Here is a 55,573-nt window from a genome sequence, read left to right as displayed (position 1 = left end):
GGCACTGGCCGGGATGTCGAAACCCCAGTCGCCATGCAGGTACCAGTCTTCACCGAGCGTTTCGCTAGGATGCATGGTGCGATCCGAGCCGTTGCCACAAGACAGGGCATTGGCGGCGCAGTAACGGTCGCAGCCCCAGCAGATGCGCTCGGGATGCTTGGGGGAAAGGGGAAAGGGCTTGGCCATGGGAACTCCCGGTGCCGGGGAAAGGAGCTTCACGTTAGAACGTGCCATGCGCCGCGACCTTGATCCCGATCAAGCCCGGCCCGCCAGCGTGGCAAGGCCGGCGGGGTTGTCGGGGTTTCCCGGGGCACAGCGGCCCTGGCACTGGGCCCATTGGCAGAACCGGGCCTCTAACTAGTCCATCTGTACTAATGACGGGCCGTTTTCGGCGTCGCTATAGTCCTGCCCACACCCCTTCCTTGTGTTCCACCTCCCTCTCACCGCAGCCCTGCGGTGCGAGGGTTCCCTCCCCCCTTTCCAAGACTGCCGGGCCGTTGCCGGCCCGGTGCAGATTTAGCTGCGAAAGCCCGCGCGCCGCCGCTATGATGGATCCCCATGAATCCAAGCCCTGCGATCCGCCAACCCTGCCCGCCCGGTGCCTGCGTCTGCCAGCGCGAGCAGTTGCTGGACACTCCCGGAGCCGACCTGCGCATCCTCAATCTCACGCGCCAGGAAGAAAAGCGCCTGGTGCAGCGCCTGGAGAACCTCAAGGACCTGGCCGACCTGGAGCACATGCAGCGCCGGATGTACCAGCAACTGGGAATCCGCCTGGAAATCACCCCCAGCGACAATGAAGTGCGCAGCATGCGCGGCATCACCATCGTCCTGGCCGAGCATCCCGGGCTGTGCCGCAAGACCCGGCAGAACATACCCGCCGCGATCCGCCGGGCCATGGAGAACCGTCCGGAAATCGCCTACCGCCTGCTCGACTCCCAGGACTTGCTGCGCGACGCCTGAAACGCCCCGGTGCTTGCAGCCACAACGCCAAGGCTCGAGAATCGCCGCTGTTTTTCCCTGGAATGCCCATCATGCAGAACACGCCCCTGAACGCCGCCGACTTCGAGACGCTCGAAGACACCCTGCTCAAGTACGGCGACGACCACTCGGTACTCAACCCCTGTGAGCTGGACGGCTACTTCACCGCCCTGGTGTCGGGCCCGGCCCAGGTCGATATCGCCCAATGGTTCCCGGCGATCTGGGGCGGCGAGAACCCGGCCTGGGAAACCCCGCAGGAGTGCCGGCAGTTCATCGACCTGTGCGTACGCCACATCAACAGCCTGGCGGTGCAACTGGACAGCGACGCCGCAGGCTTCAAGGCGCGCCTGGAAGCCACCGAGCACCAGGGCCAATCGTTGATGCTGGCCGAGGAATGGTGCTTCGGCTACCTGCGCGGGGTCGCGGTGGGCAACTGGCCGCAGATGCCGGCGCCGCAGACCGCCTTGCTGCAGACCATCATCGACTGCGCCGAGCAGGACCACTTCGAGCTGCCGGCGGACTTGGATATCGCCCGGCACCAGCAGCAGGTGGCGAGCATCGAACCCGCCGCCCGCCAGTTGCACCAGTACTGGTCGAGCCAGCGCTAACCAGGCTTGCAGCCCTCATGCTTGCGGGGGCATGCCTGGGCAGCATCACTGGAAACAGCCCTCGCTGGCCTCCAGCAAGTTGAGTAGCAGTTGCTCGTCGATCTGCTCGTCGTCCAGGCCGATGGGGCCGGCCTGGTCCGGGTCCGAGCTGCACTCCAGCACCCGCAAGGGCACCTGGGCGGCGCCGAAGAACGCCAGGATGTCGCGCAGCTCCTGTTCCCGCTGTACATGGTCGTTGTGGAACAGCCAGGCGCTGTAGAACAGGCCCTGGGGCCCCTGCCCCAAGTGCTCGCGGGCGATGCGCAGCGACAGGCCCAGGCGCTGGTGGAGGAATTTCACCAGCGCCAGGTCGGTGCTGGGCGCCATCAAGGCGATGCTGATCCTGGACATGTCCTGATCCTGAGAAAAAGTCGGTGGGGCTCGGCCCTAGTCCGGGCGCCAGGGCTGCACGCCCTGCAGATACCGTTCGATGTCGTCCATGTCATCCTCGCCCAGGGTCAGGTCGAAGGGCTCGGTGAGGATCCTGCGCACCTGCGCCAAACGCCCGGTGACACGCTCGTTATCGATGAAGTCGGTGGTCGCGCGCTGGTAGTCCGCCACGGGCTTGTCCGCGTAGTGGCTGCCCATGCGGTGCAGCGACAGCACGATGAACTCCAGCTGCGCCAGGGCTTGCAGCGCCTGGTCTGCGCTGAGCGTGATCTTGCGGTTGTTCTCGCGTATCGGTCCTGCTGCCATCGGCCTGCCCTCAATCGCCCTGCGGGCCCTTGAACGGCGGCGCACCCAAGCGTGCCGCATCGATGCCACAGGCCATGTTGCGCAGCTCGCCGATCACCGACTGCCGGGGAAACGCCGCCCATTGCGCGTGGGCCTCCTTGCGCATGACCTCCACGCCCTGAGCGAAGGGTTCGGAGAAATACACCCGGCCCAGTTGCGCCGACTCATCGCGCTCGCAGTTGATGATCCGCACCACCCGCGAGCTATGGATCAGGGGTTTGGAATCGCCCGGATCGGTGGGCTTGCTGTAGTTGTTGATCAGGTAGAACTGCCGCAGATGCGGGTTGTTCTGGTACAGGGCCAGGGAGTTGGCCGCGAAGTAAGTCGCCGACTCCGGAGTGTCCAGCACTTTGAACATGGCCTCGGGACGTGCCCCGCCAACATCGCGGGCCTGGTCATGGGCGCACCCCGCCAGCAGGAACAGGCCACCCAGCCACCACAGGCGCTTCATCGGGCTGCTCCCTGGGTCATGTCTGGCCGCTCCTGGCGCAACAACGTGGCATCGACGCTGCCTTGCAACGAACAGAGCATGCGGGTCTTGCCGCCCTCCACGCTGAGCATGAGGATCTTCTCCGCGGAACCCGGGGCCGGGGCGATCTCGGAAACCGCCGCCGGGTTGTCCTGCCAGGGCGCCTGGGCGCTGGGCTTGATCTGCGGCCGGGAGATGAAGTACTCGCCCGCCTCCTGCCAGCCGGCCTGGGGCATGGCGGCCATCACCGCTTCCCGGCTGGCATCGATCTCCAGGCCCCAGAAGTAGTAGATGCCCTCGCTGCCCAGGTCAAACACGCTGTCGTAGTAGCCGGTCAGCTTCAGGCCCTTGTCTTGCAGCGGGCGGGAGAAGGTGGCGGTGGAGGTCGCATTGTCGTGCCGGTCGGGCACCGGAATCCAGGCGATGCCTTGCTGGTCGTCGTGCTTGAGGGCCACGACCCGGCCGAGTTCGGCGCGCTGCTGGTACAGGTCCTTGAAGAACGCCGACTGGCATTGCATCAGGCTGTCGCTCAGGCTGGCCGCCAGCGAACTACCGGCCCACAGGCTCAACACGAGTGCCAGGGGCTTGGGTGAATGGCGGGAGAAGGCGCGGATCAAATCCATTGTCAGAAGCTTCCGGGTCAGGCGAAAAAATCGCGACTCTAAACCTCGCCAGCTGCCGACACAAATAATCCCGGGAGCCCAGGCTCCCGGAAACCGCCTCAGAGGAAAATGCTGCCACGCAGGTACAGGGCGCCATGGCCGCTGATGATCACCCGCCCGTTGTCCAGCACCTGGCAGTGCAATTGGCCCTTGCGTGCCCCACCCTGCTGCGCCCGCAGCTGGCTCTTGCCCAGGCGCGCGGCCCAATAAGGGGCCAGCGAGGTGTGGGCGGAACCGGTGACCGGGTCTTCGTTGACCCCGACGCTGGGACCGAACCAGCGGGAAACGAAATCGAACTCCCGGGACGGCGCGGTCACCGCGATGCCCCGCACGCCGAACTGGGCCAGGGCCACGAAGTCCGGCTTGAGCTCATCCAGCAGGCGCTCGTCGTCCACCACCAGCAGGTAGTCGTCGGTGCGATACAGCGCCTCGGCCCGGTTCAAGCCCAGGGCTTGCAGCAGGGCCGCAGGGATCGCCACCGCTTCGGGCTGCTTGGCCGGGAAGTCCATGGACAGCAAGCCACCCTCGCGGCTGACCCGCAACTCGCCACTGCGGGTGAAAAAGCGCAGCACGTCGCGCTGCTCGCCCAATTGCTCGAACAGTACCCAGGCCGCGGCCAGGGTGGCATGGCCGCACAGGTCGACCTCTACCGTGGGGGTGAACCAGCGCAGCTCGAATCCCTCGTCCTTGGGCACGAAGTAGGCGGTTTCGGACAGGTTGTTCTCCTCGGCGATGCGTTGCAGCACCGCGTCCGGCAGCCAGGCCTGCAGCGGGCAGACCGCCGCCGGGTTGCCGCCGAAGACACTGGAGGTAAAGGCATCCACTTGAAAGATATCGATCTGCATCGCGGTCATTCCTCAGCGCCTTGGGCGCGGATCTGGTCCAGGTAGTTGTAGATGGTGTAGCGAGTCACGCCGAGGGCCGCGGCGGCCTTCTCGATCCCGCCCTTGACGATGAACAGGCCGCGCTCCTGCATCTGGCGCACGGCTTCGAGCTTGTGCTGCTTGGTCAACCGCGCCCCGGGTTCCGGGCAAGCCGCCTGGATGATCTGGGCCAGCAGTTGTTCCATGTCCTGGGGCTCATCGCCCCGTGGCTCGGGCGCGCCGCCCAGGCCCAGCATCCGGCCCAGGCAGGCATGGGCCGCGGCGATCCCGCTCAGGTCGCTGTTGCTGCACAGGCTGGCGAACGGCTGCCCGCCGCTGTCGCGAAAGACCACGGTAGAGCTGCGCAGCTCACGGCCATCGGGCGCCAGGGTCGGGTAGTTCTCCAGCACCAGCGGGGTACTGCCGGAGCGGTCGTGCAAGGCCCGCAACACCGCGGCGAAGCCCAGGTCCTGGCGCGGTCCGCCCAGCACCGGGCCACCGACCCGGCGCCCGGTGACATGGCCGTTGGCGATGGCGATGATCGAGCGCTCGGGCTGGTCAAGATCGTGCAGGACGATCTCCACATGGGGCCCTACCACACCGGCCAGCATCTGCAAGGTACTGCGCAGCACCTGCAGGACCAACTGGCGCTCGGCCAGGACGGCGGAAGAAGGCTGGCTCATGGACACTCCGGGAAAAATCTTCGGCGAAAATATCAACGCAGTGTTGAATTTTCAACTTTTTGTTTACCTGACCTCGATCAACCCTGGCCACCATGGCAATTGCATCGCCAGGGGCATTGCTGCACTATTCGCGGATGTTAAACATTCTCATTTAAACCCTCTCCCCCAGCCGCTTGTGCAAAGTACCCCACCCATGACCCCCAATCTGCTTCTCGTGGAAGACGACGCCCGGCTGCGCCAGGACCTGGACCGACATTTCCGCCAGCGCGGCTTCGCCGTCAGCGCCTGCATCGATGGCCGCGAAGGACTGGCGACACTGCGCGCCGGACGCTTCGACCTGGTGCTGCTGGACATCATGCTGCCCGGCCTCGATGGCCTGGCCCTGCTCGATACCCTGCGCCACGAACAAGACGTCCCGGTGATGCTGATGTCGGCCCTGGGCGCCGAGCAGGACCGCATCACCGGGTTCACCCGGGGCGCCGACGACTACCTGCCCAAGCCCTTCAGCCTGGCCGAGCTGGATGCCCGGGTCGATGCGCTGCTGCGGCGCATGGCCCGGGTCCAGCCGCCCCCCAGCCAACGCCAGGACCCTTTGCTCGCCTTCGACGACCAGGCCCAGGACGTGCTCAGCCAAGGCCGCGCCGCCGGCCTCACCGGCTCCGAATACCGCCTGCTGGTGACCCTGCGCGAGCATCCCGGGCAGACCCTGAGCAAACCCTTCCTCTACCAGCAGGTGCTGCACCGCATCTACACCCGCCTGGATCGCGGCCTGGACGTGCACGTCTGCAACCTGCGGCGCAAGCTGGCCGAAATTGGCGTACAGCACTTGCAGATCCAGGCCGTGCGCGGTGCCGGCTACATCCTGGTACAAGCGGACCGCTGCTGATGCGCCGCCACCCACTGTTGTGGAAGCTGGCGCTGTTGCAGATCGGCTTCTGCCTGCTGCTGACCTGGATCATCTGGACCTGGGGCCTGTCGGCCGAACGCAGCACTTACTTTCTTGACCCGGCCGACCGCCAGTACCTGGCCGGCTACGCTCAGCAGGCCGAACGCGCCTGGCGCCAGGACGGCGCGGCCGGGGTCGACACCTTCCAGCGCCAGCTGGCCGCCCGGGAACACACCTGGGTCGCGGTGATCGGCGAGCGCCTGCAAAGCCTCGGCAGTACGCCTTTGAGCGCCGAGGAGGCCAGCCACCTGACCTTCATGCGCAAGCTGGACTGGCCCATGAGCCGGCGCCTGCAGGATGAACTGCCCTACGTCAGCATCCAGTTCCCGGAACATCCCGAACAGGGCCGGCTGGTGCTGCAGCTGCCCGAACGCCTGCTGCCCAGCGGCCTCACGCCCTGGACCCACGTGCTCAGCCACGGGGTGGTGCCGACCTTGCTGGCCGCCCTGCTCGGCTTGTTGCTCTACCGTCATCTGGTGCTGCCGTTGAACCGCCTGCGCGACCGCGCCGATGCCCTGCGCGCCGACGACCTGGAGAGCACGGGGCTGGGTACGCCCCTGGCCCGGCGCAGCGACGAACTCGGCGAGCTGGCCCTGGCCTTCGAGCACATGGCCGAGCGCCTGCGCCAGAGCCTGGCCCAGCAACGCCTGCTGCTGCGGACCTTGTCCCATGAGCTGCGCACGCCCCTGGCCCGCCTGCGCATCGCCCATGACAGCCGGCTACCGCCGGAGCAACTGCGCCAGCGCCTGGACCGCGAGATCCTCGACATGCAGCGCCTGCTGGAAGACACCCTGGACCTGGCCTGGCTCGACACCGAACGCCCGCAACTGTCCACCGAGCCGGTGCAGGTGCTGTCGATCTGGGAGGCCCTGCGCGAAGACGCCTGCTTCGAGAGCGGCTGGAACCTCGAGCGCCTGCCCTGCCTGCTGGACGCCGATTGCCGGGTCCAGGTGCACCTGGACAGCATTGCCCAGGCCCTGGAGAACCTGTTGCGCAACGCCATCCGTCATTCCCCCGCGGGCGGCCGGGTCAGCCTGCGCGGCTGGCGCGAGGGCAGCCACTGGCACCTGTGCCTGGAGGATCAGGGCCCGGGGGTCGCCGAACAGGACCTGCAGCGGATCTTCCAGCCCTACCAGCGCCTGGGCTCGGCCCAGGGCCAGGGTTTCGGCCTGGGCCTGGCTATCGCCCAGCGCGCCGTGGAGCTGCACCAGGGGCGAATCTGGGCCAGCAACGGCCACCCGGGATTGTGCATGCACTTGCTGTTGCCGGCGGCCTGAAGGCAAGCGCTGCCGGCCCGTGGACCGCCCCGTCGCCGCCGAAGTGTTTAGAAAGTTAATGCGCTTTACTCGCAAATAGCAGTCATTATCATTCGTGATCTTCCTGTTCCAGCTTCCGTCCCGGAGATCACCGATGTCCATGCGTTCGATGCGTCCTTTCGCGCCCTTCCTGCTGTCCAGCTGCTGCCTGCTCAGCCATGCCGTCCAGGCGGCCAATGCCGAGGCGCCGCAGCCGGTCCTGGAACTCCAGCCCCAGAGCATCGTCGCCACCGCCAAGGAAGAAACCAAGCAAGCCCCGGGGGCGTCGGCGATCACCGCCGAGGACATCCAGAAGCGCCCGCCGGCCAACGACCTGTCGCAGATCATCCGCACCATGCCCGGGGTCAACCTCACCGGTAACTCCACCAGCGGCCAGCGCGGCAACAACCGGCAGATCGACATCCGTGGCATGGGCCCGGAGAACACCCTGATCCTGGTGGACGGCAAGCCGGTGGGCAGCCGCAACTCGGTGCGCTATGGCTGGCGCGGCGAGCGCGATACCCGGGGCGACACTAACTGGGTACCGGCCGACCAGGTGGAGCGCATCGAGGTGATCCGTGGCCCGGCCGCCGCCCGCTACGGCAACGGCGCTGCCGGCGGGGTGATCAACATCATCACCAAGCAGGCCGGCAGCCAGACCCACGGCAATGCCACGCTCTACAGCTCGTTCCCCGCCCACAAGGACGAAGGCGCGACCCAGCGCATGAGCTTCGGCCTCAACGGCCCCCTGACCGACACACTCAGCTACCGGGTCTACGGCAACGTCGCCCGCACCGACTCCGACGACGCCGACATCAACGCCGGCCATGAGTCGCTGCGCACCGGCAAGCAGGCCGGCACCCTGCCCGCCGGCCGCGAAGGCGTGCGCAATAAGGACCTCAACGGCCTCTTGAGCTGGCAGCTGACCCCGGACCAGAGCCTGGACTTCGAAGCGGGCTTCAGCCGCCAGGGCAACATCTATACCGGCGACACCCAGAACACCAACAGCAACAAGAACGTGAAGAGCCTCCTGGGCCACGAGACCAACCGCACCTACCGCGAGACGTACTCGCTGACCCACCGCGGCGAGTGGGACTTCGGCAGTTCCATGGCCTACCTGCAATACGAGAAGACCCGCAATACACGGATCAACGAAGGCCTGGCCGGCGGTACCGAAGGCATCTTCAGCGACGCCAACTTCTACACCTCGGTGCTGCGCGACCTGACCGCCCATGGCGAGCTCAACCTGCCACTGCACGCAGGCTTCGAGCAGACCCTGACCCTGGGCAGCGAGTGGTCGCAGCAAAAGCTCGACGACCCCAGCTCCAACACCCAGGACACCAAGGAGGCCGGCGCCATCGCCGGCCTGGCCTCGAACAACCGCAGCAGCCAGATCGGCGCGCAGATCTTCTCGCTGTTCGCCGAGGACAACATCGAGCTGGCGCCCGGCACCATGCTCACCCCCGGCTTGCGCTTCGATCACCACAGCATCGTCGGCGACAACTGGAGCCCGTCGCTGAACCTGTCCCATGCCCTGAGCGACAGCCTGACCCTCAAGGCCGGGATCGCCCGGGCCTACAAGGCGCCGAACCTGTACCAGCTCAACCCCGACTACCTGCTCTACAGCCGTGGCCAGGGCTGCTATGGCCAGACCACCAGCTGCTACCTGCGGGGCAACGACAAGCTGGAGGCAGAAACCAGCGTTAACAAGGAACTGGGCCTGGAGTACAAGGCCGACGGCTGGGTGGCCGGCCTGACCTACTTCCGCAACGACTACAAGAACAAGGTCGAGTCGGGCCTGGCGCCCACCGGCCGGGCCAGCGGTGGCAGTTCGGCGCAATACAAGAACGCCGCGGTGTATGAGTGGGAAAACGTGCCCAAGGCCGTGGTCGAAGGCCTGGAAGGCACCCTGACCGTGCCCCTGGCCAGCCAGCTGACCTGGAACAACAACTTCACCTACATGCTGCAATCGAAGAACAAGGAAACCGGCGACTACCTCTCGGTGACCCCGCGCTTCACCCTCAACTCGATGCTCGACTGGCAAGCCACCCAGGACCTGTCGCTGCAGATGAACGTGGCCTGGTACGGCAAGCAGACGCCGAAGAAATTCGACTACCACGGCGACCGGGTCACCGGCAGCGCCACCCAGCAACTGGCCCCCTACGCCATCGCCGGCATCAGCGGCACCTACGCCCTGACTCGCCACCTGAGCCTGACCGCCGGGGTCGACAACCTGTTCGACAAGCGCCTGTACCGCGAAGGCAATGCCCAGGGCGTGGTGGATATCGCCGGGGCCGGCGCCGCCACCTACAACGAACCGGGGCGCACCCTGTACACCAGCCTGAGCGCTTCGTTCTAAGCCCATAACGAGAAAGCCTGATGAGAACCACGACCTTGCGCCTGGCCCTGGGCTGGGCGCTGGCCGCCGCCAGTGGCCTGGCGACGGCCCAACCGGCTCCCGAGCAGCGGATGGACAGCAGCTTGCTGCAACGCCAGGACCTGCCCTATCGCTTCAGCAGCCTGCAACTGGATTCCACCGACGGCCAGCGCCACTACCAGGTATGGATCGGCCAGCCGCTCAAGGCCGCCCCCGAGCACGGCTATCCGGTGCTGTGGATGCTCGATGGCAACGCCGCCATCGGCGCCCTCGACCCGCAACAGCTCAAGCAGCTGGACCAGGGCCAGGCGCCGTTGCTGGTGGCGGTGGGCTACCAGACCCCGCTACGCATCGAGCGCACCGCCAGGACCTACGACTACACCCCGCGCCAGCCTGGCCGCGAAGTACAGCAAGACCCCTTGACCGGCCAACCCAGCGGTGGCGGCGAAGCGTTCCTCGAACTGTTGCGCGAGCGCCTGCGCCCAGCGGTGGCCGCCCGGGTAGCGATCGACCCGCAGCAGCAGACCTTGTGGGGGCACTCCTATGGTGGCCTGCTGGTGCTGCAGGCATTGTTCCAGCGTCCCGGGGAGTTTCGTCACTACGCCGCCGCCAGCCCCTCATTGTGGTGGGGCGACGGGCTGATCCTCGACCAGGCCCGGGGCCTGGCTGAGCGCATGCAGGGGCATCGGGCACAGCTGCTGCTGATGCGCGGTGATGCCGAGCCGGGGGACCCACGCCAGGCTCCGGCTTCGTACCCAGCCCCGGGGGCCGACCTGCGGGCCCGGCAGTTACGCGAGCAACTGGCGCCGGTTCCCGGCCTGGCCCTGGACGTCCACACCTTCGAGACGCTCGGCCATGGCCAGACCCTGGCGGCGTCCCTGCACTATGTGCTGGAGCGCCTGTACCTGCCCCCGGACCCGCCTTGAGCCACGAATTCCAGCGCAAGGGACCGGGTGCCAGGACCGCCGCCAGCGGCTAACCTGCCAGGCGTCCCGCCCCTTGCCCCGGATTACCGATGCCCGCCAGTCCCGATTTCGCCAGCACCTTCCTCGCCGCCCTGGATGCCGATTGGGCCCGGCATATCGCCGCCATCGGCCCCTGCCTGCACCAGCCCCGGCCGGAGCGCGAACCCTACCAGGCGCTGGTGCGCGCGGTGGCCTACCAGCAATTGCATGCCAAGGCCGGCGACGCGATCCTCGCCCGGCTGCGGGCGCTGTTTCCCGGCCAGGACTTTCCCAGCCCCGGGCAGCTCTGCGCCAGCAGCGTCGAACAGCTGCGCGGCTGCGGTTTTTCCGCGCGCAAGGCGGCCGCCCTGCAGGGTATCGCCCAGGCCACCCTGGACGGCCTGGTGCCGTCGGCGGACGCCGCACGGGAGCTGGACGACCAACAGCTGGTCGAACGGCTGACGCCACTGCCCGGGATCGGTCGCTGGACCGTGGAGATGCTGTTGATCTACAGCCTGGAGCGCCAGGACGTACTGCCGGTGGACGACTTCGGCGTACGCGAGGGCTACCGGCGCCTCAAGGGCCTGGAGCGCCAGCCCAGCCCGCGCCAGATGCGTGAGCTGGGCCAGGCCTGGAGCCCCTGGCGCACCACCGCCGCCTGGTACTTGTGGCGAGTACCGGCGACCTGACCGGCCCATGGGCATGGGTCGTTGCACCGAACCCGGCAGGCCACTGCGCTATCCATCTACAGGAGCTGGCTTGCCAGCGATGGGAGCGCTACATGCCCAACCCGTTGGGCAAGGCCAGGGAGATCAGCGGGACGTAGGTCACCAGGATCAGGAACAGCAGCAGGATCATCAGCCACGGCAGGGCCGCGCGGATGGTCTGGCCCAGGGTCAGGCCAGTCACCGCCGAGGTCACGAACAGGTTCAGGCCCACCGGCGGGTGCACCAGACCGATCTCCATGTTGACCACCATGACGATGCCCAGGTGAATCGGGTCGATTCCCAGCTTCATGGCAATCGGGAAGAAGATCGGCGCCAGGATCAGCACGATCGCCGAGGGCTCCATGAAGCTGCCCGCCACCAGCAACACCACGTTGACCATCAGCAGGAAACCGATCGGCGTCAGGCCTTCGGAAATCACCCAGGCGGTGATTTCCTGGGGGATCTGTTCAGTGGTCAGCACATGGGCGAAGAGCATGGCGTTGGCGATGATGAACATCAGCATGATCGACAGCCGGCCCGACTCCAGCAGCACCTTGGGGCAGTCGCGCAGCTTCATGTCGCGGTACACGAACAGGGCGACGAAGGCCGAGTACACCGCCGCCACCGCCGCCGCTTCAGTGGGGGTGAACATGCCGCTGTAGATACCGCCAAGGATGATCACCAGCAACAGCAGCCCCCAGAACGCCCGGCGTGCGTAGCTCAGCCACTCGCAAAAGGTGGCCCGTGGCTGGGCCGGCAGCTTTTTCACCCGGGCCACGATGTAGATCGCCACCATCAGCAGCAGGCCCAGCAGCAACCCGGGCACTACGCCGGCCATGAACAGCTTGCCCACCGAAGTCTCGGTGGCCGCCGCGTACACCACCATGACGATCGACGGCGGAATCAGGATGCCCAGGGTCCCGGCGTTGCAGATGATCCCGGCGCCGAATTCCTTGGGATAGCCGGAGCGCACCATGCCCGCCACGGCAATCGAGCCGACCGCCGCCACGGTGGCTGGCGACGAGCCTGACAGCGCGGCGAACAGCATGCAGGCCAGTACCGCGGCAATCGCCAGGCCGCCACGGATGTGCCCGACACAGGCGTTGGCGAAGTCGATCAGGCGCTGGGCCACGCCACCGGTGGTCATGAAGGCCCCGGACAAGAGGAAGAACGGAATCGCCAGGAAGGTGTAGGCGTCGGAGGTCTCGAACAGCTTGATCGCCAGGGAGCTCAGGGAGTCCGGGCTGAACATCAGGATCGACACCGCCCCCGACAGGCCCAGGGCGATGGCGATGGGCACGCCGAGGAACATGAACACGAACAGCAGCAGAAACAGACAGAGCACGGCCATCAGTGACGCTCCTCATGGCTGCCCGCCAGCTTGCTGGCCTCGCCCGCCTCGTCGGCCAGCCCCAGGCCGAACTGCCGTCGGGTGAAGATGCGGTAGAAGATTTCCAGGTAACGGATCAGCACCAGGGCGAAGCCGATGGGCACTATCACCACGATATGGCTGATCTGGATGCCGAAGCGGTCCAGGTCTTCGGCGCCGATATGGACGGTCATGATCGCGCTCAGCCACTTGAAGCTGGCGACCATGAACAGCCCGGCGTACACCAGGCAGCAGAAGCAGGCAAGCAGCGCCAGGTGACGCTGCACCGGGAGCGGGGTCAGGCGTACCAGAGCATCCACCCCCAGGTGCCCGGCGGTGCGCACGCCATAGGAGATGCCGAAGAAGATCAACCAGCCGAACATCGCCTTGGTCAGGGCCACGCCCCAGGTCATGTCCTGGGCCAGGCCCATGGTGGCGTCGCCCAGAGCGTTGAAGAAAGCGCTGCTGGCGGCCGATGTGTCGGCCAGGGCGAAGAACAGGGTGTAGATGTTGTTGAGCATCACGTAGACGAAGGTCACCAGGGTCATGGTCGCCAGCAGCAGGGCAATCAGGCCCTCCTCCAGGTGCTCCCAGATACGTCTCAGGGACTGCATAGAGATACCTCGCGAACAGGCAGTGGCCGTCCGCCTCGGACGGCCGGGAGGGTGTATCAGTGGCGCTGGTTGGCGGCGTCGGCGGCCTCGATCAGGTCGGCGCCGATCTCGTCCTCGAACTTGTTCCACACCGGGCGCATGGTGTCGCGCCAGGCCTGGCGCTGCTCGGGGGTCAGTTCGATGATTTCGCTGGTCTTGGCCTCGACGATCTTCTGCCTCGCGCTCTGGTTCAGGGCTTCGGCCTGTTTGTTCACCTGCACCGAGACCTCGGCCATGATCTTTTCCAGCTCGCCGCGCACGTCTGCCGGCAGGCCGCTCCAGAAGCTCGCGTTGGTGATCACCATATAGTCGATCAGGCCGTGGTTGGACGCGGTGAAGTACTTCTGCACCTCATTGACCTTCTGGCTTTCATAGTTCGACCAGGTGTTCTCGGTGCCGTTGACGGTGCCGGTCTGCAGGCCCTGGTAGACCTCGGCGAAACTCATCTTGCGCGGGTTGGCGCGCATCGCCTTGGATTGCTCTTCGAGTACGCTGGAGGCCTGCACGCGGAACTTCAGGCCACGGGCGTCCTTGGGTTCGTGGAGGGGCTTGTTGGCCGATAGCTGCTTCAGACCGTTGTGCCAGTAGGCCAGGCCGAGAATGCCCTTGCCCTGCATCGAGGTCAGCAACTGCTTGCCCTCGGCGGCCTGGAAGCGGTCCACCGCCGCCAGGTCGTCGAACAGGAACGGCAGGTCGTAGATCTGGATCTTTTTGGTGTACTGCTCGAATTTGGCCAGCGACGGCGCCAGCATCTGCACATCCCCCAGCAGCAGTGCCTCCATTTCCTTGCCATCGCCGAACAGCGAAGAGTTGGGGTAGACCTCAACCTTGACCCGCCCCGGCAGGCGCTCCTCGGCGAGCCTCTTGAACAGTAACGCGCCCTGGCCCTTGGGGGTGTTCTCGGCCACCACGTGGGCGAACTTGATGATGATCGGGTTGCCGGTGGATTCGGCGGCCTGAGCCAACCCGGCAGCGAGCAATGCGGCGGCACAGAACAGCGCTGTTGAGAGCTTGGACATGGACTTCACCTTTTTATTGTTGTGATTGAGGGAAGAGTGCCCAAGGCATGGCGTATAGAGAATTTCGAATTTTTGATACCCGCGTTCATCCCCGCCGAACGCCCCTCCCCATGGAGAAGCCGGCTTGCCGGCGAAAGGCTCCCGAGCCCTGCGCTGCCCCCGCCAACGCCTGCAAGGAGCAATTGAACCGCGGGCGCGTAACCCCTAAAGTCACGCCTTTCCGATTCCTGCTTCGAGATCGTCGATGGCCGCCCTTCGCCTGACCACCCTGCACACCACCCAAGCAGTACTGGACGCCTTTCGCGACAGCGGTGTCCCGGCCCAGGTGTTGCTGGAAGGTAGCGGCATCCAGCTGGCGGACCTGGAACTGCCCAACAGCCTGATCAACATCAGCCAGGAAATGCGCGTATTCCGCAATGCCGTGGCCTTTCGCCAGGACCTAGGGCTGGTGCTGGGACGCAACCTGCACGTCTGCGCCTATGGCATGTTCGGCCTGACCCTGCTGACCAGCGCCACCCTGCGCGAGGGTTGGTCCCTGGCGCTGCGCTACCCGTTGCTGCTGGGCACCTTCTTCCACCTCGACCTGGAACTGCGCGATGGCCTGGCCTGGCTCACTGCCGACCAGTACAGCGAGAGCGAGCTGGAAGTGTTCAACACCGATTTCTGCATGTCGTCCTACCGGGTCACCTGCCAGGACCTGCTGGGCTGTTCGCTGCCACTGCGCGAAGTGCACCTCAAGCATGGGCCGCAGCCCTACCTGGACAGCTACGAGCAAGCCTTCGATTGCCCCGTGCAATTCAATGCCGGGCGCAACGCCATCGGTTTCGACCCGGAGTGGCTGGACCGGCGCCTGCCCCTGGCGGACCTGGTGACCCAGAACGACATGCTGCAGCGCTGCATCCGCCTGAACGAGGAACTCAGCGCCCGCCCCACCTGGATCGACCAGGTGCGGCGCATCCTCAACGAACAGCTGCACGCCGTGCCGGACTTCGACAGCCTGGCGCGCCAGGTGCACTGCTCCCCCAGCACCCTGCGCCGGCGCCTGCGGGCCCAGCACACCAGCTACCAGCAATTGCTCGACGAGCTGCGCTACGCCCGGGCCCGCCAGTTGCTTGAACAGCACAGCCTGCCCATCTACCGCATCGCCGAGGCCCTGGGTTTCAAGGAAACCGCCAGCTTCCGCCATGCCTTCCAACGCTGGAGCGGCGTCGCTCCGGGGCGTTTCCGGCAACTGGCCGGCCAGCTGGGTCCGTTGTCAGACAATTCGCAAGAATGACGTCAAATATCCCCTATTGACCGTTGCCAACATTCTCTGTGGGACACTTCCGGCGAAAAATGACGCCCGGAAGGTTTCGCTTTCTTCAAGACATGGAGCTGTCGCATGAAATCGCTGCATACCGCGTTCACCAGCCTGGCCCTGGCCCTGGGCCTGACCTGTTCTTCCGGTGCCACGGCCGCCGCCGAGCGCACAGTAAACATCTTCAACTGGTCGGAATACATCGCCCCCGACACCATCAAGGATTTCCAGGCCAGCAGCGGGATCAAGGTCAAGTACGACATCTTCGAGAGCAACGAAGTGCTCGAGGCCAAGCTGCTCACCGGCAATAGCGGCTACGACGTGGTGGTGCCCTCCAGTGGCTTCGTCAGCAAGCAGATCAGTGCCGGAGCCTTCCAACCCCTGGACCGCGCCCAGTTACCGAACTGGAAGAACCTCGACCCGGCGGTGATGAAGCTGCTGGAACAGAGCGACCCGGGCAACCGCTACGTGATCCCCTACATGTGGGGCACCAACCTGATCGGTTATGACCGCGACAAGGTCCGCCAGTTGCTGGGCGACGATGCACCGGTCAACAGCTGGGACCTGGTGTTCAAGGAGGAGAACCTGAAGAAGCTCGGCCAGTGCGGCGTGACCTTCCTCGACTCGCCTACCGAGATGCTGCCCCTGGCCCTGCACTACCTGGGCCTTGACCCCAACAGCCAGAACCCTGCGGACTACCGCAAGGCCGAGGCCCTGCTGCTGAAGCTGCGTCCCTATGTGCGCTATTTCCACAGCGCCAAGTGGATGGGCGATATCGCCAACGGCAACATCTGCGTGGCGGTGGGCTATTCCGGTGGTTTCCTGCAGGCCGCCAACCGCGCCAACGAAGCCAAGAACGGCGTGCATATCGAGATGCGCATTCCCAAGGAAGGCACCCTGGCCTGGATCGATACAGTGGCCATCCCCAGCGGCGCCAAGCACGTGGACACCGCCCATGTCTTCCTCAACTACCTGATGGAACCCAAGGTCATCGCCTCCATCAGCAACTTCGTCGGCTACCCCAACGGCATCACGGACTCCAAGCCGTTCATCCAGCAGTCGCTGCTGGACAACCCGGACCTGTTCCCCAGCGCCGAGACCATGACCCGCCTGTTCCCCCTGGCGCCGCTGCCGGCCAAGGCCGAACGCACCCGCACCCGGACCTGGATCAAGGTCACCAGCGGACGCTGAACCACTTACCCCGAAAGCCTTGCGGCCTGGTAGGGAACCGGCCCGCAAGCTTTCGCCGCCGACTTGCCCTGCGCATCCGGCGCCCTGGAAAAAAGAGTTGTCCATGTCGTCAGCCACACCCAGCCATCCACCCCTGCACCAGCTGTCGATCGAGGCCTTGCTGCACGGTTTCGCCACCTTGCGGTTCACCCCGGTAGACCTGCTGCGCGACCTCTTGGCCCGCATCGAGCAGCATGAGCCACGGCTCAACGCCCTGTGCGAACGCCAGGACGCGGCGGCGTTGCAGGCCGCCCAGGCCAGTGCCGAGCGCTGGGCAGCCGGGCAACCCATGGGCCGCCTGGACGGCATCGCGGTGCTGGTCAAGGACAACCACGACATCCAGGGCTGGCACACCCGCAACGGCTCCAGGGCCCTGGCCAGCCGCCCGCCCCTGGAGCACGACTGCGCCCTGGTGGCACGGTTGCGCGAAGCCGGGGCGATCTTCATCGCCAAGACCACCTTGCCGGAACTGGCTTGTACGCCGCTGACCGACAGTCCTCTGACCGGGGTCACCCGCAATCCGTGGAACCTCGCCCTGCATGCCGCCGGCAGCAGCGGTGGCAGTACCGCCGGGGTGGCGGCCGGTTATGCCCCGGCCGCCACGGCCAACGACGCGGCCGGCTCGATCCGCACCCCGGCGAGCTTCTGCGGGGTGATCGGCTTCAAGCCCAGCCACGGCCTGGTTTCGACCAGCCCGGCCATCGATCCAGGCGGCTTGACCGCCGAGGGTCCGATCGCCCGCCATGTGCGCGACATCGCCTTGCTGCTGGAGTACATGAGCGCCTATGAACCCAGCGAGCCCTTTGCCTGGCCCCATGCCCCCCTGGGCTTCCTGGAACGGATCGAAGAGGGTGTCCAGGGCTTGCGCATCGCCTTCAGCGCCGACCTGGGTTATGCCGCCCATGTCGACCCGCAGATCGCCGCCAGTTGCCTGGCTGCGGCCCGACGCCTGGAGGCTGCCGGCGCGACCCTGGTGCTGGCCTCGCCGGACCTCGGCAACCCGGCCCCCGGTTTCGTGCGCTCCTGGCCCGTGGAAGCGGCCAGCACCGTGGACCTGGAGATCCCCGCTGAGCAACAGCACCTGATGGGCGACTTTCTCCAGCAGGCCCAGGTGCGAGCCCGCCAGCTCAATGCCCTGGACTATGCCAATGCCGTGCAGGAACGACACCAGGTAGCCCAGGTCCTGCATGCCTTTCTCAGCGACTACGACCTGCTACTGACCCCGACCGCGGTGGTCGAGCCGTTCGCCGTGGAATTGTCGAGCCCGCCCGACTGGCCACAACAGGCCAGCAGCATGTGGCAGCCGACCACGTTCCCATTCAACTACAGCCGCCAGCCGGCACTGAGCATGCCTTGCGGCCTGAGCGCCGCCGGCCTGCCCATCGGCTTGCAGATCGCCGCGCGCTTCGGACGCGACGACCTGGTGCTGCGAGCGGCCAGGGCCCTGGAAAAACTCCAGCCCATGGCGCCCTTCGCACATCCCCACGGCCTGGCCGACGCCCCTGAGGCGTCGGGTATCGAACAATAACGTACAAGCACAACCTGTCGGCGCCAGCCAGCGATGCGACACGGACAAGGAGGTGGACCATGGATTCTTCAAGCAGTTGGTACCAAGACACCCAGTTCGAGCATGACATCTATGTGATGGTCATTCGCGAGCCCAGTTCGCCAAGCCTCGACCCGCACCAGACCGGCTCCAGCTACAGCTATGTCGGGCGCCTGGCCGGCCAGGGCCAGCATCCGTGCTTTTCCCTGCACTTCGCCTGCCCGCCCTATGGCAACGACTACGCCAGTACCGACGCCGCCCTGCAAGCCGGCATGGCCCATGGCCGGGCGCTGGTGGAGCACTGGCGGACCCGTGGGCGCAAGCTGCCGGTCGGCGGCGAGATAGCCCTGCCCAGCTACAGCAGCTGACACAACAAGGCCCATGGCTGGCAGGAGGGCAGCGGCTGTCGTAGGCTGCCCCGCCGTCCGCCCATGCGCCATCTCCTGGAGTGTCGATCCATACACGCAAGAGGTGCAGGATGTAGGGCGCGCCCCCCTTGTCGACTTGCCCGGCATGGGCCAATCGCGATGGTCCGCTCCAGGCTGCTCATCGGACGCTACCGCAGGGGGCGGGGCTGGGATGTGCATGCTGAGACCGCGGCCGTTCTACCTGCACGCCGGCCCTGGCACAGGGTCAGGCCATCGCCAGCAAGCGCTGGGCCCGCAGCAGCACCGGGGCATCGACCATCTGCCCATCCACCTGGTAGGCCCCGACACCCTCGCGCCCGCCCTCCACCACCCGTTGGGCCCAGGCCAATTCCTCGGCGCTGGGCGCCAGGGCTTGATGGATCACCGGCACCTGGACCGGGTGGATGCACAGCGCACCGGCAAAGCCCATGGCGTAGGCGTGACGGACCGAGGCGGCCAGGCCCTGGCTGTCGGCGATGCCGGGAAACACCCCGTCCAGCGGCGCCTGCAGCCCCGCCGCCCGAGAGTGCAGGATCAGCGCCAACCGCGCTTGGTCAAGGGCGAACTGGGCAGCCGCCGAGCCGCTGCTGAGGTTGAGATCCAGGGCCAGGTCCAGGCCGCCGAACGACAGGCGATGGACCCCGGGTGCGCTGGCGATCTCGCCCAGGGCCAACAAGCCCCGGGCACTTTCGATGATCGGCCAGACCAGACGGCCGCTGGTCGCTACTCGCGCCACCTGGGCGGCGCACTCGACTTTCGGCAGGAGAATGCCCACCACCCCGGCATGAGCCTGGCAGAACGCCAGATCGGCCAGGTGCTGGGGGTGCTCGGGGGCGTTGATTCGTACCCACGCCCGGACCTGGGGCTGCGCCAGCAGGAAACGCCCCAGGTGCTCTCGCGCCTGCACCTTGAGGGGTTCCTCAACCGCGTCCTCGAAATCGACGATCACCGCATCGGCGCCACAGGCCAAGGCCTTGGCGAAACGCTCGGGGCGGCTGCCGGGGACGAACAGCGCGGAGCGGACAATGGGGTTGGACATGTTCGGATCCTTGTTATTGGAAGACCAGTGGCGGCCAGGCTTACTGCCCAGCTCCTGCGATAAGAGCCTGGTGTTGCCCTGCCCTCTGCAGGAGCCGGCTTGCCAGCACAGGCGATCTCACACGCCAGCTCCTACGCGCAGGTGGGGTTCAGATGACTCCGCGGGTCTGCAATTGCTCGATGCTTTGCAGGCTCAGGCCCAGCTCGGCGAGTATCGCTACGCTGTGCTGGCCCAGCGCCGGGACTGCGTCCATGCGCGGGGCATAGGCACTGTTGCGCGCTGGTGGCAACAACGCCGGCAGGCGGCCCGCCGGGCTGTCCACCTGGCGCCAGGCATCCCGGGCCGCCAGCTGCGGGTGCTGCCATACGCTCTGCATGTCGTTGACCCGGGCGTTGGCGATCTGCGCCTGCTCCAGCCGTTCGATCACCTGGGCGACGCTGAGCCGGGCAAAGCGCTCGACGATGATCTGGCGCAGCGCCTCGCGGTTGGCCGAACGCTTGAAGTTGGCGCCAAAGCGCTCGTCCGTGGCCAGTTCGGGCAGCGCCAGCACCTTGTCGCAGAAGGCCGCCCACTCTCGTTCGTTCTGCAGGCCTAGCATCACCGTGCCGCCGTCACCGGCGGGAAACGGCCCGTAGGGATAGATGGTGGAATGGGCCGCGCCGGCCCGGGGTGGCGGTTCGGCACCTTCGAAGGCGTAGTACAGGGGGTAGCCCATCCACTCCACCAGGCTTTCCAACATGCTGATGTCGATGCGGCTGCCCAGGCCGGTGCGCCCACGCAGCAGCAGGGCCGAAAGAATGCCGCTGTAGGCGTACATGCCGGCGGCAATGTCGGCGATCGAGCAACCGGCCTTGGCCATCTGCTCTGGTTCGGGGCCGCCGGTCACCGATACAAAGCCGCCTTCGCTCTGGATCAGCAGGTCATAGGCCTTTTTCCGCTCATAAGGGCCGCCTTCGCCGTAGCCGGAAATATCGCAGACTATCAGCCGTGGAAACCGCTCATGCAGCGCCTCGAAGGACAGCCCCATGCGTGCCGCCGCCCCTGGAGCCAGGTTCTGCACCAGCACGTCGGCCCCAGCCAGCAGGCTCTCCAGCACGCTCTCGGCTGCGGGCTGCTTGAGATCCAGGCTCAGGCTTTCCTTGGAGCGGTTGGTCCACACGAAGTGCGAGGCCAGGCCCTTGACCCGCTGATCGTAGCCCCGGGCGAAATCGCCGCTGCCGGGGCGCTCGACCTTGATCACCCGGGCTCCCAGGTCCGCCAGCTGGCGGGTGCAGAACGGCGCGGCAATAGCGTGTTCCAGGCTGACCACGGTGATGCCGTCCAAGGGTCGTGGCGGTGCTGTGTTGTCGGTCATGTTCGGTCCTCGCCCTGTTCGATGTCGGGCATTCAGAGCAGTGAGTTGAGGTCGGCAGCGTCCCGCAGGGCCCAGACCCGGCGGATCAAGGCATCGCCTTGCTCCGGGGTGCGGGCGCCGGAGAACTGCAGCAGGCGCTGGAACTTGTCTTCCAGCTCGGCCCGGGACAGGCCATTGCCCGGATCGCCCTTGGGCTCGTCGATGGCACCTTGCAGGATGCGGCCATCCACGCACTGCACCTCGATCCGGCCCAGCCAACGCGTTGGATAGCCAGCATCGACTTCAGGGTCCAGCTGCATGCCGACCTTGTCGCGAAACGCCGCGACCCGGGGGTCGCTTAGCGCATGGCGCTGGAACTCCGGCAGCCCGGCCTTGCCGTACACCGCGATCAGGCCGAGCACGGTGCCCATTGAAAACTTGGCCTGGTGCACGGTCTGCGGCACCTGGACCCGGCCCAGCACATCGATGGCGCCCTGGTGTACCCGGGTCACTACCCGGGCAATCTGCCGATGTTCCAGGCCTTCACGCTGCATCACCTCAAGCAAGGCATCGGCGGCGGGATGGGTGTGGCGGCACGAGGCGTGGAACTTGAACGAGGTTTCCAGCAGCGCCCAGCGGCTGCCCAGGCGGGCACTCAGCAGTGCCGGCTCGGCATTCCGGGACATACCGGCGGCCATGCCCTGCTCGCCTTCGAGGATATTGCGCGCGCCGCTCAGGCCGTCCCGGGTCAGGTAGGCGGCCAGCAGGCCATCGGCGGCGGCCTTGGCAGTGTGCAGTTGCTTGGAATCGGCGGCGTCACGCAAGAATTCCCAGAGCCCGGCGGCCTGGGTCCCGGCGCTGCCCAGAAGGTTGATGAACTGCTCACTGTCGAATTCCATCAGCTTGCCCACCGCCACCGCAGCGGCCAGGGTGCCGACGGTGGCCGTGGTGTGGAAGATCCGGTAGTGAGAACGACCCATGAATTCGCCGATGCGGATTCCCGCCTCATAACCGGCCACCGCTGCCAGCAGCAGCTCGCGGCCGGACTTGCCCAGGTCCTGGGCCGCCGCCAGCGCCGCCGGGAACACCACGGTGGCCGGGTGCAGCACGGAGCTATTGTGCAGGTCGTCCTGCTCCACCAGGTGTGACGAGGCGGCATTGACCAGGGCGGCGAAATACGCCGAGCTGCCGGCCCCATTGACCAGGATGCGCGCAGGGCCACTGGCCGGGCCCATGTGCCGGGCATAGGCCTCGAACAAGGGGATCGGGTGCGCGCCCTGGGCGGCAAGGGCCGAGCCCAGCCAGTCCAGGAACAGCTCTTGGGTACGCAGCAGGACGTTTTCCGGCAGCTCGGCGTAGCGCAGGCCGGCGAGGAACCCGGCCAGATCGTGGGTATGGCTCATGGGGGCTCCTTAGAAGCTGCGGGGCAGTTCCAGCAAATGCTCGGCGACGTAGGACAGGATCAGGTTGGTGGAGATCGGCGCCACTTGGTACAGCCGGGTCTCGCGGAATTTGCGCTCGACGTCGTACTCGCAGGCAAAGCCGAAGCCGCCGTGGGTCTGCAGGCAGGCATTGGCCGCTTCCCAGGAAGCCTTGGCCGCCAGGTACTTGGCCATGTTGGCGCTGGCCCCGGCGTTGCGGCCGCTGTCGTATTCCTCGCAGGCGCGCCAACGCATCAGGTCGGCAGCCTCGATCTCGATATGGGCCTCGGCAATCGGGAACTGCACGCCCTGGTTCTGGCCGATGGGCCGGCCGAACACCTCCCGGTCGCGGGCATAGGCGCTGGCCTTCTCGATGAACCAGCGGCCATCACCGATGCATTCGGCGGCGATCAGTGTGCGCTCGGCGTTGAGGCCGTCGAGGATGTACTTGAAGCCCTTGCCCTCCTCGCCGATCAAGCTGTCGGCGGGCAGCTCCAGGTTGTCGAAGAACAGCTCGTTGGTCTCGTGGTTGACCATGTTGGCAATGGGCTGCACGGTCAGGCCATTGCCGATGGCCTGGCGCAGGTCCACCAGGAAGATCGACATGCCCTCGGATTTTTTCTGCACCTGGGCCAGTGGCGTGGTGCGGGCCAGCAGGATCATCAGGTCGGAATGCTGAATGCGCGAGATCCACACCTTCTGCCCGTTGATCACATACTTGTCGCCGCGGCGAATGGCGGTGGTCTTGATCTTGGTGGTATCGGTGCCGGTGGTGGGCTCGGTGACGCCCATCGATTGCAGGCGCAATTCGCCGCTGGCGAACTTGGGCAGGTAGTAGCGCCTTTGCGCTTCGCTGCCATGCCGCAGCAGGGTGAACATGTTGTACATCTGCCCATGCACGGTGCCGGAGTTGCCGCCGCAGCGGTTCACTTCTTCGAGGATCACCGAGGCTTCGGCCAGCCCCAGGCCAGAGCCGCCATACTCGCCAGGGATCATCGCCGCCAGCCAGCCGGCCTCGGTCAGGGCCTTGACGAAAGCTTCCGGGAAGCCCTTGCGCTCATCGATGCCGCGCCAGTAGGCGGCGTCGAACCCGGTGCACAGTGCGCGCACGCCTTCCCGGATGGCATGGAGTTCTTCAGTGTCATGGGGGTTCATCACTCGGCACTCCGCCTTTGCTTATTGTTGAGATTCAGTCGAACTGCACTTCGCCGCGCTGGGCCAGCCCGGAGCCATCGCCAGCCCACAGCTCGGCGTGTCCAGGGGCGCTGATGCGCCCGCCGACCTCGAAAGGCTGCGGGACCATCAAGGGCCGCAGGCCGCGGTAGGCGAAATGGTGCAGGCGCGCCTCGGGGTGGGCCCGGCAGAAGGCCCCCAGGCTCAGGGTGGCGATCAGTGGGCCATGCACCACCAGCCCCGGGTAGCCCTCGGTGGCGGTGACGTAGGGATAGTCGTAGTGGATGCGATGGCCGTTGAAGGTCACTGCGCTGTAGCGAAACAGCAGGGTCGGCGTGGGCTCTACCGGCTCGCGCCAGTTGCCTTCGGGCAGCGGCTCGCCACTGCTCATTTTGGGCGGAGTCGGTTCGCGGTAGACGATGTCCTGTTCTTCACGCAACGCCAGTTGGCCGTCCTGAAAGTATTCGTGGCACAGGGTGACGAACAGCAGCTTGCCGGTGCGCCCGGCCTTTTCCTCGACCTGGAGAATGGTGCTGGTGCAGCTGGCCTCGGCGCCGACCCGCAGCGGCTGATGAAACGCCAGGCGGCCACCGGCCCACATGCGGTTGCGGTTGTTCGCCGGCGGCAGGAAACCGCCCCGCGCCGGATGCCCGTCGTCGCCCAGGGTCGAGGCCGGCTGCGGCTGCTGGAAGAAACACCAGTGCCACAACGGCGGCAGGGCTTCGCCCGGAGCCGGGACGGGCTGGCCGAACGTGGCGGCGATGCGGGCCAGCAGGTGATGGCTGAGGTGGTCGTCGATCCGCTGGCTGCGGCCGATCCAGGCGCTGGGGTCGGTGGCACTCATGGTGGCAAGGTCCTGTGGCACGAAGGTGATGGCGACCATCATGCAAGGGGCTGGCGCGTATGGAGAATTTGCATTTCTATAAACCGGCGTTCGTTTATGCTGAACGCTATTCATCCCTATCCCTGCCTTCAGGAGCCCGGACATGCATTTCGATCTGGCGGACCTGCGCCTGTTTATCCATATTGCCGAATCCCCGAGCCTGACCCAGGGCGCGCGTCGCGCCTTCCTCTCGCCAGCGGCCGCCAGCGCACGAATCAAGGCCTTGGAAGGCCAGCTCGACACCCGCCTGCTGTACCGCGACAGCCGCGGCGTGGAAGCCACACCCGCCGGCGAACGGCTGCTGCAGCACGCGCGGCTGATCATGCGCCAGGTGGATTACCTGAAAAGCGAATTCACCCAGTACGGCGGCGATTCTTCCGGGCACATCCGCATCTTCGCCAACACCACGGCGGTCACCGAATTCCTGCCGGAAGTGCTGGCGAAATTTCTCTCGGTACACCCTGGAGTCACAGTGGACCTGCAGGAGCGCCTGTCCCGGGACATCGTTCGCGGCGTGCTGGACGGCACCAGCGACATGGGCATCATCGCCGGCCCGGTGGAAGCCAGCGGCCTGCAGGTCCTGCACTTCAGCACCGACCACCTGGTGTTGATGGTGCCCGTGGACCACCCACTGTCGGGGCAGGCCTCGGTGACCCTGGAACAGACCCTGGCCTACCAGCACATCGGCCTGCATGAAGGCAGCACCCTCTTGACCTTCCTGCGCGAGCATGTGGAACGCCTGGGCAAGCAACTGTCGCTGCGCATCCAGATGTCGAGCTTCGAGGCGATCTGCCGCATGGTGGAAGCCGGGGTCGGCATCGGAATCATTCCCGAGTCCGCGGCCTTGCGGCACAGTCGCACCATGCAGTTAGTGACGGTGAAGCTGGATGAAAGCTGGGCCGTGCGCGAACGCAGCGTCATCGTCCGCGAACTGGAGGCCCTGCCCGGCAGCGTGCGGGCGCTGATCGCGACACTGATGCCCGATAACCGGAGCCCACAGCCTCGTGACCGGTGATCGCCCTGGCCGGCAGCACAAGCAAAGACATTGATGCCGGTCAAGCAATCGCCCCGTCACAAGGATGAAGCTTTGGGCAACCAGGGCTGTGGTTGCAGCCCGCCCTTTGGCTCCACGGAGACTTGACCATGTCCAGCAGCGCTCTCGATATGCTCCCTCACCCGCCGTTCCCGGCGCAGCAAGGCCAGTACTGGATCGACGCCTTGAGCGACGGCAGCCATGTGTTGATCCGCCCACTGCGCCCGCAGGATCGCCAGCGGGAAAAAGCCTTCATCGAAAACCTTTCGCCCATCACCCGGCACCAGCGCTTTCTCGGCGAAGTCAAGGAGGTGGGTGGTCAACTGCTCGACCAGTTGATGGATGTCGGCACCGCGCAACGGGTGGCCTACGTGGCCCTGGTGCATGACAACGGCGAGCTGCGGGAAGTCGGTATCAGCCGTTATGCCCAGGTGGACGACCAGCCCTGGCGCTGCGAATTCGCCGTGACCGTCGCCGATCAATGGCAAGGCAAGGGCCTCGGCGCCCTGCTGATGCAGCACCTGATCGACGAGGCCCGCCACAACGGCTACCAGCAGATGTACTCGGTGGACTCGGCCACCAACTACAGCATGCGCCGCCTGGCCAAGCTCCTGGGCATGCGTAGCGCCATCGACCCCGACGACGCCACCCAGGTGATCCACAGCCTGGCGTTGTAACCCTCCTGGCCGCGCCTCGGGTCGAGGCGCGGCCGCATTACCCGCAGAACCTCGCTTGCGCCCAGCTTTGCCTCTGCCTGAACAGCCCAATCCAGAGCGCTCCGAGCTTTGCTGGCAGGCGGCTTAACACTCTTTGACATTTTCCTGACAAAGCTGCCAAAGACTGGCCGCACGCCCTTCCCTAGCATTTCCGGCATTCAATCCTTGTGCCCGGGTGTTTCATGTCCGCCAAACTCTTTGGCCTGCCGCTGTTGGGCATCCTGCTGAGCAGCCTGGGCTGCAATGGCCAGCCGCCGGCGCCGCCCACCATCACCCGGGGCGACTACGCCAGCATCATTCGCTACCTGAAGCAGTACATCCCGCAGCAGATGGCCGAGCACCAGGTGCCCGGCTTGTCCATCGCCCTGGTAGACGGCCAGGAGCTGATCTGGACCCGGGGCTTTGGTTTCGCCGACAAGGAGCGGGGCCTGCAAGTGACCGAGAACACCGCATTTCGTGCCGGAGCCCTGTCGCAGTTGCTGACGGCCACGGCGGTGATGCAACTGGTGGAGCAAGGCCGCTTGCAACTGGATGCGCCCCTGCAGGCGACGCTCAAGGAGTTCTACGTCCGTTCGCGCTTCCATGACGACCAGGACGCCGCCGACCGGGCGGTGACCTTGCGCCGCTTGCTCAGCCACCAGGCCGGCATGCCCGCCGAATACCTGCATGACCTGCGTACGCCCCATGTCCTGGGCCAGCTACCGCAAAAGGTCAGCGGCGTGTGGTTGAACAATGCCCCCGGTACCCGGACCGCCTATTCAAATCTGGGCTACGCCTTGCTGGGCGCGGCCATCGAACGCAGCACCGGCCAGGACTTCGAGCAGCACCTGCAAAGCAGCCTGCTGCGCCCCCTGGGCATGCGCCAGTCGAGTTTCATCGGTGACAGCCGCCAGGAGCCCTATCGCGCCCTGGGTTACCAGGACGGCGCCGCCAGTGCGCATGGCCCGGAGCGCGACATTCCCGCCAGCGGCCTGTGGACCAGCCCACGGGACCTGAGCCAGTTCGTCCGGATGCTGTTCGCCCAGGGCCGCTACAAGCAGCGCCAACTGTTGTCGGCCAACTCGGTGCAGGAGATGACCCGCCCGCAGAACATCGGCAATGCCCTGGATTTCGACTGTGAAGTGGGCCTGGGCTGGTTCCTCTCGCCATGCGGCGATGAGTGGGTGCGCCCCGGCATTCGTACCTGGCAGCACAGTGCCATCGGCAACAGCTTCCATGCCCAGGTCAGCGTGCTGGCGGAACAACAGCTGGCGGTGATCGTGATGAGCAACTCCGACACTGGCGAGGCGCTGGTTCCGGACCTGGTGACCCAGGCCCTGCGCATGCTGCTGCAGGCCCATGGCGCTCCCGAGGAACAACAGGCGAGCACTGGCCAGCCACACCTGGAACCGGCCGTAAGGCGCCGGGTGCCCGAGGCCGCCGACCGCCAGCAACTGGCCGGTTTCTATGCCACGGCCTATGGGGTGCTGCGGATCAGGGACCAGGGCCAACGGTTGTTCGGCGAGGTGGCCGGCACCCGCTTCGAACTGCTGCGCGACGAAGATGGCTGGCTGCGCGCCCAGAAAAAAATCCTTGGCCTCTGGCTCCAGGACCTGGGCGACCTGGGCCGGGTGCAACTGGACGTCATCAGCATCCAGGGACACCGGGTGTTCGCCGCCAAGAGCCACGGCCAGTTGCTGGCGGTGGGCGAGCGCATCGACCCGGTACCGCTGCCCGACAACTGGCTGGCCACGGTGGGTACCTACGAAGCCCTTGGCGACAGCGAGCAAAACACTCCCGTGAGCGAAATCAGCATCGCCCTGGAAGAGGGCTTCCTGATGATCCGCAGCCTGCAGCAAGGCCGCATCCTGACTGACTACATCCTGGCGCCGGTGGATAACGCGCATGCGGTGATCGCCGGCCACGGTCCCGGCCTGGGCGACACCGTGCGACGCCAGATCAACGGTATCAACGTGCTGGGCTACTCGTTCAAGCGCTCCTACAACTCCCACTACCTGAGGTTTTAAATCGCTATGAAAATCCTGAAACGCTCCACCACCGCGCTCTGGCTCGGCACCCTGGGCCTGACCACGGCTTCTGTCGTCGCCCATGCCGAGGATTGGAAATTCGGCGTCAACGCCGGGGTGGCCAGCGTTCCACGCTACAGCGGCAGCGACCAGCGCACCGTGATGCCGATCTTCGGCGCCGAGATCGTCAGCCCCTACGGCATCTTCCTCAACACCGAGCAGGGCCTGGGCTGGGGCAACAAGTGGGGCGACCTGTCGTTCAGCACCTGGGTCGGCCCAAGCGAGTCGCGCCGCGACAAGAACCACATGGGCCAGGGCTCCAAGCGCCTGAAGGGAATGGGCGACATCAAGACCCGCGCCCAGTACGGCGCGCACCTGGGCTACGACCTGGGCCCGTTCGAGCTGGGCGCCACCGTGACCCACGCCGTGAAGAAAAACAATAACCGCGATACCGGCCGGGCCTACAGCCAGCTGGAGCTGAGCATCGGCACCCAGTTGTATGAAGGCAGCTACGGCAGCCTCGACGCCAGTGTCAACACCCTGTTCGGCAACGCCGACTACATGCAGACCTGGTACGGCGTCAGCGGCACCCAGGCGGCCAACAGCCGCTTCAGTGCCTACAACGCCAAGGGCGGCCTGATCAGCAGCGGTGCCGACCTGACCTGGACCTTGCCGCTCAACCAGCAGACCAAGCTGTCCACCCAGCTGTCCATGGATTACCTGGGCAAGAAGGCCGCCGACAGCCCGATCGTCGACCGGCGCCTGCAGACCGTGCTGTCTTCGCAGATCGAATACAGCTTCTAAGGCCGTAAAAAATACGGCCCGTGATCACGGGCCGTAGGGTGTTGAGACCAGGCTCCGCGAGGGGCTTGGTCATTTTTGTGCTCTGCCCTGGCGCAGTGTCAATCCGTGCTGGCCCAGGTCATGCGGAACGAGGCACCGCCCCACTCCGAGTCCATCACTTCGACCTTGCCGCCATGCCATTGCGAAACCCTGCGCACCAGGGCCAGGCCCAGGCCGAAGCCGCCGGTGCGCCGGTCGCGGCTGGCATCGAGCCTGGAGAATGGCTCGAAGATCTTTTCCCGTCCCTCTACCGGCACACCCGGGCCGTCATCGTTGACCCGCACTTCGTAACCGTTTTCCAGGCGTACCAGGGATACCTCCACACGCCGCTCGGCGTAGCGGATAGCGTTGCGCAGCAGGTTGATCACGGCCCGGGCCATGAAGCGCGGCTCGATGCTGATGTACTCCACCTGGCAGGAGCGAATCAGCAACCGCACGCCCGCCGCCTCGGCCTCCAGGGCAACGCTGCCGATCACGCTGTCGAGCCAGCTCTGGGCCTGGATGTTCTCGCGGTTGATCGAGGCTGCGCCATGTTCCAGGCTGGCGTAGCTCAAGAGCTCGGAAACCATTTCCTCCAGCTCGCCCAGGTCGGCATACATGTCGCAGATCAGCTCCTGGCTTTCCTGCGGGTCCGGGTTCTGCTTGAGCTGGTCCAGCTCGAACGACAGCCGGGCAATGGGCGTGCGCAACTCGTGGGACACGGCATTGGTCAACTCGCGCTGATTGGCGATCAGGCCTTCGATGCGTGCGGCCATGCGGTTGAAGTGCTGGGCCAGGTCACGGATGTTGGAACGCCGCGACAAGTGCAGGCGAGTGCCCAGGTCGTTGCTGCCGAAACGCTCGGCGGCCAGGCGCAGGCTCTCCAGGTCACGCCAGTGCGGCCGCACCCAGAAGTACAGGACGATGCCTAGCAGAGCACCGAGCAAGGCATAGGCGGCGATGCTGTAGAGCAAGGTCAAAGGTTGCTCTTCCGGCAGCTTGATGCTCAATAGCTGCGGACCGCCGTCGATACTGGAGATGAACTCGTCGTACTCATCGCCGCGCACCACCAATTGGCTGGAGTCCAGCAGGGCCTGCTCGCGAGGAGTCAGGCTCAATTGATCGGCATCTACCAGCGCCAGCAACAGCCCATAGTGGGGCTTGAGCTCTTCCAGCTGGCGCAGGCGCCCGGATTCGTCCAGCGGTCTTAGCTGTTCACCCAGACTGTAGGCCTGCCCCCGGACCGCCTCGCGGTTGTAGGACTCGATCAGGTCGGCCGCCAGGTAGTTGAGGAAAATGTGTTGCACTGCTGCCATCGACCCGGCGAAACCCAGGACCAGGAACAGGTAGAGCCCCAGAAACAGCCGCAGCATTCAGATCTCCCAGGCGAATGGGTTGAACAGGTAGCCCTTGCCCCACACGGTCTTGATGCAGGCCGGTTCACGGGGGTTGTCCTTGAGTTTGTGGCGCAGCTTGCTGATGTAGACATCGACGCTGCGGTTGAGGCCGTCGAACTCGATACCGCGCATGCGGTTGAGAATATCGTCCCGCGACAGGGTCTTGCCCGCGGCGCTGGCCAACAACCACAACAGTTCGAACTCCATGGTGGTCAATTCGACCGGCTCGCCGGCCAGGCGCACCTCGCGGCTGCTGCGATCGATGTTCAACACACCGAACTCCAGGGCCCCACGCTGGGCTGCGGGCTCGGGCACCTGGCGTCGCTGCAGGGCCCGCAGGCGCGCCAGCAGCACCGCCGGCTTGATCGGCTTGATCACGTAGTCATCGGCGCCGGATTCCAGGCCGAGGATATGGTCAAGGTCGTCCTCCTTGGCGGTGAGGATCACGATCGGGGTGTCCGATACCGCACGGATTTCCCGGCACACGTGCAGGCCACTCTGGCCCGGTAACATCAGGTCGAGTACCACCAGTTTCGGTTTGAATTCAAGAAACGCCGACAGGGCCACATCGCCCCGATGGACCGTCAACACTTCAAAGCCATGCTGGGACAGGAAGTTGGCGATCAGCCCGGCGAGCTTTTCGTCATCTTCCACCAGCAATACTTTGCCAAGACCCAGGTTTTCCATAAATACCAGTCTGCGAACACACGATTTGAGTGTGCGCATTATAAGCGGCAGAGGATTAACGAAAGGCTAACGAGAAGCACAAAACCTGGAACCGGCACGGGTTTATGCAAGATTTCATCTTTTTAAGAGTTTTTAACAATTTGCCCCGGGCGCAGCCGCAGGAGCCTGGTTCACCAGGCCGGAACGCCGCTATGGAAGCGGAACTCCTGGTCGGGGGATTCGATCAGCTCCTGCTCGGCGGCCCGCACTTTGTCGATCACCCGGGCGATATCCTCGGCATCGCCGTACTGGTAGGCCAGCTTCAGGTAACCCTGGTAGTGCCGGGCTTCGCTCTTGAGCAAGCCGAAGTAGAACTTGCCCAGTTCCTCGTCCAGGTGCGGCACCAGGGCCTCGAAACGCTCGCAACTGCGCGCCTCGATGAAAGCCCCCACCACCAGGGTATCCACCAGCTTCACCGGCTCGTGGTTGCGCACCACCTTACGCAGGCCCGAGGCATAGCGGCCAGCGGAGAGCTGGCGCAGCTCGACCTTGCGCTTCTTCATCAGGCGCAGGACCTGTTCGTGGTGCACCAGCTCTTCACGAGCCAGGCGCGACATCATGTTGATCAGGTCGATGTGCGAGTGGTACTTGGCGATCAGGCTCAGGGCCGTGCTGGCGGCCTTGAACTCACAGTTCTTGTGGTCGATCAGCAGGGTTTCCTGGTCGGCCAGGGCGGCCTGGACCCAGGCATCGGGAGTCTGGCAGCCGAGGAATTCGGCAATCGGCGGGAAGTTCATCGACGGGTATCCGGGCAATCCGCTGCGGCCCGCAGGTGACGGGCGGCGCTAGGGGTGAAGGGTAAATACGAGGCTCGCGGGACAGCAAGGCTTTGCAGCCAAAGGCGCGATTATACCGGCCGCGCCGCAGACCACCAGCGACCGCGCTTGATATGCATCAACGTCCGGCCTAAGTGCCAGCAACTATAGTGATGAGCAGTTCCCATTCACTCTCTGCCGGAGTTCACGATCATGCAAAGCATCCGCAGTATCCTGGTGGTCATCGATCCCACGCCTGGCGAAAGCCTGGCCCTCAAGCGCGCCAAGCTGATCGCCGGGGTCACCCAGGCTCACCTGCACCTGCTGGTCTGCGACAAGAAGCATGAGCATTCGGCCTTGCTCAGGGTGCTCAAGAGCAGCCTGACCGGCGAAGGCTACAGCGTCACCACCGAGCAGGCCTGGAACGAGAGCCTGCATGAAACCATCATCGACGTGCAGCAGGCCGAAGGTTGTGGCCTGGTGATCAAGCAGCACCTGCCGGACAGCCCGTTGAAAAAGGCCTTGCTGACACCCGCCGACTGGAAACTGCTGCGCCACTGCCCTACCCCGGTCCTGCTGGTCAAGACCGCCACGCCCTGGACCGGCGGCGTGGTCATGGCGGCCATCGACGTCGGCAACCTGGATGGCGAGCACCGTGCCCTGCATGCCAGCATCGTCGACCATGGCTTCGACATCGCCAGCCTGGCCAAGGCCCAGTTGCACGTGATCAGCGCCCATCCGTCGCCGATGTTGTCGGCGGCCGATCCGGTATTCCAGCTCAAGGAGACCATCGAGAAGCGCTACCGAGAAGCGTGCAAGGCATTCCAGAGCGAATTCGATATCGACGACGGACACCTGCATATAGAAGAAGGCCCGGCCGACGTACTGATTCCCCACATGGCCCACAAGCTGGAAGCGGCGCTGACCATCATCGGTACCGTGGCCCGCACCGGCCTCTCGGGGGCGCTGATCGGCAATACCGCCGAGGTGGTCCTCGATGCCCTGGACAGCGATGTACTGGTGCTCAAGCCGGCGCAGATCATGAGCCACCTCGAAGAACTGGCCGCCAAGGCCTGAGGCAGCGAGTCGTGGCGAGGCAAGCCGCCCCGCCAGGCAGCTCACTCAGGAGCCCAGCGCGTCCTTGAGAAAACCCGGGGCGATATAGCGCTGGTAATGGGCCTCGGAGAGCAGGAAGAACTCGCGATCGATGGCGTCGCGCAACTCCGGCAAGCCCCAGTCGCGAAACTCCGGCAGCAACACCATCCCATAGGCATCCAGCTGGTTGATCACCCGCGCGCCCCGGGCGATCAACTGGTAGGCCCAGCAGTACTCCGACTGGTGGGGCACGAAACGGATCTTGCGCTGCTCCAGCTGGGTCCGCAGGCGCACCGGATCGAAGACTTCCAGCTTGGCCGTCATCACCTGCACCAGCAGCTGTTCCAGGCGTAGCCAGACTGCGCGCTTCTGATCCTCGTTGTAGCCGTTCCAGTTGACCACCTCGTGGTGGAAGCGCTTGCAGCCACGACACACCAGGTCGCCGTAGACAGTGGAGCAGAGGCCGACGCAGGGGGTCTTGATGGTCTGGTTAGGCATAGATGAAAGTCACGCGGGAAAGCAAAACAGGCCGGCATGTTAGCCCTTTGTCTAACATTGATCACCCCTCAAACTTCAATACGCCAACTTACGTTTAGATTTTTTTTGCCGTAGAATCATCCAGCCTTTTTAGGCGCCAATGTCCGTTTGAAGCTGTTTTCAAAGCGTCACGAGCACAGTCGTTCCTTCAGAGCGGTGTTGGCGAAGGGTTTTTCCAGCGGGGAAAAACCCGGAGCCAACCCTCATCCAGCTCCCGTTCTGCAGGCGTAAAACTTTGAAAGCAGCTTCTGTAAGGAATTGACGGTAATTCTGGCTAAGTGGCGCACAACGCCACGCAGCGCATGAGTACGGCAATTTCGGGATGAGCGTCCCGGACACCCATTTGGGACCACTGATGAGGGTAATAACTGTGCTTGAAGCCTACCGCAAACATATCGAAGAGCGTGCAGCACTGGGTATCGTTCCCCAGCCGTTAAACGCCGAACAAACTGCAGGCCTGGTCGAGCTGCTGAAAAACCCGCCGGCCGGCGAAGAAGCCTTCCTCGTAGACCTGATCACCAACCGCGTTCCGCCAGGAGTCGACGAAGCAGCCTATGTCAAGGCCGCTTTCCTCTCCGCCGTCGCCAAGGGCGAAGCCAAATCGCCATTGATCGACCGCAAGCACGCCACCGAACTGCTGGGCACCATGCAGGGCGGCTACAACATCGAAACGCTGGTCGCGCTGCTGGATGACGCCGAACTGGGCGCCGTCGCCGCCGAACAGCTCAAGCACACCCTGCTGATGTTCGATGCCTTCCACGACGTAGCTGAAAAAGCCAAGGCCGGTAATCCCCACGCCAAGGCCGTGCTGGACTCCTGGGCCGCCGGCGAATGGTTCACCGCCCGTCCCGCCATCGCCGACAAGTACACCCTGACCGTGTTCAAGGTGCCTGGCGAAACCAACACCGACGACCTGTCCCCCGCCCCGGACGCCTGGTCGCGCCCTGATATCCCGCTGCACGCCCTGGCCATGCTGAAGATGGCTCGCGATGGCATCGAGCCTTCGCAACCAGGTTCGGTCGGCCCACTGGCGCAGATCGAAGCGGTCAAGGCCAAGGGCTTCCCGGTCGCCTACGTCGGTGACGTGGTCGGTACCGGTTCCTCGCGTAAATCGGCCACCAACTCGGTGCTGTGGTTCTTCGGCGACGACATCCCTTACGTGCCGAACAAGCGCGCCGGTGGCTTCTGCTTCGGCACCAAGATCGCCCCGATCTTCTACAACACCATGGAAGACGCCGGCGCCCTGCCGATCGAATTCGACTGCACCAACCTGGCCATGGGCGACGTCATCGACGTCTACCCGTTCAAGGGTGAAGTGCGCCGTCATGGCAGCGACGAGCTGGTCACCAGCTTCGAGCTGAAAACCGAAGTCCTGCTGGACGAAGTCCGCGCCGGCGGCCGTATCCCGCTGATCGTCGGCCGTGGCCTGACCGAGAAGGCCCGTGCCGAACTGGGCCTGGGTGCTTCGGACCTGTTCAAGAAGCCAGAGCAGCCTGCCGATTCGGGCAAGGGCTTCACCCTGGCGCAGAAAATGGTCGGCCGTGCCTGCGGCCTGCCGGAAGGCCAGGGCGTGCGCCCGGGTGCCTACTGCGAACCGAAGATGACCACCGTCGGTTCCCAGGACACCACTGGCCCGATGACCCGCGACGAACTGAAAGACCTGGCGTGCCTGGGCTTCTCCGCCGATCTGGTGATGCAGTCGTTCTGCCACACCGCGGCCTATCCGAAGCCGATCGACGTCACCACCCACCACACCCTGCCCGACTTCATCCGCACCCGGGGCGGCGTGTCCCTGCGTCCTGGCGACGGCATCATCCACAGCTGGCTGAACCGCATGCTGCTGCCTGACACCGTCGGCACCGGCGGCGACTCTCACACCCGCTTCCCGATCGGCATCTCGTTCCCGGCCGGTTCCGGCCTGGTGGCCTTCGCCGCCGCCACCGGCGTCATGCCGCTGGACATGCCGGAGTCGGTACTGGTGCGTTTCAAGGGCAAGCTGCAACCCGGCATCACCCTGCGTGACCTGGTCCATGCCATTCCTTACTACGCGATCCAGCAGGGCCTGCTGACCGTCGAGAAGAAAGGCAAGAAGAACATCTTCTCCGGCCGCATCCTGGAGATCGAGGGCCTCAACGACCTGACCGTCGAGCAAGCCTTCGAACTGTCCGACGCCTCGGCCGAGCGTTCCGCCGCCGGTTGCACCATCAAGCTGCCGGAAGATGCGATCGCCGAATACCTGAAGTCGAACATCACCCTGCTGCGCTGGATGATCAGCGAAGGCTACGGCGATGCCCGTACCATGGAGCGCCGCGCCCAGGCGATGGAAGCCTGGCTGGCCAAGCCAGAGCTGCTGGCTGCCGACGCCGACGCCGAGTACGCCGCGGTCATCGAGATCGACCTGGCCGACGTCAAGGAGCCTGTGCTCTGCGCGCCGAACGACCCGGACGATGCCCGCCTGCTGTCCACCGTTGCCGGTGACAAGATCGACGAAGTGTTCATCGGTTCGTGCATGACCAACATCGGTCACTTCCGCGCTGCCGGCAAGCTCCTGGACAAGGTCAAGGGTGGTATCCCGACCCGCCTGTGGCTGGCCCCGCCAACCAAGATGGACGCCCACCAGCTGACCGAGGAAGGCTACTACGGCATCTACGGCAAGGCCGGTGCGCGCATGGAAATGCCAGGCTGCTCGTTGTGCATGGGTAACCAGGCACGTGTGCAGACCGGTTCGACCGTGGTCTCCACCTCGACCCGTAACTTCCCGAACCGCCTGGGCGATGCCACCAACGTGTACCTGGCCTCGGCCGAGCTGGCCGCGGTCGCTTCGATCATCGGCAAGCTGCCGACCGTCGAAGAGTACATGCAGTACGCCAAGGACATCGACAGCATGGCTGCCGACGTCTACCGCTACCTGAGCTTCGACCAGATCGCCGAGTTCCGCGAAGCGGCCGCCAACGCCAAGATCCCGGTGGTGCAAGCCTAAGGTTCTAGCGTTGTAGAAAGAACGCCGCGTATTCCACGATACGCGGCGTTTTTTATTGCCTGCGATCCGCTGGCGGCGCTCAGCCCTCTTCATGCCCGAGCAACAGGGACAGCAAGGCCGAGGCCGTACTGATCAGCGCCGTTGCCAGGAATGCGGCCTGGTAGCCAGCCAGTTCCGCGGCCTGCGACAGCACGGCTCCCCCGGCGCTGCGCAATCCGACCCCATGGGCCAGGGCCACCAGCGACGCCAGGCCAATGGCCCCACCCAACTGCCGTGCGGTATTTTGCAGGCCGGCTGCCAAGCCTGAATCCTTCTGCGGTATGCCCGACAACACGGCCTGGGTCGCACTCATCAGGGTAAGACCACATCCTATCCCCACGAGCGAGGTCGGCAACAACAGGTCTACCAGCATCGACGGCTGCGCCGGCAACCCATGGAGCCAAGCCAGGCCAGCTGCCGAGGTCAACCCGCCCACCAGCGGCAACCGCTTGAACCCCGCCTCCCGCAAACGCCGGGACAGCATCGCGGCCACCGCCAGGGTCAAGGCCAGGGGCAACATCGCCAGGCTAGTATCCCAGGCATCGAACCCGACGATCCGCTGCAGTGCCTGGGACAGGAAGTAGGTGGAACAGGTCAGTACCGCGCCGAGCCCACCGATCATCAGCATGCCGATGGGTACGTTGCGCAGGCGCAGGACCTCCAGCCGTACCAGCGGCTCCCGGGCCCGGCGTTGCACCATGATGAACACCGGCAATGCCACCCCCGCCACCACCAGGGCCAGTTGTACCGACGGTTCACTCCAACCATCGTGGGTCGCCTGGGCCAGGGCGAAGATCAACGCTCCCAGCGCCAGGGTAAGGGACACCGCGCCGGGTACATCGAGGGCCTGCCCACGACTGTCGGCATTACGCGGGTTGAGAAAAACCCAGACAATGGCCATCAGCAGCACCCCCGCCGGTACATTGACGAACATCACCCAGCGCCAGCCCCACAAACTGGTCAACACACCACCGGCCACCACGCCGAACGCCGAGCCCATGGCCGCACAAGCCGCCCAGAGGCCAATCGCCCGTTCCCGCCCAGCGCCTTGGGGATGCCCGGCCATGATCACCGCCAGTGGCGAGGTGGCCAGGGCCGCCGCCGCGAAGCCTTGCACGGCACGGGCCGCCAGCAGCATCGGGGCGCTATTGGCCAGGCCCGCAGCCAGGCTGGCAGCGCTGAACAACGCCAACCCCCACAACAGAACGGCCCGCCGGCCATAGAGATCGCCGGCCCTGGCCGCGAGCAACATGAAGCCGCCCAGCAGCAACAAATAGACGTCCACCACCCACTGCAACTGTACGCTCGACAGCGCCAGGTCCTGGCGCATGGCAGGCAGGGCGATGTTCACGATGGCGCCATCCATGACCACCATGAAGGCACACAGGCAAGCCACCAGCGTGGCAACCCAGGAAGGGGTTCCGCGCCTGAGCAAGGCCGGCGCGGGAGACAGGGAAAGCGATGACATGAGAACTCCTCGAAAGACGGGGCAAGCCAACTCTGCCTGCCCACAGGACGTGTGGACGTCATTCTGTGCCCTGCGGCACAATGCAGCGGTAACGGCAAACACCCAGAAAATAGTGAAAAGTGCTCAACATGAATGCCCAGGATGCCAGCTCCCGGATCGATCTCAGCGAATGGTGCGAAGGGCCGGACATCATCGCTCTACGGGGCGATGACAGCCCCCAGGCCGAATTCCGCCTTGGTACCCGGGAATACGACTGGCACCAGCATGCTCGCGGACAGGTGTTCTGCGTGGAGACCGGGCTGATCCAGGTGCGCACCGCCCATGGCGCCTGGTCGTTGCCACCCCAGCGCGCCGGCTGGATTCCCCCGCAGGTCCCCCATCAGATCCGCGTCAGCGGGGCCATGACCGGCTGGAGCCTGCTGCTGTCATCCAAGGCCTGCCAGCCGTTGAGCGCCACGCCCTGCGTACTGGGCACCGGCGAGGTACTGCGGGCCTTGGTGCAACGTGCCGCCAGTTGGGATCCCCTCGCACCACTGACCAAGGAGCAGGCGCGTATCGCCGCGGTGATACTGGATGAATTGCGCCATGCACCCCATCAGTCGCTGCACTTGCCGATGCCCAGCGAACCGCGTCTGCTGAAAATCGCCCAGGCGATCCTGGACAATCGCCACAGCACCTGGACCCTAAAGGACTGGGCCCATTGGGGAGCAATGTCGGCCAGTACCCTGCGTCGCCTGATGCTGGCGCAAACCGGCCTGGGCTTCGCCCAATGGCGCCAGCAAGCGCAATTGACCCAGGCCCTGGAAATGCTCGCCCACGGTGCCCGGGTCAGCCAGGTCGCGGATGCACTGGGCTACGCCTCGGCGAGTAATTTCATCGCCATGTTCCGCCGCGCCTTCGGCGACTCGCCAGGGCACTACTTCACCACCCGAGCCACCCCTGAACGAGAAGCGCAACGGCGCCGAGCCTCTGGCATTTGCGCCTGAACGCAGGAGGCAGTCCCTGGGCCGCCGTCAATGCAACCGGGTCGCTAGATCGTCGAGTCATCGACATCGCTCGCCCTGGGTTGATCGTGGCGCCTGGAATAGCGTCGCGGCGAGACCCGGGTCCACTCCTTGAACGCCCGGGAGAATGTCGCCTGGTCGGAATAGCCCAGGTCCTGGGCCACTGCCGAAAGCGACATGTCGCAAGCCTGGAGCAGGTTTTGCGCCTTCGCCTGGCGCACCTCCTTTAGCAGGCTGCGAAAGGAGCTCCCCTCTTCGACCAGGCGCCTGCGCAAGGACCGTGAGGAAAGGTCCAGCGCGGCGGCAATCGAATCGCAATCCACCGCAGTGCGGCCCAGTCGGCGGGCGATCAGTTCGCGGGCTTGCATGGCCAGCCCCCTGGTCGTGGTGTTTTCCGGCCCCAGCAAATCCAGCAGGTGGCGTTCCAGGACGCGTTTGAAGCCGATATCCTGCCCGCCTGCGGCCCGGGGGAACGGGCGTGCGAGATCGCTGTTGAGCACCACCAATTGGTTGGCGCCCTGGTGGCCGCGCACCGGCGCCTTGAAAAAACGCTCCAGGTGCTGCTCCCGGCCGGCTGTCGAGTGCTCGAAATGCACCTGCACCGGCGCCCATTGCGTCGTCAGCAGTTGCTTGATCAAGCCTACGATCCCGGACAGGGTGAATTCCGCATCCTGGCGGCGCGGCCAGATACCCGGTTCCTGGATCCGATAGCTCAAGACACTCACCTGCGGGCCGCGAACCAGCTCCATCGACGAGCGGGTCTGCCAGCGCATCTGGAACTTCATGACGCAGTCCAGGGCATCGTCCAGGTTGGCGCAAGCCTTGAACAGGGTATGAAAAGGTCCCAGCTCCTCGAGCCCGAACTGCGTTCCCATGTCCAGGCCTAGAAAAGGCCGGTCGAACCTTTGCGCCGCCTGCTCGATCAACGACACATAGCGCCCCAGTGCTATGCGCTCATAGGGTGTCGCAGCCTGGGATCGGTAGAGGCCGTGCTCACGTAACAACGGATCCAGCCGCCGGCCCACATTGGCCAGGGCCTTGAGCAGCGTGATCAGGTACAGGGTACGGATCGTCGCCTGTTCACCGGCATCCGGACGGCACTCATGAGTTGCCTCAAGCAGTTCCTTCATACGCATCCCACCTCGCAGGCCATCCTGGCGTTAGTCGATCGCGCCCTCCTCCTATCGGCCTGGCCCTACCGGCACACAGCGCAGGGACATCAGTTTCCGCTCTTTCTCGCAGGCTGCCAGAACCGAATCGGTGTTGGCCGATTCTGCAAATTCTGCATCCGGTTTTGCAATTTACCGCGGTTCTGGACCGCGGCAAGATCCGCCCAACAACAACAACAACAACAACAACAACAACAACGCCTGAAAGGATGTGAGAGATGAACGCCTCGACGAAGATCGACTTTGTTTATCTGTCCGAACCGGACATGGTCCGGGCCGGTGTGACCGACATGCCCAGCTGCGTGGACACCATCGAAGAAGTGTTCAGCCTGCTCTATCACAACGACTACCGCATGGCGGGCGCCAACAATAGCTCCCATGGCGCACTGATGGTGTTCCCCGAGAACTCCCCCTTTCCCGATATGCCCAAGCCCACCGCCGACCGCCGCTACATGGCGATGCCAGCCTATCTGGGAGGGCGTTTTCGCATGGTTGGCATGAAATGCTACGGCTCCAATGCCGAGAACCGCGACAAGGGCCTGCCCCGCTCGATCCTGATGTTCATGCTCAATGACCCCGATACCGCCGCTCCGCTGGCCTTCATGTCGGCCAACCTGTTGTCGGCTTACCGAACAGGTGCCGTGGCCGGTGTTGGTGCCCGGCACTTGGCGCGCAAGGAGTCCCGGGTGGTGGGGATCCTCGGCCCGGGCGTCATGGCCCGGACCTCGCTGGCCGCCTTCATGGCGGTATGCCCGCACATCGACACGGTGAAGATCAAGGGACGTGGTCAACACAACCTCCAGGCCTTCCTGGCCTGGGTAGCCGAGACCTTCCCGCAGATCACCCGGGTGCAAGTGGTCGACAGCCTGGAAGCGCTGGTACGCGACAGCGACATCGTGACCTTCTGCGCCTCCGGCGTGGTCAGCGACCCTTCGACCTACCCCACGGTCCAGCGCGAGTGGCTACGGCCCGGAACCTTCTTGTCTATGCCGGCCACCTGCAACATGGACCAGGCCATGGAGGCCGCGAACATTCGCAAGGTCCTGGACCACACCGCGCTCTACGAGGCCTGGTACGACGAAGTGCCCAAACCGTCCCACGCCACTGTCCCGATGATCGGCATGCGCTTCATGGACCTGCTCGCCGCAGGCGGGATGCGACGCGAGCAGCTCGAGGACCTGGGCGCGATTGTCGCTGGCCAGGCGCCTGGCCGGCGTTCCGAGGACGACATCATCATGCTGTCCGTGGGCGGCATGCCCGTAGAAGACGTGGCCTGGGGCACGGTGGTCTATCGCAATGCCCTGGAGCGCGGAATCGGCGTCAGGCTCAACCTGTGGGAGCAGCCCGCCCTGCGCTGAGGCCGGGACGCGAGCAGCAGTCCGAGTGATATCCAAGCTGAAGGAGACGAGTCGTGGCGCCCCTGATCACCCCGGTCCAGACCTCGCTGGACCTGCCCGAAGCGACCACCGTGGTGGTCATAGGCGGCGGCATCATCGGCCTGGTCGCCGCCCTGGTCCTGGCCGAACGCGGCACGCCCGTGGTCGTGCTGGAAAAAGGCCGGATCGCTGGCGAACAGTCCTCGCGCAACCAGGGCTGGATTCGCAAGATGAGCCGCTCGGCGCCCGATGTCCCGCTGGCCATGGCCGCCGATTCGCTATGGGACGGCCTGGCGGCACGGGTCGGCGCCGATGTCGGCTACCGCCGCGCCGGCATCCTGTACCTGGCCCGCAACGACTCCGACTTGGCCATGCACCAGGGCTGGCTCGATTCGGTACGGGACCTGGCGCTGGACTCGCGCCAGATCAGCGCATCGCGCATCGCGACCCTGGTGCCGGGCGGCAGCGGTCACTGGGCAGGCGGCCTTTACACACCTTCGGACGGACGCGCCGAACCGACCCTGGCGGCCAGCGCGATCGCCCGTGCGGCCATGGCACAGGGTGCCGTGATCGTCGAGCACTGCGCGGTACGGACCCTGTCGCTGGCCGCCGGCAGGATCGCCGGGGTCGTCAGCGAACGCGGCGAGATCCGCTGCGAGCAGGTGCTGCTGGCGGGCGGCCTGTGGTCGCGACGTTTTCTCGGCAACCTGGGCATCGACCTGCCGACCTTGCCCTTGGTGGCCTCGATCCTGCGGACCGCGCCTCTGCAAGGCCCCTGTGATATCACCGTGGGCGCCCCGGACTTCTCGTTTCGCAAACGCCTGGACGGTGGCTTCACCATCAGCCATCGCGGCATCCTGAGCGCACCGCTGACGCTCGACAGCCTGTTGCTAGGGCGGCGTTACCTGGGCGCGCTGCGCGGACAATGGCAAAACCTGCAACCGTCCATCGGCCGCGAGCTGTTCGACGATCTCCTCCTGGGACGACGCTGGCGAGCCGACCAGGTATCGCCTTTCGAACGGGTACGAACCCTGGACCCACCTGCCGACCCCAGGGTGAACGCCGAAGCACTGCGCAACCTGGCCGCGGCATGGCCGATGTTCAAGGACGCCGTGGTGAAGCAAGCCTGGAGCGGCGCGCTCGATGTCACCCCCGACTCGCTACCGGTGATCGGCCCTGTCGCGAAGATTCCCGGCCTGACCTTGGCCAGCGGCTTCTCGGGCCACGGCTTCGGCACGGCACCAGCGGCCGGGCAACTCGCCGCCGACCTGATCTGTGCCACCAGGCCCGTGGTCGATCCGAGGCCTTATCGGCTTGAGCGCTTCTAGCCCTCCACGGCAGCTGGCCGAAACCCGGCGCCCGAGATGACAACGCCGCCGGGGCTGGGCAGCACCGGCGGCGTTGGTTTCAACTATTGTGTAGCGCCAGGCAATCCCGGCCTCAGGAGGCCAGCGAGTACACCAGTGCGGTGATGGCCACCAGGCCCACCAGGGTCACGAACACGTTGGACGCCTGGCCGCGATAGCGGGCCATGGCCGGCACCTTGCGGATGGCGTACATCGGCATCAGGAACAGGATGGCCGCGATCACCGGGCCGCCCAGGGTCTCGATCATGCCCAGGATACTCGGGTTCAAGGTCGCCACCGCCCAGCAGATCACCAGCATGAAGGCCGCGGTCACCCGATCCAGGGTCTTGGCGCCCGGGCGCCGGCCACTCTTGACGATCAAGCCCTTGAGGCCTTCGCTGGCCCCGATGTAGTGGCCCAGGAACGACTTGGCGATGGCCACGAATGCGATCAGCGGCGCAGCGAAGGCGATGGTCGGGTTGCTGAAGTGGTTGGCCAGGTAGGACAGGATCGACAGGTTCTGCGCCTTGGCTTCGGCCAGTTGGGCCGGCGACAGGGTCAGCACGCAGCTGAAGACGAAGAACAGCACCATGGCCACCATCAGCAGGTGGGCGCGGGACAGGATCTGCGAGCTGCGCTGCTCCGCGTGCTGGCCGTAGCGGCGCTTCTGGTCCACGGCGAAGGCCGAGATGATCGGCGAGTGGTTGAAGGAGAACACCATCACCGGAATCGCCAGCCACAGGGTATGCAGGAAGGCCGATGGCGCCGGGATGTCGCCGGCGGCGGCGAGGATACCGCCGTTCCAGTGCGGGATCAGGAACACCGCCAGGAACAGCAAGGCGACGATGAACGGGTAGACCATCAGGCTCATGGCCTTGACGATCACTTGCTCGCCACAGCGCACCACCGCCAGCAGGCCGAGGATCAGCACCAGCGACAGCACCGCGCGCGGCGGCGGGACGATGTGCAGCTGGTGCTCCATGAAGCTGCCGACGGTGTTGGTCAGGGCCACGCTGTAGATCAAGAGGATGGGGAAGATGGCGAAGAAATAGAGCAAGGTGATCAGGGCCCCGGCCTTGATCCCGAAATGTTCCTCCACCACTTCGGTGATGTCGGCGCCGTCACGTCCGGAGAGCACGAAGCGGGTCAGGCCGCGGTGCGCGTAGAAGGTCATGGGGAAGGCCAGCAACGCCAGGATCAGCAACGGCCAGAAGCCGCCGAGGCCAGCGTTGATGGGCAGAAACAGGGTACCGGCACCAATGGCGGTGCCGAACAGGCCCAGCATCCAAGTGGTGTCTTGGCGATTCCAGCTGCTCAGGGTCGCTGGGACCGCCGTTTCAAAGCGTTGATCAACGCTGTTGGCCTGATCATTCATCCGGTGGGATCTCCACATTCCGGTCGTTTGCCGTTGGCTCGAAGGCGCGTCGGAATACCCGACAGACAGAACCCCGAGCCAACAGAGGGGGCGCGATTGTCCGGGATTCCAAGGGCGCTGCATAGACTCAGCGGAGGAATGGCACCTGCGTTGCAGCAATAATGTCCGTTTTTGTCGCAAGGCGTCTGGCCCGGCCCTCTCCCTGGTCCTGCGGCTTTTTCGCAGGTGCCGAACGGCCCGTCAAAGCGACTTATCGCCTCATCCCCGGCGAATCCAGGCTCACCTGCGCCTGCATTGACAGGCGTCGGCGACGAACGGCATGATCGGACCCATGAATGCCTATCCGCTCATCCCCACCATCTACACCACGACTGCCTCCGGCGGGTCGTGTGGTGGCTGTGCAGGATGAAGCGAGCACAGTGACAACCAAGGCCCCGCCAGCAATGGACGGGGCCTTTTGTTTCTCCGTCCGGCTGGCACAACAAGGAGAGACAAGATGCCTTTAACCAACGCCAAGCGCGCCCTGCTGGTCATCGACATGCAGGTCGGACTGTTCAACGGACCGGACAAGCCCTACCAGCGCGAACAGGTCCTGGACAACATCAACCAACTGATCCGCCGCGCCCGCCAGGCCGCAGCGCCGATCTTCGCCATGCGCCATACCGGCGCCGCCGACTCGCCCATCGCCGCCGGCAGTCCGTTCTGGCAGTTGCTGCCGACCCTGGAGGTGGACGAGCAGCAAGACTGCGTACTAGACAAGACCCGCCCCAACTGCTTCACCGGCACCGGGCTGGCCGAGCGCCTGCACCAGGCCCAGATCGGCGAGCTGGTGATCGTCGGCATGAAGACCCAGTACTGCGTCGATGCCACCTGCCGCGCCGCCGGCGACCTGGGCTTTACCGCACTGCTGGTGGCGGATGCCCACACCTGCATGGACACCCCATGTCTGGGGGCGCGCAAGATCATCGATCATCACAACACCACCCTGGACGGCGCCTTCGTCACCCTCGCCGCGACCGCCGACGTCGCCTTCTGATCCGGCCCTCACTGCCCGGGACGCGCCGATCGCGGCGCCACTCCCCGGCAACGGCTGTTCCGGGCATTGCCAAAGGCCCGGCTAATGCGCACCCTTGAGCCTTCGCCATCGTCTGACGGGAGTTGCCCATGAGTGTTGCCGGCTTCGTGCTCTACAGCCTTGATCCACAGGCATTGGCGCGGTTCTACAGCGCACTGCTGGACTGGCCCGTCAGCGAGCGACAGCCCGACTACCTGCAACTGCAACACCAGGGCATGGAGCTGACGCTGATCCAGGTACCGGCGGCGATCGCCGCGCGCATCGTCCTGCAAGATCCTCCCCTGCCCCGCAGCGACTCTGCCTGCAAGCCGGTGTTCTGGATCAGCGACCTGGATCAGGCCCGGCAACGCGCCGCCCGTGCCGGCGGGCGGCTGTACGAACCCGAACGCGAATGGCAGTTCAAGGGCGCCAGGGTCTGCGACGGCATCGATCCGGAAGGCAATATCTTCCAGTTGCGGCAAACCCTGCCTCGATAACCCAAGGAGTTCGCCATGCCCGCCACCGTCCTGGTCCTGATTGAAAATTTCAACGCTTACCTGCCACGGCTCGAAGCGCTGGGCTTTGCGCTGATCCTGGCCCAGACGCCCGCTGCCCGGGCCCGGGCGATCGCCGACCACGCCGGGCAGATCGACGCCGTGCTGACCCGTGGCCCCCTGGGCCTGAGCGCACAGGAAATCGATGCCCTGCCCCGGTTGCAGATCATCTGCGTGATCGGCGCCGGCTACGAGCAGGTGGACCTGCAAGCGGCGAGCAATCGCGGGATCGCCGTGACCACTGGCGCCGGGATCAATGCCCCGTCGGTGGCCGACCATGCCCTGGCGCTGCTGTTGGCCCTGGTGCGCGGCATTCCCCAGGCGGACGCGTCGGTGCGCCAGGGGCATTGGCCGAAAGTCACACGCCCATCATTGACCGGCATGCACCTGGGCATCCTCGGGCTCGGCGCGGTGGGCCAGGCCATCGCCCGGCGCTGTGCCCTGGGCCTGGACATGCAGGTCAGCTATCACGGCCGCCAGCCGCGACCGGAGCAGCCCTATCGTTTTTGCCCGACCCTGCTGGAACTGGCCCGGGACGTCGACCTGCTGGTGATCGCCACCCCTGGTGGCGCCGAGACCCGGCACCTGGTGGACCACGAGGTGCTGGCGGCCCTGGGGCCCGAGGGTTTCCTGGTGAATGTGGCGCGGGCCAGCGTGGTGGACACCGAGGCCCTGCTGCTGGCGCTGGAGCAACGTCGGCTCGCCGGTGCGGCCCTGGACGTGTTCGACGCCGAACCTGAGGTGCCGGAACGCCTCAAGCGCCTGGACAACGTGGTGCTCACCCCCCATGTCGCCGGTCTGTCGCCCCAGGCCAGCCGCGACACCGTGGACATGGTCGGGCGCAACCTGCTGGCCCACTTCAGTGGCCAGCCGTTGCTGACCCCTTTGGCCCTGCCGCTGCCCAACCGCAGCTGAATCCCGGCTGACGGCTATGCTCCCTGGGGCGATTCAAACGCCTGTATCAAAAACAATGATTGCCCGGCAACACTCGCACCTATAAAGGCCCGCCAAGATTGTGGGGGGCCAGCGGGCACATTAGATTAGTCAATGATCTCTGGCCTCCAGAATAAGCAGAAGGGATAAGCATGGCGCTTACAGACCAGTCCACCCGCACCCGCTCGGGTGAAGAACTCGACGCCGCTCTGATCGACCCATACCTCAAGGCGCAGATTCCCGGCCTGACCGGCACGCCGCGGATCAGCCAGTTCCCCGGCGGTGCCTCGAACCTCACCTACCTGCTGGAATACCCCGAGCAGGAATTCGTCCTGCGCCGCCCGCCTTTCGGCCACAAGGCCAAGTCGGCCCACGACATGGGCCGCGAGTTCCGCATCCTCAACCAACTCAAGGACGGCTTCCCGTACTGCCCCAAGGCCTATGTGCACTGCACCGACGAATCGGTGATCGGGGCCGAGTTCTATGTGATGGAACGGGTCAAGGGCATCATCCTGCGCTCCGACCTACCAGCGGAACTGAACCTCGACGCCAGCCACACCCAGACACTGTGCAAGAGCTTCATCGACCGCTTCGTCGAGCTGCATCGGGTCGACTACCAGGCCTGCGGCCTGGGCGACCTGGGCAAGCCTGAAGGTTATGTGCAGCGCCAGATCAAGGGCTGGAGCGATCGCTACGAGAAGGCCCTGACCCCCGATGCCCCGCAATGGGACGTGGTCAAGGCCTGGCTCAACGACAAGATGCCCGCCGACCATCCGACCTCGAGCATCGTGCATAACGACTACCGCTTCGACAACGTGATCCTCGACCCGCAGAACCCGATGCAGATCATTGGCGTGCTGGACTGGGAACTGACCACCTTGGGCGATCCGCTGATGGATCTGGGCAACACCCTGGCCTACTGGATCGAGGCCAGCGACCCGGGGCCGGTGCAACTGATGCGCCGCCAGCCGAGCAACGCCCCGGGCATGCTCAGCCGCCAGCAGTTCGTCGACTACTACGCCGAACGCTCCGGCATCCAGATCGGCAACGTCGACTTCTACTACACCTACGGCCTGTTCCGCCTGGCCGGCATCGTGCAGCAGATCTACTACCGCTTCTACCACGGCCAGACCCAGGACAAACGCTTCGCGCAGTTCATCCACATGAACAAGCTGCTGGAGCAGATGAGCCTGCAAGTCATCGGCAAATCCAGCCTCTGAGTGCGCCCCGGCGCCTGACCGCCCAACAAGGAAAAACCATGTCCAAGACTCAGTTGTTCGACCTCGACGGCAAGATCGCATTCGTTTCCGGCGCCAGCCGTGGCATCGGTGAGGCCATTGCCAAGCTGCTGGCCCAGCAAGGCGCCCATGTGATCGTCTCGAGCCGCAAGCTCGAAGGCTGCCAGCAAGTGGCCGAGGCCATCGTCGCCGCCGGCGGCAAGGCCACCGCCATCGCCTGCCACATCGGTGAAATGGAGCAGATCCAGCAGGTGTTCGCCGCCATCCGCGAGCAGTTCGGGCGCCTGGATATCCTGGTCAACAACGCCGCCACCAACCCACAGTTCTGCAACGTGCTGGACACTGACCTGGGCGCCTTCCAGAAGACCGTGGACGTGAACATCCGCGGTTATTTCTTCATGTCGGTGGAAGCCGGCAAGCTGATGCGCGAGCACGGTGGCGGCAGCATCATCAACGTGGCTTCGATCAACGGCGTATCGCCGGGGCTGTTCCAGGGCATCTACTCGGTGACCAAGGCCGCGGTGATCAACATGACCAAGGTCTTCGCCAAGGAATGCGCACAGTTCGGCATCCGCTGCAACGCCCTGCTGCCGGGCCTGACCGACACCAAGTTCGCCTCGGCGCTGGTCAAGAACGACAGCATCCGCAACGCCGCCCTGGCGCAGATCCCGCTCAAGCGCGTGGCCGACCCGAGCGAGATGGCCGGCGCGGTGCTCTACCTGGCCAGCGACGCTTCCAGCTACACCACCGGCACCGCGCTGAACGTGGATGGCGGTTTCCTGTCCTGAGCGAGCTGCGCCGTACAAAAAGGCAGCCTGCGGGCTGCCTTTTTCATGCCTGGCACGAGCCTGTAGGAGCAGCCGGTGAACGCTCGATAGCGCGCGATGAACCCGAGACGCCGCGTTCCGTCCGGCAATCCACGTCATCGTTAACGACCCTCGCGAGCAAGCTTCGCTCCTACAGGGGGCGCACAAAAAGAATATTTATTCTCTACATTGAAATATGAGAATTTTTATTCCATAAATAGCCGTCCCTACCACAACAACTCTAAAGGTGCGGCGATGGATGAACTGGGCGTTGGGCTGATCGGAACCGGATTCATGGGGCGCGCCCACGCCCTGGCTTTTCGCAGTGTCGGTGCGGTATTCGAACTGCCGGTGCGCCCGCGCCTGGCGGCCCTGGCGGATGCCGATGGGCAACGCGCCGCGCACTGCGCCAGGGCCTGGGGATTCGCCCAGGCCCACGCGGATTGGCGCCAGTTGATCGATGACCCGCAGGTCGGCTTGGTGGCGATCACCACCCCCAATCACTTGCACTTTCCCATGGCCATGGCGGCCCTGGCGGCGGGCAAGGCGGTGTACTGCGAAAAACCCCTGGCCGTGACCAGCGAACAGGCCCGGCAGATGCATCAAGCCGCACAGGCGGCCGGGGTGGTGACCCGGGTCGGCTACAACTACCAGCACAATCCGTTGATCGTCCTGGCCCGCGAGCTGATCGGCAATGGCGAGCTGGGGCAACTGGTGAGTTTCCAGGGCGAATTCAGCGAGGACTTCATGGCCGATCCGGACTCACCCTGGACCTGGCGCTGTGACCCACAACAGGCGGGCGGCGCCCTGGCGGACCTGGGCAGCCACCTGCTGGCCATGGCGCGTTTTCTCATGGGGCCGGTGGCCGCCGTGTGCGCCGATACCCACACCGTGCATCAGGAGCGCCCCGTTCGGGCCGGCGCCCCTGAACGCCGCGCCATCACCGTGGACGACCAGGCCCATGCGCTGCTGCGCTTCGCCAATGGCACCCGGGGCAGCGTGAGCAGCAGTTGGATCAAGCACGGCTACAAGAACCACCTGGCCTTCGAGATCAGCGGCACCCTGGGGACCCTGGCCTTCGACCAGGAACGCCTGAACGAACTGCGCCTGTATCGGGCCGGCCAACCGGGTTTCCAACGCCTGCTGGCCGGTCCGTCCCTGCCCGGCTACGCGGCCTTCAGCCCGGCGCCGGGGCACCAGTTGGGCTACAACGAACTCAAGACCCTGGAAGTGCAGGAGCTGCTCATGGCGATGTGCGGCCAGGGGCGGGACGGCACCGACTTCCAGGAAGCCTGGGAAGTGGAACGGCTGGCGGCCGCGATCCGCCTCGCCGCCCGGGAGCAACGCTGGATCACCTTGTAACCGCTGCCGGACCAGATCGAGGCCTTCATCACGCCAAGCCAAATGCCCTCCAGCGCCTACAACAGCGCCGCCAGGCGTACGGCCAGGGCCTTGGCTTGCAGGGCCACATCGGTGACCGCGGTGCTTTCCCACCACAGGCCGCGCAATGGCGGGCCCATGGCGAACAGGCATTCGCTGGCCCGCCCCTGGGCGTCGTGCACCGCGCCGTCGGGCTCGGCACTGATGCCTAGGGCCAACGGCCCCGGTTGCACCAGGCCCCGGGCCAGGAGCTGCCGGGGCAAGGGCCGGTCCACCCGGCGCCAGTCGTACTCGATGCCACTGGAGTTGATCAAGGCATCGCCCGACACCCGCGTGCTTTCCCGGCTGCCGCGATAGCGCAAGCGAATCGCCAGGCGGCCCTCGCTGTCCGGCTCCAGCCCCTGGTAGCTGGCGGCATGGATACGCAAACGGCCCTGGGCATGCAGGCGCCTCACCAGCTCATCGCTCAAAGGCGGCGAACGATGGTGATGGCTCTCCCACCAGGGTCGTACATGCCGCACGAACTGGCGGCGCTGGCAATCGCTGGCCTGGCTCCACAAGCGCGGGATATGCGCCCGCACCGTGTCCAACGGCGCTTGCCAGTCGATGCCCTGGGCCAGGGCCTGGCGGCACTGGCGGCGCAGCTCGTGGAGCAATTGCCGGGGGCTGCGGATAGCCGGGTCCTGGTCCAGGAAATCGACCCAGGCCGGCGGCTGGCGCCGCACATGGGGCAGCAGCCCATGGCGGGAAAACACGTCGATGGGACCGCGGTGCCCTGCCTGCTCCAGGGACACGACGGCGTCCACCATGGTCAGCCCGGAACCGATGATCAGCACCCTGGACATCGGGTCCAGGCGCGCCATGGCGCTTACATCCCAAGGGTCCAGGGCGGCAGCGTTGAGGCCGCTGGAATGGGTTTGCCGGGTACGGGCGGCGGGGAACATGCCCGTGGCCAGTACCGCCAGCGCGCCCTGCAGTTGGCGCCCATCGGCCAGGACCAGCGAAATCCCGCCGTCCTTATGCTGCAGGTCCACCACCTCACTGCGCACATGTTCCACCGAGGAGCCCTGCGCCAGGCCCAGCGCCCGGGCCTCGGCCAAACGCTGCTGGACATAGACCCCGAACAACCCCCGGGGCGGAAAGAGCTCGCTGATGGGCACCGGCTGGAGGGCCGACTCGGGCCAGCCGCCTTCGGCGATATGCCGGGTCAGCCACTGGGTCAGGTCGTCGGGGTTGTCCGGGTCGATGCTCATGCGCGCCGCGTTGCCATTGAGCGTGTGACCCAGCTCGGTGGCGCTGTAGGCCTCGCCCCGGCCCAGTTCGGCCCGGGGCTCGATCACCAGGATGCGACGCCACCCCGGCTGGCGCAGCAGTTGCGCGGCCAGCGAGGCGCCACTGAGGCCGCCGCCGATGATCAGGATCTCGGCATCGCGGGGGGCAGGGTCCGGTTGCCCGGTAGGGGTCTGCTTCATGAAGTGCTCGCGGTCAGGGTTGGCCGGGACTCTGCTCCCGGGTGGGCATGGGCGTTCCCGTGCAGCAGGGTAATGCCTGGCCCGGCACCGGGAACATCCCCCGGTACGATGATAGGCGCGCCAAGGGCCCTGGTCCGCCAGGCAATACCAAAGTAGGACGGGCTGCCGTGCGCTATGGCGGGCGACGTTCGAGCCCGGCGATCCAACCCGGCAGCGCCCCCGGGGATTGGGCAGGCGGCCAACACCCAGCAAGCGCCGTGCCTGGCGTTCGAGCAACCATGCCAGGACATGGTGTGGTTGGCCTGCGGGCCGGGCCCAGAAACGACGCCAGCCGGCCAACAGGGCCGCAAGTTGGTCCTGCAGGCCCTGCTGGCCCTGGGGGGACAGCAGCAAGTCGCTGGGGGCCATTTCCCGCCGGTCGCGGGCCGCCGAACCCGGGCTTTCGGGAAAAGCCAGGCTGTGCCCGCTACCCAGCCAGTGTTCGAGCAGCACCTCCAGGCCGCCCTGCCAGCAGGTCCCCTCCTCGCTCCACAATTGCACCGCCGCATGAGACCAGCGCCGACGCCCCTGGCGCCGCGAACCATCGGCGCCTCCCAGCAGTTGGCTGAAGCTCAGCCAGGAGGGATGCGTGCTCCGGGGCAGGTCCCCGGGAGCGCTGACGATCAACAACCGTGGAGCAGGACCGCGGTGCACGGCGGCCTGCCAGCGAGCCCATTGCCGGCCGCTGCCGATGAACACATGGCTGGGCCGCAGGCGCCACAGGGATTGACGCAAGGCCTCGCTGGGCAGCTGGTCGTCGAGGCTCGCCACCTCGGCCCCCAGGCTCCGGGCCGCCAGGGCCAGGAGCAGCAGGTCAGGCTCGAATGGTCCACTCAACAGCAACCGCGACTGGCTACCCAAGCCATGCTGGCGCAAGCCGTCGGCCAGGCGCTCGGCATCGCGCAGTACATCGATCCAGCGCCAGCCATGCCAACGGCCCCGGCGCTTGTGGCGCAGGGCGTTGGCCAAGGGCCGCACCCGGGCCCAGTGTCGCAGCGACTCGTACCTGTCCATGACCGCTCCCTGGCCTCCTGTAACCGCTGGCGCAGTCTGCGAACTACCACCGCTGCGCGACCGGCCGCTGCCGCGCCGCCTCGGCGGCCGCTACCCCCTGGCGTTGCGTGCCGAGGTTGCGCCAGGCGCTGCCCGGATGGCTCTCGGGCAACCTGGGGCCTGCGCCGAACAACTTCTCGCGCAGGGTGCCTGGCGCATAGTCGGTCTTGTACGCCCCGCGCTTCTGCAACTGCGGCACCAGCAGTTCCACTGCGTCGATAAAGGTTTCGTGGGTCAAGGCGTAGGCCAGGTTGAAGCCATCCACGTCGGTTTCCTCGACCCACTCCTGCAACAGGTCGGCCACGGTCTCGGGACCACCGACGAACAACGGGCCGAAGCCGCCGATGCCCACCCAGTCCGCCAGCTCGTGGGGCGTCCAGACCTTGTTCGGGTCCGCCGTGGAGAAGGCTTCCACCGCCGACTGGATGGCGTTGGTGTGCACATGCCGCAGCGGCTCGTCAGGGCGGAAGCGACTGAAATCGATGCCGGTCCAGCCACTGATCAAGGCCATGGCGCCTTCGTAGCTGACCCAGCGCTTGTATTCCTCGAACTTGGCCTTGGCCCGGGCGTCGGTCTCGCCGAGGATCACCGTCTGTAGGTTGAAGATCAGCAGCTTCGACGGGTCGCGCCCGGCCTCGGCGGCGCGACGGCGGATATCGGCCACGGTCTTTTTCAGCAACACCTTCGATGGCGCCGCGACGAATACGCATTCGGCCTGCTCGGCGGCGAACTGCTTGCCCCGGCTGGAGGCCCCGGCCTGGTAGAGCACCGGGGTGCGCTGCGGCGAGGGCTCGCACAAATGGATACCCGGTACCTGGAAGTGCCTGCCCTGGTGGCGGATCTCGTGGATCTTGCTTGGATCGCTGAAGATCCGCCGCTCGCGGTCGCGCAGCACCGCGCCGTCCTCCCAACTGCCCTCCCAGAGCTTGTAGCAAACCTCCAGGTACTCCTCGGCGTAGTCATAGCGGGCGTCGTGTTCGGTCTGGGCCTGCTGGCCGATGTTGCGTGCACCGCTCTCCAGGTACGAGGTGACGATGTTCCAGCCGGCCCGGCCCTTGGTCAGGTGATCGAGGGTGGAAAGACGCCGGGCGAAAGGATACGGATGTTCGAAGGACAGCGACGCGGTCAGGCCGAACCCCAGGTGTTCGGTGACCAGGGCCATGGGCGGAATCAGTTGCAGCGGATCGTTCACCGGCACTTGGGCCGCCTGGCGGATCGCTGCCTCGCCGTTGCCGTTGTAGACGTCATAGATGCCCAGCACATCGGCGATGAACAGCCCGTCGAACTTGCCCCTCTCGAGGATTCGCGCCAGGTCGGTCCAGTATTCCAGGTCCTTGTACTGCCAGGAGCGGTCCCGGGGGTGGGCCCAGAGCCCGGGCGATTGATGACCGACGCAGTTCATGTCGAAAGCGTTGAGGCGGATCTCACGGGGCATCAGGCAGCCCTCCCGAGCCTTCAGGCAACACGCCATTGAGGCGATAGTTGCCGATCAACCGGTACTTCCAACGCAGCGGGTCGTCCAGGGTCGAGGGCTGCGGGCTGCGCTGGCCGGTGAGTTCGAACTCGGCGTTGCTGGCAGCCAGCAACGCTTCGCCGATGGCGATCGCCGCCTCGGCCAGGGCGACCCGGACCTGGGCCGGGTCCTGCTCCGCGTGCAAGTGGCGCTGGGCACGCTCCTGCAGGGCCGCGGCCACTTCGATGCGGACCTGCAGGTCACCGAAGCGGCTGATCACGTAGGGGTCCTGGCTGGCCTGCGCCAAGCCGCTGCCCGGCCAGGGCCGGGCGTGCTGGCGTACGTAGGCGAGAGTCTGCTGCAACAGGCCTCGAGCCCGCTGCAACTGCTCGGCATTGCGGGCCAGGGCGTCCTGGGGGGTATCGGGTCGGGTCAAGGCATTCATGGGGCTGTCCTTCAGTTCCAGGCGTGGCGGGCCGGCTTGACGCCGTTGAGCAGGAAATTGCCGATCAGGTGGTATTTCCAACGGGCCGGATCGTGCAGGGTGTGGGTCCGGGCATTGCGCCAGTGGCGGTCGAGGTTGTACTTGGCCGATACCGAACGGGTGCCGGCCAGTTCGAACAGCTTGCTGGCCGCGAGCAAGGCGCTTTCGGTGGACAGCACCTTGGCCTGGGCCACCACCAGCGAGGCTTGGGCGACGCTGTCCGCATCCGGGCTGGCCAGGGCCTGGTCGATGGCCTGGGCCGCGCGAGTGAGGATTTCCTCGGCACCGTGTACCCGCCACTCCAGGTCGCCGATGGCCGCGAGGGTGTAGGGATCCTGCCAGCCATGGTCCAGGCCGCTGTCGATCCAGGGCCGGGACTGCCGGGCGTGGAGCTTGGCATCCTCCAGGGCGGCGACGGCGATGCCGGTGTCGACCGCGGCCTGGATCACTTGGGAGATCGGCCCATCGGCGGGGGGGGGGGGGAAAGGAAGGGGGGGGGGGGACAACCCGCCGCGCGGGACCCGCCCCGCCCGCAGGGGGACGCCGCCCCCGGCGGGTGGGGGCGTGGCCCAGAGCGACCCCAGACC

52 protein-coding genes and 1 pseudogene (1 of these 53 cut by a window edge) are annotated in these 55,573 nt (G+C 65.7%); 26 read left to right on the top strand and 27 right to left on the bottom strand.

Annotated features, from left to right (window positions below):
* Nucleotides 1-186, bottom strand: partial view of a DUF3079 domain-containing protein gene (locus ACK6AU_RS08450; protein ID WP_185699464.1) — the 5' portion only. The gene continues 33 nt to the left of window position 1, outside the view; only the first 186 of its 219 coding nucleotides appear in the window; its start codon is at nucleotides 184-186; the stop codon falls past the left edge of the window.
* 372 nt (nucleotides 187-558) lie between these two features.
* On the opposite strand from ACK6AU_RS08450, the gene ACK6AU_RS08445 reads away from it, so the two are divergent.
* Nucleotides 559-960: a hypothetical protein gene (locus ACK6AU_RS08445; protein ID WP_185699270.1), complete on the top strand. Its 402-nt coding sequence runs from the start codon at nucleotides 559-561 to the stop codon at nucleotides 958-960.
* A 71-nt stretch (nucleotides 961-1,031) separates the two neighbouring features.
* On the top strand, nucleotides 1,032-1,586 hold the full coding sequence (locus ACK6AU_RS08440) for a UPF0149 family protein (protein WP_185699271.1): 555 nt from the start codon (nucleotides 1,032-1,034) through the stop codon (nucleotides 1,584-1,586).
* 45 nt (nucleotides 1,587-1,631) lie between these two features.
* Here ACK6AU_RS08440 and ACK6AU_RS08435 read toward each other — a convergent pair whose 3' ends face one another.
* From ACK6AU_RS08435 to ACK6AU_RS08410, 6 genes are all read right to left on the bottom strand, one after another.
* Nucleotides 1,632-1,976 carry a hypothetical protein gene (locus tag ACK6AU_RS08435; RefSeq protein WP_409298774.1) on the bottom strand — a complete coding sequence of 115 codons (345 nt, stop codon included), beginning with the start codon at nucleotides 1,974-1,976 and terminating at the stop codon, nucleotides 1,632-1,634.
* A 36-nt stretch (nucleotides 1,977-2,012) separates the two neighbouring features.
* A complete protein-coding gene (locus ACK6AU_RS08430; protein ID WP_221775244.1) occupies nucleotides 2,013-2,321 on the bottom strand; it encodes a hypothetical protein in 309 nt (102 codons plus the stop codon).
* A 10-nt stretch (nucleotides 2,322-2,331) separates the two neighbouring features.
* Complete coding sequence (locus ACK6AU_RS08425) at nucleotides 2,332-2,811, bottom strand: surface-adhesin E family protein (RefSeq protein ID WP_409298771.1); 480 nt, start codon at nucleotides 2,809-2,811, stop codon at nucleotides 2,332-2,334.
* Nucleotides 2,808-3,452 carry a hypothetical protein gene (locus tag ACK6AU_RS08420; RefSeq protein ID WP_409298769.1) on the bottom strand — a complete coding sequence of 215 codons (645 nt, stop codon included), beginning with the start codon at nucleotides 3,450-3,452 and terminating at the stop codon, nucleotides 2,808-2,810. Before ACK6AU_RS08420 ends, ACK6AU_RS08425 begins: the two co-directional genes overlap by 4 nt.
* 98 nt (nucleotides 3,453-3,550) lie before the next feature.
* The gene (locus ACK6AU_RS08415) at nucleotides 3,551-4,336 is read right to left on the bottom strand and encodes a PhzF family phenazine biosynthesis protein (protein ID WP_185699466.1); all 786 of its coding nucleotides are present in this window, start codon (nucleotides 4,334-4,336) and stop codon (nucleotides 3,551-3,553) included.
* A 5-nt stretch (nucleotides 4,337-4,341) separates the two neighbouring features.
* Entirely contained in the window at nucleotides 4,342-5,037 is a 696-nt protein-coding gene (locus ACK6AU_RS08410; protein ID WP_409298767.1) for a transcriptional regulator, read from the bottom strand.
* Between the two features lie 193 nt (nucleotides 5,038-5,230).
* On the opposite strand from ACK6AU_RS08410, the gene ACK6AU_RS08405 reads away from it, so the two are divergent.
* From ACK6AU_RS08405 to ACK6AU_RS08385, 5 genes are all read left to right on the top strand, one after another.
* Nucleotides 5,231-5,923, top strand: coding sequence for a response regulator transcription factor (locus ACK6AU_RS08405; protein ID WP_409298765.1), 693 nt, complete (start codon nucleotides 5,231-5,233; stop codon nucleotides 5,921-5,923).
* On the top strand, nucleotides 5,923-7,260 hold the full coding sequence (locus ACK6AU_RS08400) for a histidine kinase sensor domain-containing protein (RefSeq protein ID WP_409298763.1): 1,338 nt from the start codon (nucleotides 5,923-5,925) through the stop codon (nucleotides 7,258-7,260). The genes ACK6AU_RS08405 and ACK6AU_RS08400 overlap by 1 nt, the downstream gene beginning before the upstream one ends.
* A gap of 139 nt (nucleotides 7,261-7,399) precedes the next feature.
* Nucleotides 7,400-9,637: a TonB-dependent siderophore receptor gene (locus tag ACK6AU_RS08395; protein WP_409298818.1), complete on the top strand. Its 2,238-nt coding sequence runs from the start codon at nucleotides 7,400-7,402 to the stop codon at nucleotides 9,635-9,637.
* Between the two features lie 20 nt (nucleotides 9,638-9,657).
* A complete protein-coding gene (locus ACK6AU_RS08390) occupies nucleotides 9,658-10,581 on the top strand; it encodes an alpha/beta hydrolase (RefSeq protein ID WP_409298761.1) in 924 nt (307 codons plus the stop codon).
* Nucleotides 10,582-10,670: 89 nt separating this feature from the next.
* Nucleotides 10,671-11,288: a DNA-3-methyladenine glycosylase gene (locus ACK6AU_RS08385; protein WP_185699280.1), complete on the top strand. Its 618-nt coding sequence runs from the start codon at nucleotides 10,671-10,673 to the stop codon at nucleotides 11,286-11,288.
* Between the two features lie 88 nt (nucleotides 11,289-11,376).
* Here ACK6AU_RS08385 and dctM read toward each other — a convergent pair whose 3' ends face one another.
* From dctM to ACK6AU_RS08370, 3 genes are read right to left on the bottom strand one after another with little or no spacing between them, the layout of a single operon-like run.
* Nucleotides 11,377-12,657, bottom strand: a complete 1,281-nt coding sequence (dctM, locus tag ACK6AU_RS08380; protein ID WP_409298759.1) for a C4-dicarboxylate TRAP transporter large permease protein DctM — start codon at nucleotides 12,655-12,657, stop codon at nucleotides 11,377-11,379.
* Entirely contained in the window at nucleotides 12,657-13,289 is a 633-nt protein-coding gene (locus ACK6AU_RS08375) for a TRAP transporter small permease (RefSeq protein ID WP_409298757.1), read from the bottom strand. The genes dctM and ACK6AU_RS08375 overlap by 1 nt, the downstream gene beginning before the upstream one ends.
* Nucleotides 13,290-13,345: 56 nt before the next feature.
* Nucleotides 13,346-14,347 (bottom strand): TRAP transporter substrate-binding protein, encoded by a 1,002-nt coding sequence (locus tag ACK6AU_RS08370; protein WP_409298755.1) that lies wholly within the window; start codon nucleotides 14,345-14,347, stop codon nucleotides 13,346-13,348.
* Between the two features lie 244 nt (nucleotides 14,348-14,591).
* Here ACK6AU_RS08370 and ACK6AU_RS08365 point away from each other — a divergent pair, with 244 nt between their 5' ends.
* From ACK6AU_RS08365 to ACK6AU_RS08350, 4 genes are all read left to right on the top strand, one after another.
* A complete protein-coding gene (locus tag ACK6AU_RS08365; protein ID WP_185699284.1) occupies nucleotides 14,592-15,623 on the top strand; it encodes an AraC family transcriptional regulator in 1,032 nt (343 codons plus the stop codon).
* A gap of 105 nt (nucleotides 15,624-15,728) precedes the next feature.
* Nucleotides 15,729-16,835: a polyamine ABC transporter substrate-binding protein gene (locus ACK6AU_RS08360; protein ID WP_409298753.1), complete on the top strand. Its 1,107-nt coding sequence runs from the start codon at nucleotides 15,729-15,731 to the stop codon at nucleotides 16,833-16,835.
* Nucleotides 16,836-16,938: 103 nt separating this feature from the next.
* A complete protein-coding gene (locus tag ACK6AU_RS08355; RefSeq protein ID WP_409298751.1) occupies nucleotides 16,939-18,402 on the top strand; it encodes an amidase in 1,464 nt (487 codons plus the stop codon).
* 59 nt (nucleotides 18,403-18,461) lie between these two features.
* Nucleotides 18,462-18,788 (top strand): hypothetical protein, encoded by a 327-nt coding sequence (locus ACK6AU_RS08350; protein WP_185699287.1) that lies wholly within the window; start codon nucleotides 18,462-18,464, stop codon nucleotides 18,786-18,788.
* A gap of 265 nt (nucleotides 18,789-19,053) precedes the next feature.
* On the opposite strand, the gene ACK6AU_RS08345 is transcribed toward ACK6AU_RS08350, so the two are convergent.
* From ACK6AU_RS08345 to ACK6AU_RS08325, 5 genes are all read right to left on the bottom strand, one after another.
* Nucleotides 19,054-19,866, bottom strand: a complete 813-nt coding sequence (locus ACK6AU_RS08345; protein ID WP_185699288.1) for a CoA ester lyase — start codon at nucleotides 19,864-19,866, stop codon at nucleotides 19,054-19,056.
* Nucleotides 19,867-20,014: 148 nt separating this feature from the next.
* Entirely contained in the window at nucleotides 20,015-21,220 is a 1,206-nt protein-coding gene (locus ACK6AU_RS08340) for a CaiB/BaiF CoA-transferase family protein (protein ID WP_185699289.1), read from the bottom strand.
* A gap of 32 nt (nucleotides 21,221-21,252) precedes the next feature.
* Nucleotides 21,253-22,602, bottom strand: a complete 1,350-nt coding sequence (locus ACK6AU_RS08335; protein ID WP_185699290.1) for an MmgE/PrpD family protein — start codon at nucleotides 22,600-22,602, stop codon at nucleotides 21,253-21,255.
* Between the two features lie 9 nt (nucleotides 22,603-22,611).
* The gene (locus ACK6AU_RS08330; protein ID WP_185699291.1) at nucleotides 22,612-23,775 is read right to left on the bottom strand and encodes an acyl-CoA dehydrogenase family protein; all 1,164 of its coding nucleotides are present in this window, start codon (nucleotides 23,773-23,775) and stop codon (nucleotides 22,612-22,614) included.
* 34 nt (nucleotides 23,776-23,809) lie between these two features.
* Entirely contained in the window at nucleotides 23,810-24,637 is an 828-nt protein-coding gene (locus ACK6AU_RS08325; protein WP_185699292.1) for a MaoC family dehydratase N-terminal domain-containing protein, read from the bottom strand.
* Nucleotides 24,638-24,779: 142 nt separating this feature from the next.
* Here ACK6AU_RS08325 and ACK6AU_RS08320 point away from each other — a divergent pair, with 142 nt between their 5' ends.
* The 4 genes from ACK6AU_RS08320 to ACK6AU_RS08305 all read left to right on the top strand — a co-directional run bounded on the left by ACK6AU_RS08320 (nucleotide 24,780) and on the right by ACK6AU_RS08305 (nucleotide 29,235).
* Entirely contained in the window at nucleotides 24,780-25,691 is a 912-nt protein-coding gene (locus ACK6AU_RS08320) for a LysR family transcriptional regulator (RefSeq protein ID WP_185699293.1), read from the top strand.
* Nucleotides 25,692-25,819: 128 nt separating this feature from the next.
* Entirely contained in the window at nucleotides 25,820-26,386 is a 567-nt protein-coding gene (locus ACK6AU_RS08315; RefSeq protein ID WP_185699294.1) for a GNAT family N-acetyltransferase, read from the top strand.
* Nucleotides 26,387-26,607: 221 nt separating this feature from the next.
* The gene (locus tag ACK6AU_RS08310) at nucleotides 26,608-28,431 is read left to right on the top strand and encodes a serine hydrolase domain-containing protein (RefSeq protein WP_409298747.1); all 1,824 of its coding nucleotides are present in this window, start codon (nucleotides 26,608-26,610) and stop codon (nucleotides 28,429-28,431) included.
* A gap of 6 nt (nucleotides 28,432-28,437) precedes the next feature.
* Entirely contained in the window at nucleotides 28,438-29,235 is a 798-nt protein-coding gene (locus tag ACK6AU_RS08305) for a MipA/OmpV family protein (RefSeq protein WP_185699296.1), read from the top strand.
* 98 nt (nucleotides 29,236-29,333) lie between these two features.
* Here ACK6AU_RS08305 and ACK6AU_RS08300 read toward each other — a convergent pair whose 3' ends face one another.
* From ACK6AU_RS08300 to ACK6AU_RS08290, 3 genes are all read right to left on the bottom strand, one after another.
* A complete protein-coding gene (locus ACK6AU_RS08300) occupies nucleotides 29,334-30,569 on the bottom strand; it encodes an ATP-binding protein (RefSeq protein ID WP_409298815.1) in 1,236 nt (411 codons plus the stop codon).
* Between the two features lie 57 nt (nucleotides 30,570-30,626).
* On the bottom strand, nucleotides 30,627-31,337 hold the full coding sequence (locus tag ACK6AU_RS08295; protein ID WP_185699298.1) for a winged helix-turn-helix domain-containing protein: 711 nt from the start codon (nucleotides 31,335-31,337) through the stop codon (nucleotides 30,627-30,629).
* Between the two features lie 170 nt (nucleotides 31,338-31,507).
* A complete protein-coding gene (locus ACK6AU_RS08290) occupies nucleotides 31,508-32,113 on the bottom strand; it encodes a tRNA-(ms[2]io[6]A)-hydroxylase (protein ID WP_185699299.1) in 606 nt (201 codons plus the stop codon).
* Between the two features lie 231 nt (nucleotides 32,114-32,344).
* Between ACK6AU_RS08290 and ACK6AU_RS08285 the strand changes: the two genes are divergently transcribed.
* The gene (locus ACK6AU_RS08285; protein WP_185699300.1) at nucleotides 32,345-33,208 is read left to right on the top strand and encodes a universal stress protein; all 864 of its coding nucleotides are present in this window, start codon (nucleotides 32,345-32,347) and stop codon (nucleotides 33,206-33,208) included.
* 45 nt (nucleotides 33,209-33,253) lie between these two features.
* Here the strand turns inward: ACK6AU_RS08285 and ACK6AU_RS08280 are convergent, their stop codons facing one another.
* Entirely contained in the window at nucleotides 33,254-33,724 is a 471-nt protein-coding gene (locus ACK6AU_RS08280; RefSeq protein ID WP_185699301.1) for a DUF1289 domain-containing protein, read from the bottom strand.
* A gap of 409 nt (nucleotides 33,725-34,133) precedes the next feature.
* On the opposite strand from ACK6AU_RS08280, the gene acnB reads away from it, so the two are divergent.
* Complete coding sequence (gene acnB / locus ACK6AU_RS08275; protein ID WP_185699467.1) at nucleotides 34,134-36,743, top strand: bifunctional aconitate hydratase 2/2-methylisocitrate dehydratase; 2,610 nt, start codon at nucleotides 34,134-34,136, stop codon at nucleotides 36,741-36,743.
* Nucleotides 36,744-36,822: 79 nt separating this feature from the next.
* On the opposite strand, the gene ACK6AU_RS08270 is transcribed toward acnB, so the two are convergent.
* Nucleotides 36,823-38,250 carry an MFS transporter gene (locus ACK6AU_RS08270; RefSeq protein ID WP_409298743.1) on the bottom strand — a complete coding sequence of 476 codons (1,428 nt, stop codon included), beginning with the start codon at nucleotides 38,248-38,250 and terminating at the stop codon, nucleotides 36,823-36,825.
* Nucleotides 38,251-38,378: 128 nt separating this feature from the next.
* Between ACK6AU_RS08270 and ACK6AU_RS08265 the strand changes: the two genes are divergently transcribed.
* Nucleotides 38,379-39,236, top strand: coding sequence for an AraC family transcriptional regulator (locus ACK6AU_RS08265; RefSeq protein WP_409298741.1), 858 nt, complete (start codon nucleotides 38,379-38,381; stop codon nucleotides 39,234-39,236).
* Nucleotides 39,237-39,280: 44 nt separating this feature from the next.
* On the opposite strand, the gene ACK6AU_RS08260 is transcribed toward ACK6AU_RS08265, so the two are convergent.
* A complete protein-coding gene (locus ACK6AU_RS08260) occupies nucleotides 39,281-40,384 on the bottom strand; it encodes an AraC family transcriptional regulator ligand-binding domain-containing protein (RefSeq protein ID WP_409298739.1) in 1,104 nt (367 codons plus the stop codon).
* A gap of 257 nt (nucleotides 40,385-40,641) precedes the next feature.
* On the opposite strand from ACK6AU_RS08260, the gene ACK6AU_RS08255 reads away from it, so the two are divergent.
* A complete protein-coding gene (locus ACK6AU_RS08255) occupies nucleotides 40,642-41,781 on the top strand; it encodes a tyramine oxidase subunit B (protein ID WP_409298737.1) in 1,140 nt (379 codons plus the stop codon).
* Between the two features lie 53 nt (nucleotides 41,782-41,834).
* Nucleotides 41,835-43,127, top strand: coding sequence for an FAD-binding oxidoreductase (locus tag ACK6AU_RS08250; RefSeq protein WP_185699306.1), 1,293 nt, complete (start codon nucleotides 41,835-41,837; stop codon nucleotides 43,125-43,127).
* A gap of 112 nt (nucleotides 43,128-43,239) precedes the next feature.
* On the opposite strand, the gene ACK6AU_RS08245 is transcribed toward ACK6AU_RS08250, so the two are convergent.
* Nucleotides 43,240-44,520, bottom strand: coding sequence for a serine/threonine transporter (locus ACK6AU_RS08245; protein ID WP_409298735.1), 1,281 nt, complete (start codon nucleotides 44,518-44,520; stop codon nucleotides 43,240-43,242).
* Nucleotides 44,521-45,016: 496 nt separating this feature from the next.
* Here ACK6AU_RS08245 and ACK6AU_RS08240 point away from each other — a divergent pair, with 496 nt between their 5' ends.
* From ACK6AU_RS08240 to ACK6AU_RS08215, 6 genes are all read left to right on the top strand, one after another.
* Entirely contained in the window at nucleotides 45,017-45,556 is a 540-nt protein-coding gene (locus ACK6AU_RS08240) for a cysteine hydrolase family protein (RefSeq protein WP_409298733.1), read from the top strand.
* Nucleotides 45,557-45,684: 128 nt separating this feature from the next.
* Entirely contained in the window at nucleotides 45,685-46,071 is a 387-nt protein-coding gene (locus tag ACK6AU_RS08235; RefSeq protein ID WP_409298731.1) for a VOC family protein, read from the top strand.
* A 15-nt stretch (nucleotides 46,072-46,086) separates the two neighbouring features.
* The gene (locus ACK6AU_RS08230) at nucleotides 46,087-47,043 is read left to right on the top strand and encodes a 2-hydroxyacid dehydrogenase (protein WP_409298729.1); all 957 of its coding nucleotides are present in this window, start codon (nucleotides 46,087-46,089) and stop codon (nucleotides 47,041-47,043) included.
* A gap of 170 nt (nucleotides 47,044-47,213) precedes the next feature.
* Nucleotides 47,214-48,281, top strand: a complete 1,068-nt coding sequence (locus ACK6AU_RS08225) for a phosphotransferase family protein (RefSeq protein ID WP_185699311.1) — start codon at nucleotides 47,214-47,216, stop codon at nucleotides 48,279-48,281.
* 38 nt (nucleotides 48,282-48,319) lie between these two features.
* Complete coding sequence (locus tag ACK6AU_RS08220; RefSeq protein WP_185699312.1) at nucleotides 48,320-49,087, top strand: SDR family oxidoreductase; 768 nt, start codon at nucleotides 48,320-48,322, stop codon at nucleotides 49,085-49,087.
* A 273-nt stretch (nucleotides 49,088-49,360) separates the two neighbouring features.
* Entirely contained in the window at nucleotides 49,361-50,467 is a 1,107-nt protein-coding gene (locus ACK6AU_RS08215) for a Gfo/Idh/MocA family protein (protein ID WP_409298726.1), read from the top strand.
* A gap of 56 nt (nucleotides 50,468-50,523) precedes the next feature.
* Here ACK6AU_RS08215 and ACK6AU_RS08210 read toward each other — a convergent pair whose 3' ends face one another.
* From ACK6AU_RS08210 to ACK6AU_RS08190, 5 genes and pseudogenes are all read right to left on the bottom strand, one after another.
* Entirely contained in the window at nucleotides 50,524-51,957 is a 1,434-nt protein-coding gene (locus ACK6AU_RS08210; RefSeq protein ID WP_409298813.1) for an FAD/NAD(P)-binding protein, read from the bottom strand.
* A 726-nt stretch (nucleotides 51,958-52,683) separates the two neighbouring features.
* Nucleotides 52,684-53,010 (bottom strand): annotated as a pseudogene (locus ACK6AU_RS08205) (AMP-binding protein); the annotation flags it as partial.
* Between the two features lie 43 nt (nucleotides 53,011-53,053).
* The gene (locus ACK6AU_RS08200) at nucleotides 53,054-54,484 is read right to left on the bottom strand and encodes an LLM class flavin-dependent oxidoreductase (RefSeq protein WP_409298724.1); all 1,431 of its coding nucleotides are present in this window, start codon (nucleotides 54,482-54,484) and stop codon (nucleotides 53,054-53,056) included.
* Nucleotides 54,474-54,947, bottom strand: a complete 474-nt coding sequence (locus tag ACK6AU_RS08195) for an acyl-CoA dehydrogenase (protein WP_185699317.1) — start codon at nucleotides 54,945-54,947, stop codon at nucleotides 54,474-54,476. Before ACK6AU_RS08195 ends, ACK6AU_RS08200 begins: the two co-directional genes overlap by 11 nt.
* A gap of 11 nt (nucleotides 54,948-54,958) precedes the next feature.
* Nucleotides 54,959-55,573: acyl-CoA dehydrogenase family protein (locus ACK6AU_RS08190; RefSeq protein WP_409298721.1), on the bottom strand; the 615-nt coding region annotated here is incomplete at its 5' end.

Origin of the sequence: Pseudomonas sp. KCJK8993 (genome assembly GCF_046230915.1) — a bacterium.
Classification (GTDB): domain Bacteria; phylum Pseudomonadota; class Gammaproteobacteria; order Pseudomonadales; family Pseudomonadaceae; genus Aquipseudomonas; species Aquipseudomonas piscis.
The sequence above is the reverse complement of the archived record's forward strand: the minus strand, read 5'-3'. Positions and strand labels throughout refer to the sequence as shown.

Excerpts from the sequence above, each read along its gene's own strand:
- ACK6AU_RS08445 (WP_185699270.1), top strand. The coding sequence starts at position 559 with ATGAATCCAAGCCCTGCGATCCGCCAACCCTGCCCGCCCGGTGCCTGC.
- ACK6AU_RS08440 (WP_185699271.1), top strand. The coding sequence starts at position 1,032 with ATGCAGAACACGCCCCTGAACGCCGCCGACTTCGAGACGCTCGAAGAC.
- ACK6AU_RS08435 (WP_409298774.1), bottom strand. The coding sequence starts at position 1,976 with ATGTCCAGGATCAGCATCGCCTTGATGGCGCCCAGCACCGACCTGGCG.
- ACK6AU_RS08430 (WP_221775244.1), bottom strand. The coding sequence starts at position 2,321 with ATGGCAGCAGGACCGATACGCGAGAACAACCGCAAGATCACGCTCAGC.
- ACK6AU_RS08425 (WP_409298771.1), bottom strand. The coding sequence starts at position 2,811 with ATGAAGCGCCTGTGGTGGCTGGGTGGCCTGTTCCTGCTGGCGGGGTGC.
- ACK6AU_RS08420 (WP_409298769.1), bottom strand. The coding sequence starts at position 3,452 with ATGGATTTGATCCGCGCCTTCTCCCGCCATTCACCCAAGCCCCTGGCA.
- ACK6AU_RS08415 (WP_185699466.1), bottom strand. The coding sequence starts at position 4,336 with ATGCAGATCGATATCTTTCAAGTGGATGCCTTTACCTCCAGTGTCTTC.
- ACK6AU_RS08410 (WP_409298767.1), bottom strand. The coding sequence starts at position 5,037 with ATGAGCCAGCCTTCTTCCGCCGTCCTGGCCGAGCGCCAGTTGGTCCTG.
- ACK6AU_RS08405 (WP_409298765.1), top strand. The coding sequence starts at position 5,231 with ATGACCCCCAATCTGCTTCTCGTGGAAGACGACGCCCGGCTGCGCCAG.
- ACK6AU_RS08400 (WP_409298763.1), top strand. The coding sequence starts at position 5,923 with ATGCGCCGCCACCCACTGTTGTGGAAGCTGGCGCTGTTGCAGATCGGC.
- ACK6AU_RS08395 (WP_409298818.1), top strand. The coding sequence starts at position 7,400 with ATGCGTTCGATGCGTCCTTTCGCGCCCTTCCTGCTGTCCAGCTGCTGC.
- ACK6AU_RS08390 (WP_409298761.1), top strand. The coding sequence starts at position 9,658 with ATGAGAACCACGACCTTGCGCCTGGCCCTGGGCTGGGCGCTGGCCGCC.
- ACK6AU_RS08385 (WP_185699280.1), top strand. The coding sequence starts at position 10,671 with ATGCCCGCCAGTCCCGATTTCGCCAGCACCTTCCTCGCCGCCCTGGAT.
- dctM (WP_409298759.1), bottom strand. The coding sequence starts at position 12,657 with ATGGCCGTGCTCTGTCTGTTTCTGCTGCTGTTCGTGTTCATGTTCCTC.
- ACK6AU_RS08375 (WP_409298757.1), bottom strand. The coding sequence starts at position 13,289 with ATGCAGTCCCTGAGACGTATCTGGGAGCACCTGGAGGAGGGCCTGATT.
- ACK6AU_RS08370 (WP_409298755.1), bottom strand. The coding sequence starts at position 14,347 with ATGTCCAAGCTCTCAACAGCGCTGTTCTGTGCCGCCGCATTGCTCGCT.
- ACK6AU_RS08365 (WP_185699284.1), top strand. The coding sequence starts at position 14,592 with ATGGCCGCCCTTCGCCTGACCACCCTGCACACCACCCAAGCAGTACTG.
- ACK6AU_RS08360 (WP_409298753.1), top strand. The coding sequence starts at position 15,729 with ATGAAATCGCTGCATACCGCGTTCACCAGCCTGGCCCTGGCCCTGGGC.
- ACK6AU_RS08355 (WP_409298751.1), top strand. The coding sequence starts at position 16,939 with ATGTCGTCAGCCACACCCAGCCATCCACCCCTGCACCAGCTGTCGATC.
- ACK6AU_RS08350 (WP_185699287.1), top strand. The coding sequence starts at position 18,462 with ATGGATTCTTCAAGCAGTTGGTACCAAGACACCCAGTTCGAGCATGAC.
- ACK6AU_RS08345 (WP_185699288.1), bottom strand. The coding sequence starts at position 19,866 with ATGTCCAACCCCATTGTCCGCTCCGCGCTGTTCGTCCCCGGCAGCCGC.
- ACK6AU_RS08340 (WP_185699289.1), bottom strand. The coding sequence starts at position 21,220 with ATGACCGACAACACAGCACCGCCACGACCCTTGGACGGCATCACCGTG.
- ACK6AU_RS08335 (WP_185699290.1), bottom strand. The coding sequence starts at position 22,602 with ATGAGCCATACCCACGATCTGGCCGGGTTCCTCGCCGGCCTGCGCTAC.
- ACK6AU_RS08330 (WP_185699291.1), bottom strand. The coding sequence starts at position 23,775 with ATGAACCCCCATGACACTGAAGAACTCCATGCCATCCGGGAAGGCGTG.
- ACK6AU_RS08325 (WP_185699292.1), bottom strand. The coding sequence starts at position 24,637 with ATGAGTGCCACCGACCCCAGCGCCTGGATCGGCCGCAGCCAGCGGATC.
- ACK6AU_RS08320 (WP_185699293.1), top strand. The coding sequence starts at position 24,780 with ATGCATTTCGATCTGGCGGACCTGCGCCTGTTTATCCATATTGCCGAA.
- ACK6AU_RS08315 (WP_185699294.1), top strand. The coding sequence starts at position 25,820 with ATGTCCAGCAGCGCTCTCGATATGCTCCCTCACCCGCCGTTCCCGGCG.
- ACK6AU_RS08310 (WP_409298747.1), top strand. The coding sequence starts at position 26,608 with ATGTCCGCCAAACTCTTTGGCCTGCCGCTGTTGGGCATCCTGCTGAGC.
- ACK6AU_RS08305 (WP_185699296.1), top strand. The coding sequence starts at position 28,438 with ATGAAAATCCTGAAACGCTCCACCACCGCGCTCTGGCTCGGCACCCTG.
- ACK6AU_RS08300 (WP_409298815.1), bottom strand. The coding sequence starts at position 30,569 with ATGGCAGCAGTGCAACACATTTTCCTCAACTACCTGGCGGCCGACCTG.
- ACK6AU_RS08295 (WP_185699298.1), bottom strand. The coding sequence starts at position 31,337 with ATGGAAAACCTGGGTCTTGGCAAAGTATTGCTGGTGGAAGATGACGAA.
- ACK6AU_RS08290 (WP_185699299.1), bottom strand. The coding sequence starts at position 32,113 with ATGAACTTCCCGCCGATTGCCGAATTCCTCGGCTGCCAGACTCCCGAT.
- ACK6AU_RS08285 (WP_185699300.1), top strand. The coding sequence starts at position 32,345 with ATGCAAAGCATCCGCAGTATCCTGGTGGTCATCGATCCCACGCCTGGC.
- ACK6AU_RS08280 (WP_185699301.1), bottom strand. The coding sequence starts at position 33,724 with ATGCCTAACCAGACCATCAAGACCCCCTGCGTCGGCCTCTGCTCCACT.
- ACK6AU_RS08270 (WP_409298743.1), bottom strand. The coding sequence starts at position 38,250 with ATGTCATCGCTTTCCCTGTCTCCCGCGCCGGCCTTGCTCAGGCGCGGA.
- ACK6AU_RS08265 (WP_409298741.1), top strand. The coding sequence starts at position 38,379 with ATGAATGCCCAGGATGCCAGCTCCCGGATCGATCTCAGCGAATGGTGC.
- ACK6AU_RS08260 (WP_409298739.1), bottom strand. The coding sequence starts at position 40,384 with ATGAAGGAACTGCTTGAGGCAACTCATGAGTGCCGTCCGGATGCCGGT.
- ACK6AU_RS08255 (WP_409298737.1), top strand. The coding sequence starts at position 40,642 with ATGAACGCCTCGACGAAGATCGACTTTGTTTATCTGTCCGAACCGGAC.
- ACK6AU_RS08245 (WP_409298735.1), bottom strand. The coding sequence starts at position 44,520 with ATGAATGATCAGGCCAACAGCGTTGATCAACGCTTTGAAACGGCGGTC.
- ACK6AU_RS08240 (WP_409298733.1), top strand. The coding sequence starts at position 45,017 with ATGCCTTTAACCAACGCCAAGCGCGCCCTGCTGGTCATCGACATGCAG.
- ACK6AU_RS08235 (WP_409298731.1), top strand. The coding sequence starts at position 45,685 with ATGAGTGTTGCCGGCTTCGTGCTCTACAGCCTTGATCCACAGGCATTG.
- ACK6AU_RS08230 (WP_409298729.1), top strand. The coding sequence starts at position 46,087 with ATGCCCGCCACCGTCCTGGTCCTGATTGAAAATTTCAACGCTTACCTG.
- ACK6AU_RS08225 (WP_185699311.1), top strand. The coding sequence starts at position 47,214 with ATGGCGCTTACAGACCAGTCCACCCGCACCCGCTCGGGTGAAGAACTC.
- ACK6AU_RS08220 (WP_185699312.1), top strand. The coding sequence starts at position 48,320 with ATGTCCAAGACTCAGTTGTTCGACCTCGACGGCAAGATCGCATTCGTT.
- ACK6AU_RS08215 (WP_409298726.1), top strand. The coding sequence starts at position 49,361 with ATGGATGAACTGGGCGTTGGGCTGATCGGAACCGGATTCATGGGGCGC.
- ACK6AU_RS08210 (WP_409298813.1), bottom strand. The coding sequence starts at position 51,957 with ATGAAGCAGACCCCTACCGGGCAACCGGACCCTGCCCCCCGCGATGCC.
- ACK6AU_RS08200 (WP_409298724.1), bottom strand. The coding sequence starts at position 54,484 with ATGCCCCGTGAGATCCGCCTCAACGCTTTCGACATGAACTGCGTCGGT.
- ACK6AU_RS08195 (WP_185699317.1), bottom strand. The coding sequence starts at position 54,947 with ATGAATGCCTTGACCCGACCCGATACCCCCCAGGACGCCCTGGCCCGC.